The following is a 43,386-nucleotide window of genomic DNA, read 5'->3' on the forward strand; positions in this document are numbered from 1 at the left end:
CAACCGGTGACGATGTTGTGTGGCTCTGAGAGCGTTACCCTGTCGCAGCCCTGCGAGGGGGCGGCGCTCTCCTATGCCAGCGTTGTCCGGCCAGGAGGCCGGACCTGCGAAGGCAGCGCCGCCTGGCCGGGACAAAAAATCCGTGTTCATCTGCATCAATCCGTGTCCTCATGGGACACGCATCAACACCGCTGAACACGGATTTTGTATGCCGTTTGCCCGGCTATTTATGCTGCGCGTGCGAAAATGACCACCGCAACCGCCAGGAGCAAGAGAATGCCCACCAGACCGGCGATGGCCCATCCGGGCAGCCAAACGCCCGACTGCGCTGGGACTGGCGTGGGGACGACGGTAGCCTCTGTGCTGGCAACCGGCGCCAGCGACAGTACGTAGGCCGTCAGGTTATTGACCTCGGCGTCGGTCAACGGCCCGCCCTTGGCCTGCGACCAGGCTGGCATGGCCGAACCAGAAATGCCGTTCACGATCGTGCTGCGCACCGACAGATCGGGGCGGATGCCGGCGAACGCCTTGGACAGCCGCGCGCCAATGCGGCCCTGGCCTTTGTCGCCGTGGCACATGACGCAGTTTTGTTCATACAACCCCGCGCCCTGCGTGGGGTCGCCCGCGACGTCGGCCAGGGTGGGGATGGGTGTGATCTCTTTGAGGGCCGGCGTCGGGAAGTCGCTGGGGCGCCCACCGCTCAGGCTCTCGATGAAGGCGGCCAAGTCGCTGATATCCTGCTCGCTCAGCGGGCCGGATGGCTGCAGCCAGGCCGGCATGGCCGTACCGGGGATACCGTTGGCGACCGTTTGGCGAATCAACGCGTCAGGCTGGATCGAAGAAAAGACACTGGAGAGCGTGGCGCCCACGCGACCCTTGCCATCTGGGCCGTGGCACACCGCACAGTTGGCGTCATAGAGTTGAGCGCCGTGCGCTTTATCGCCGCCGCCTTGTGCGCCCGCGACGCCGACCACGAGAAGCGCCAGCATCAGCCCAAGACCAAGCCAGATTTCGGGCCTGCGCGGGCTGAATATTCGAAAAGCGGTCACACGCTTGCTGTTCATGACTTATCTCCCTTGCGCAGGCGGGGTGGACATAACGCCAACCCCGCCTGCATTGGCGATTACTTCAGCGTGGACAGATAGGCAACCACGTCATTGAGTTCATCCGCGGTCAACGCCTGGCCGAAGGTCTTCGGCATGATGTTGTCCGGGAAGCCCGGCACGACGAAGGCGCTGGGGTTGACAATGGATTCATGGATGTATTCCTCAGCCGTCTTGCCCGGCACACGGGTGGCCGCAGTGGAGCCAATCTTGGTCAGCTCGGGGCCGACGGCGCCCGCGGCGCTGGTGCCTTCGATCTTGTGACAGCCGCCGCATGTGCCTTTGCCCAACACGATGGCCTTGCCACGCGCCACCGGATCGTTAGGCGGCGGTGTTGGCGTTGGCATGCCCATTTCCTGGCCGGCTGTCTTCTCGAAGTTGAGGAGATAGTCCGTGATGTTGTCAATCTGATCTGGGCGTAAGGGGCCGCCAAAATCCTGCGCCCACGGCGGCATGGCGCCGGCGTAGAGGTTTGGACGAGTCGAGACCAGGCGTCCACCAGAAATGGTGGACCTGATATAATCACGCAGGGAACCGGGGTAGCCAACTTCCTTCAACCGGCCGTTGAAGAAGTATTGATCGTTGAGCGGCGGGCACAGGCCCTGGATGCCTTTGGCCTGCGGGCCGTGGCAGGGTTTGCAGTATTCACCGAAGAGAAGAGCGCCTTCCTCGATGGATTTGCCTTTCTGCGACGCTTCTTCTGCGGCCATGCGGTTCGGCTCGCCAAGGCCGACAACCAGCAAGATGACCAGGGTCAGAATGGTAGCAACGATGCCTACCGTAATTTGCACGAGTTTCATAGGTTGTTATTCTCCTCGCCTACTCACGGTAGATTGAATCACGGTGTACATAGATGATCTTCTCGAAGGTATCTGTCTGGCCGCTCGATGTGTTGTCCCACAGGATACGCATCGTCAGCTTCTTCAGACCATCCTGCCAGTCTTCGATCACCACCACGGCGTGGCCGTTGGGCAGACCTTGAGACAGCTTCTTGATCTCGGTATTCATTTCAGCGAATATCTTGGCGAACTCGCCTTCCTTGGGATAGGACGCCGGGTCTGCGGTATCGTACTGGCCGACCGGCAGTTCTTCATACATCAGGCCGCGCACCGGGCCGACGCCTTCCACCGGGATGAATTCCTGGATCACCTCCTGCGCGGGCACGCCAGCCACACCGTAGTAGGGAGTGCCCATGTAGGACAGGATGACCATGAAGAGCGCGAACACCACGCCGGCCGACAAGATCAACTTGCGGTCGCTGGCGCGGCGGCTGGGGTTGAAATCTACGTAGGGCAGAATGGCCAGCCCGCCGAAAACCACGCCCGGCAAGACCACGCCCATGAGCGTTTTGTCCCCCAGTTTAAGCAAACCCTGAATCCAGAGGAAGTACCAGGGCGCCGTGGTATGGAAGGGTGTCACCAGCGGGTTCGCGTGATGCTCCAACGGAGCATTGTACAAGAATGTGGCATAGACCACCATCGCCAGGACGCTCAGCGCGACCAACATCAACTCATCCACCATCACGTCTGGCAGGAAGTAGACGCGCTTGTCAGCGGGCACGCGCTTGCCGGTGTCCTGGCCAACCTCTTCCTCGCGTGCCGGCAGCGAAATGCCGAAGTGCACCACTTTGTAGTAGTGGACGAAGAAGAAGATCAGGAGCAGGGCCGGGACGAAGAGCACGTGCAGCAGGTAGAAGCGCAGCAAGCCGTTGGCGCCGATGTCAGGTGCGCCGCGCAAGATCAGGTTGATGGCGTTGCCAACCGGCGCGGGCGGAACTGCTTCCGCCATGCTGGTGCCGATGGTGACAGCCCAGAAAGCCAACTGATCCCACGGCAGCAGGTAGCCGCTGAAGCTCAGGAAGAGGGTGGCCAGCAGGAGGATGACGCCCGTGAACCAGGTGAACTGACGCGGCTTCTTGTACGATCCGGTGATGAACGTACGCGCCATGTGTAAGATGACAACCACGACCATCGCTTCCGCGCCCGCGCGATGCAGGTCGCGCATCAGCGATCCCAGGGGCACATTGCTGAGAATCCGCAGCATGTCGCCATAGGCGGTGCGTGGGGTTGGCGCATAGAAAACCATCAGGAAGATGCCGGTAATGGTTTCGAGCAGAAAGAGGAAGGTGCTCAGCCAGCCCATGCGAAAGGTATGCGTCAACTTGGTGACGCTGGCGTGATAAAAAGACGGCTTGATGTGCAGCCAGAAGGCCTCCGAATGTAACTGGAGGCGGGGATTAGGACGTCCAGGGGGATCACCGCGTAGCATGCCGCGCAGGTCGTTCCAACTGAGGCCGGCTGTAAAGCGGGTAAGCGCTTCATCAGCCAGGGCTGCTGCGACCGGGCCAATGCCTTTGCTACGAAGATCTTGCAAAACACTCATAAAGGCTCTCCTTCAAGAGAATGTTCTGAAGAATGGCTTCTCAACAGTTCGTCAGATCAGCGCTGGCTGTGAGCAGGCGATCTTTCCAGTGAACCGTTGAGGCGCGCTAAAACACTACGACTTCTTGATCGGCGGTGCGCCCGGCGCTGGCGCTTGCTGCTCTCCGGCCGGCACTGGAACCGCGCCAGGGCGACTCAGGCGTTTGCCAGTGTCTACCACGATCGTCAGGTTGGGGTCGTTCACGGCTACAGCCTCGCCTGGCTTGGTTGTCTCGGCGACTACCTTGCCGGAGCCATCCTCGACCCGAATCACGAATTGGTCGAGACCACGCGCCGCAGGGCCGCGCATTAAACTGCCGTCAAGCCAGAAGCGGGAACCATGACAGGGACACTGAAAGCGGTAGTTGAGGGTATCCCACTCATACAGGCAGCCGAGATGGGTGCAGACCTTGTAGAGCGCCTTGACCCCCTCCTCGGTGTGCACCAGCCAGAACTTGCCTGTCGTATTCGCCACAGGCGCCGCGTTGACTGGGGGCAGCGCGGACGCCGGACCAAGGTTGAACGCGCCGCCAAACTCGCCTGCTTTGAAACGAGGCAGGCCATACGCGTATGAAGCAACGCCGCCTCCGGCCGCCAGCAGGCCCAGGGTCGCCCCCCAGGCATACATGAGAAACTCACGGCGAGACACGGCGCCGGGGCTGCTCACCTCAGCGGTCGGTTTCTTGGCTGTTTTGGGTTCTGCCATACCGAACTGAGCCTCCTTCTGTTAATCCGTTTACGCTGAACAATCTAGTGAATGGGTAGGACGGGCACACAAGCTGGTCATATGCATGGCGCATGACGCGATGCGTAATGACACAACGAATTAGTCCAATTATATCATGATTGACCGATACTCACAAACTTGCGCCATTCAGAACAAACGCTGCTGCCGCCTTGCCCTATCAACGGCGCAACGGCCAATCTGCTTGCGGGTCGCTGTTAACGGCCAAAGAGACGCGTCAACAGGCCAGGTTTTTTGGCTGGCGGCGGCGGTGAGGGCGGTGGAGGCGGTGGAATGGGGAGGACAGCCTCTTCGTCATCCAGGCCCAGTTCAGCGCGCAGGGCTGGCGACATGAGTGCAATGCTCCACGCCGGCTCCCAGACGACATTGACGTTGACGCTTGACGCGCCTGCCTGCTGCACCGTCTCGGTCACGTCTTTGATGATCTGTGGTCCCATAGGGCAATGCGGGGTGGTCATCGTCATGGTTACGGTGACCTGCTGGTCAGGATTGACCTCGATGCCATACACGAGACCCAAGTCTACGATGTTCAGAAACAACTCCGGGTCAATCACCCGCGTCAGAGATTGACGCAGGGAATCAGGCGACAACATGAGCAAGCTCCTTCAGGATTGGTTGCCACCGCGGCAGCCGGCTGGCTGCAGTGGCAAGGTCAGGCCGGCGTAACCGTCCGTCACGTAAGCCATTCGTGGGGCTGATTGTAGCGCATGCGTGCGCAGTTGGCAACTGAAATTCGTGGTTTGACAAAGCCAGGCGCGTGTGGTAAATTCCCATCACATTCAACACAACAATCAGCAACGAACCGGAATAGTAACCGCCAAAGCGAGTTCCAGAGAGTCTCCCCTGGGTGTAACGGAGACAACCGCGCAGGCAGCGAATGGGCCGGGAAGCTGCGTACCGAACGCTTACGCCAGTAGGCTACGCCGGAGACGCCACCGTTACCAGGGCGCGCGGTATCGAGGCATCTTCGCAGGCGATGATGCGCTCTGTACCTGGCGAGTGAGGTTCATCAACCTGGCCTGGCATGGGCAGGCGCAGTTTGGCGGCCTAAGCGGGGTGGCACCGCGGGAAATTCCAACTCCCGTCCCTGGCAGTCAATATGCTGCCGTGGGACGGGAGTTTTTTGTTGCCGTTGATTTGCGCGGTAATCCGACGGATTGCCGCCTACCAGGAACGTTCAAGACGCACCAAGGAGAAAGCCGCATGGTCAAACCAACCCTCGACGAGTTCAAATCGCTTACAGGCCAGGGGAACCTGGCGCCGGTCTACCAGGAACTGCCCGCGGATCTGGAGACGCCGGTGTCGGTCTATCTCAAGCTGCGTAATGGCGGACCGTCATTTCTTTTGGAGTCGGTGGAGCGCGGGGAGCAGTTGGGTCGCTATTCGTTCATTGGCGTCCATCCGCCCCTGGTGGTGACGGCTCACGGCGAGACGGTAACGATCCAGAGCGCGGCCGGCGCGGTGTTGGAGACACGCGTGGTTCCTGATGATCCCCTGGCCGCCGTCGCTGATCTTCTCCATCGCCGGCGCCCGGTTGAACTGCCCGGCCTGCCTCGTTTTACCGGGGGCGCCGTGGGCTTTCTGAGCTATGACTGGGTGCGCTTTATCGAGCGGCTGCCGCAAACCGCGGCCGATGACCTGCACCTGCCAGAGTACATTTTCCTGCTGGCCGATAACCTGGTGATCTTCGATCATGTGCGCCATCGCCTCCTGGTGCTGGCCAATGCGCGGCTCGAAGGCGACCTGCTCGACAACTACGCCGACGCGGTGGCGCGCATTGACAGCATCGTGGCGCGCCTGCGCCAACCGCTGACGCCGCCCGTGATCCCAGAGACGGTCAGCGGCGCGCCGTGGCGCAGCAACTTTAGCCAGGCCGAATTTGAAACGGCTGTGCGGCGGGCCAAGGAATACATTGCCGCGGGCGACATTTTCCAGGTCGTGCTCAGCCAGCGTCTGCAGCGTGACACGGACGCGGACCCCTTTACGATTTACCGGGCGCTGCGCATGCTCAATCCATCGCCGTACATGTTCTTTCTGGAGTTGGCCGATGATCTACACATTGTCGGCTCCTCGCCGGAGATGCATGTACGCCTGGAAGGGCGCACCGCGCAGTTACACCCCATCGCAGGCACGCGCTGGCGCGGGGCGTCGCCTCAGGAAGATGCCCGCCTGGCCGCGGAGCTGCTGGCCGACCCCAAAGAGCGCGCCGAGCACGTCATGTTGGTGGACTTGGGCCGCAACGATTTGGGCCGCGTCAGCGAGTTTGGCACGGTCAAGGTGCCGCTCATGATGAACGTTGAGCGCTACAGCCACGTGATGCACATCACCAGCGATGTACAAGGCGCGCTGCGGCCGGAGCAAGACGCGTTCAGCCTGCTGCGCGCCACCTTCCCCGCCGGCACCTTGAGCGGTGCGCCCAAAGTACGCGCCATGGAGATCATCGAGGAATTGGAAGGCGTTCGGCGTGGGGCCTACGGCGGCTGTGTCGGCTATATTGATTACGACGGCACCATGGACACCTGCATCACCATCCGCACCATCGTCATGCACGGCAAGACCTGCTATCTGCAAGCCGGCGCCGGCATCGTCGCCGACAGCGACCCGACGGCCGAGTGGCAAGAGAGCATGAACAAGGCCAAAGCCTTAGCGGTGGCGGTAGAGCAGGCGGAGCATGGACTATAGAGACCAGAGACGGGAGACCAGAGACCGGAGTGGGGGAGTTGGATGGAGTAGAGCGAGGATCGCCAGTTCGGTAGGTGTGGCGTGACTTGCTTCAGACAGGTTGTGCATGATCGTGACAGGCGTATTGCGGGAGGCGGGGGAAGTGGCTGTGGCGACGACGTTGGAGGAGTTGGATTTGCTTAGGGATGCTGAGCGTATTGCGGACGCCGTGTGGGAGATGGTCAAATCATGGCAGAGTTTCGAACGCCAAACCGTCGGTAGCCAGATTGTGCGATCCGCCGACTCGATTGGCGCCAACATTGCCGAGAGCTATGGGCGCTATCATTTCGGCGACAAGATCCAGTTCTTGTACTACGCCCGCGGCAGCCTGTTCGAGACCAAATACTGGTTGCGCCGCTGCATGCAGCGCGAGCTCATGGCTGCGGACCAATTCACCAATGACGCCCAGCGTCTCGAGGACCTGGCGCGCGGCATCAACGCTTTCGTCAAGGACCTGCGCCGTCAACAGCACCTGTCGCCCCCCGCCAAAACCGTCGTCAAGGAACCAGATCCTATCTACGATACAACACCCCCCGCGATCTCTAATCTCTGATCTCTGATCTCTGATCTCTGATCTCTGATCTCTGATCTCAAGGAAAGGAATTATGACCAAAAAGAAACGTGTCTTCTCCGGCATTCAGCCGTCCGGCAACATTCACCTGGGCAATTACCTGGGTGCGATCACGCAGTGGGTGGCGTCACAGGATGCCTACGACAATATCTTCTGCATCGTGGACTTGCATGCGATCACCGTTCCGTACGAGCCGCAGTCGCTGCTGGCGAAGACGCGCGAGCTGGCCGGACTCTACCTGGCCTGCGGCATTGACCCACAGAAGAGCGCGATCTTCGTGCAGTCGCACGTGCGCGAGCACACCGAGCTGACCTGGCTGCTCAACTGCCTGACGCCCCTGGGGTGGCTGGAACGCATGACCCAGTACAAGTCGAAGGCGCAGAAGCAGGAGAGCGTAGGCACCGGCTTGCTGGATTATCCTGTGCTGATGGCCGCGGACATTCTACTCTATGATACGAACCTGGTGCCGGTGGGCGAAGATCAGAAGCAGCATGTGGAGCTGGCGCGCGACATCAGCCAGCGCGTCAACTTCCTGTTTGGCGACATCTTCGTAGTGCCCGAGGTGGTCATTCGCCAAAGCGGCGCGCGCATCATGGGCTTCGACAACCCGGAACAGAAGATGAGCAAGAGCGACAGGGGCCAGTTTCACGCCGTGAATTTGCTGGATGATCCCAAGCTGGTGCGCAAGACGATCATGCGCGCCGTGACCGATTCCGGCAGCGAAACGCGCTTTGCCGAGGCTGGCGCCGGGGTGCTCAACCTGCTGACGATCTTTGAGATTTTGAGTGGATGGGAGCGGCCGCGCATCGAGGCGCACTTCGAGGGTAAAGGCTATGGCTTTCTGAAGAAGGAGGTCGCTGAGATCGTCCTCGCGGCGCTGGAGCCAATCCAGGCGCGCTATCGCACCTACGCCGATGATCCGGCCGAATTGGATCGCATTCTCAAACAAGGCGCAGACAGCGTCCGGCCCCGCGCAACGGCCACGGCCAACCGGGTAAAGACGGCGATGGGTTTTGTGCTACCGACCTGAACCACGGAGGCGAGGCCGATGATTGCTTTTATTGACAACTACGACAGCTTTACCTACAACCTGGTGCAGTATGTGGGCGAGATCATCATCCAGGAGAAACTGGGCGATCCGCATGATCTTCTGCGCGTGTGGCGCAACGACCAGGTGACGGTGGATGAACTGGCCGCGCTGGCGCCCAGCCACATCATCGTCTCGCCTGGCCCCGGCACGCCTGAACAGGACTCCGGCGTCTCCAACGCCGTCATCGAGCGTTTCTACGCCACGACGCCGATCCTGGGCGTTTGCCTGGGACATCAGTGCATGGGCTACGTGTTCGGCGGGCAGGTCGTGCGCGCGCCGCGGCTGATGCACGGCAAGACCTCGCCGGTGTATCATACCGGCCGCGGCATCTTCAACGGCTTGCCCAGCCCCTTCACCGCCACGCGCTACCATTCGTTGATCGTGCTGGAGCCGCTGCCCTCTGCGCTGGAAGTGATGGCTTTCACGGCCGAAGGCGAGGTGATGGGACTGCGCCATCGCCAGTATCCGCATGTGGTCGGGGTGCAGTTCCACCCCGAGTCCATCTTGACCGAGGGCGGCAAGGACCTGCTGCGCAATTTTCTGGCTCTGAAGCGGATGAGAGTGTAGAGAACGGAGATCAGAGACCGGAGACCGGGAGTGAGTTGGTCGCGGGTGGGTTTCTGTGCGGATTGGTGCGGGCGCAGGGACGGCGCCACGCGGCCGCTGTTCAGCACTTTGTACTATGCGTTCAGCATTCCGCTTTCAGTGTTGGTAGGGGGGCCGATGATTCAAGAAGCAATTGCCAGACTGTTGGAACGGCAGGACCTCAGCGAGGATGACGCGTTCGCTGCCATGAACCAGATCATGCTGGGCGACGCGACGCCTGCGCAGATTGGCGGCTTCCTGGTGGCGCTGCGCATGAAAGGCGAAACCGTCGCGGAGATTGCCGGCTGCGCGCGGGCGATGCGCGCCAGCGCGATTCCGGTGCGGCCCCGCCGCGTGGATCCGAACGACCTGGTAGACACGTGCGGCACGGGCGGCGATCACGCGGGCACCTTCAATATCTCGACCACGGCCGCTTTCGTCGTGGCGGGGGCGGGGGTTCCTGTCGCCAAGCATGGCAATCGTTCGATCACCAGCAAATCGGGCAGCGCCGATGTGCTGGGCGCGCTGGGCGTCAACCTCGACTTGACGCCGGAGCAGGTGGCGGCCTGCATTGATGAAGCCAACATTGGTTTCCTTTTTGCCGTCAAGCACCATCCGGCCATGCGCTTCGCCATCGGCCCGCGACGCGAACTCGCGGCCCGCACCGTCTTCAACCTGCTTGGCCCGCTGACCAATCCGGCCGGCGCCAGGCGTCAGGTCATCGGGGTCTATGATCCTGCCCTGACCGCGGGACTGGCCGGCGTGTTGGGACGGATGGGCAGCCGCGCCGCATTCGTGGTTCACTCCCTGGCCCCAGGCGGCAAACCCGGCCTGGATGAACTGAGCACCACGGGCCTCAACCGGGTCAGCCAACTGCACCCTGATGGGCGCGTCACCACGTTTGATCTCGATGCGCGCGATCTCGGCCTGGCGCCGGCCGCCCTGGACGATCTGCGGGGTGGGGACGCCGCGGCGAATGCGGCGATCACGCGCAGCATCCTGGATGGCTCCGTGCCGGGCGCGCCGCGGGATGTGGTGCTGCTCAACGCGGCCGCCATGCTGACCACAATCAGCGGCGACTGGGCGGATGGCCTGGCCCGCGCACGGGTCAGCCTGGAGAGCGGCGCCGCGCTGCGCAGTTTGCACAAGCTGATTGCGGTGAGTCAGCGGGCGTAAGTGCAGAGCGCAAAATGCAAAATGCAGAGCGCAAAATGCTGAAGACAAAGCGTAGAGTGCAGGGGAAAGAGTGGAAGAGAGAAGTGCGAAGATGGAAAATGGACGGGGAGACGCCGCGCGTGGGGGTGAGGAAGCGAAGGGGCGAGTGGGCAGCCCGCTTCACGGGGGAAAGCAAGAGCGTTTGATGCAGCGGGGAATGTTCCTGGATGAGATCATGGCGCATAAACGCGCAGAGCTGCCCAGGGAAAAGCATGAGGTGCCGCTGGCCGATCTGCGCGCCGCGGCGGCGATTGCGGAGCCGCCCCGTGACTTCGCGGCCGCCCTGCGCCCGGTCGGCGGCCCGCCTGGCGTACGGCTCATTGCCGAGATCAAGCGTGCGTCGCCCTCGCGTGGGCTGCTGTGCCACGATTTCGACCCGGTGCGCCTGGCGGACGTCTACCGCGCCAACGGCGCCGCCGCCATTTCTATCCTGACCGACGCCCGCTTCTTTCAAGGCGACCTTGTACATCTCAGCCAGGTGCGCCAGCATTTCATGCGGCCAGGCCAGGTTGGCGCCGGACGCCCGCTGCCGCTCCTGCGCAAGGATTTCATCTTTGACCCCTACCAGGTGTGGGCCGCGCGCGAAGCCGGCGCAGATGCCTTGCTGCTGATTGTGGCCGTGCTCAGCGACCGTGAGCTGCGCAGCCTGCTGGCCGAAACCGAGCGCCTGCACATGCAAGCGCTGGTTGAAGTGCATGACGAGAACGACGTGACGCGCGGCCTTGCCGCCGGCGCGCACATCATCGGCGTCAACAATCGCGACTTGCAGACGTTTGCCGTGGACCTGGCGACCACGGAACGTCTGCGCCCCTTGGTGCCGCCGGATGTGATTTTCGTAGCCGAAAGCGGCATCCATACGCCCGACGATGTGCGGCGCCTGCGCAACCTGGGCGTGGATGCCATGCTCGTGGGCGAGTCGCTGGTCAAGGCGGCGCCTGCGGCGCGCCCGGGCCGTGTGCGTGAACTGGCGCAGGCCGGCCTGGCAGCCGCCTCATGACCGGCACCCTGCTCAATATCCTGACCGTTGTCATCGGCGGCAGCCTGGGCAGCCTGCTGGGCAACCGTCTGCCGGACAAGACGCGCGAGACAGTGCTCGCCGGCCTGGGCCTGATGACCGGCGTCGTGGGCATGAGCATGGCCTTGCAGACCAAGAACGTGCTTATCCCCATGTTCAGCGTGCTCCTGGGCGGCGTCCTGGGTGAATGGGCGCGCCTGGAAGATCACCTGGAGGCTCTGGGGCGCTGGCTGGAACGCCGCGTGGGGCAGCGCATGGGCAGCGGCGAACGCAGCGTCACGCGCGCGTTTGTCACCGCCAGCCTGGTCTTTTGCATTGGCCCGATGACCATCCTCGGTTCGATCCAGGATGGTTTGACCGGCGATTTCCAACTCTTGGCGGTCAAGTCGCTGCTGGACGGCTTCGCCTCCCTGGCTTTTGCCGCCACGCTGGGGCCAGGTGTGATCCTTTCGGCGCTCACCATTCTGGCGGTGCAAGGCAGCGTGACCGTGGCTGCCGCCCTGCTTGGCTCGGCGCTCGGCGAAGTCACGCGCCTGACGCCGTGGGTCATCGAGATGACCGCGACGGGCGGCGTGCTCGTTTTAGGCATCAGCCTGCTCCTGCTCGATCTACGTCGCGTGCGCGTCGGCAACCTGATGCCGGCCGTGTTCCTGGCGCCGTTGATCGTCTTCGGCTTGCAGGCGCTGCACATCAGCTATTGAGGGCGCATCGTATGACGAAGGTGAAGATTTGCGGATTGACCAGCCTGGCGGATGCGCAGGCTGCCGCCGAGGCAGGTGCGGACATGCTCGGCTTCATTTTCTATCCCCGGTCGCCGCGTTTTGTCGAGCCTGCGCACGCGGCGGCGATCATTGCCAGCATCCAGCACATGGCGCTGCCGGTCAGGACCGTTGGCTTGTTCGTCGACGCGCCGCTGCCCGAAATCCAGGAGACGCTGCGCCGCTGCCGCCTCGATTTCGTGCAGCTGCACGGCGGCGAACCGCCGCATCTCCTGGAAATGCTCCAGCCCCAGGCCTTCAAGGCGCTGCGCCCCACCTCCCTGGACGAGGCGGCCGCAGAGGCCGAATGGTATGCTGACCTCGGCCCGCCCGAAGGGCCGCAGCTGCTGCTCGACGCCTACCATCCGCAGCTGCACGGCGGCACCGGGCAGGTGGGCGATTGGGCAATCGCTGCGGCCCTGGCGCCCCGCTACCGCATCCTGCTGGCCGGGGGTCTGACGCCAGACAACGTGCGGCAGGCTGTGCGCCAGGTGCGACCGTGGGGCGTGGATGTGAGCAGCGGCGTGGAAGCCGCGCCTGGACAGAAAGACCACGACAAGATGAGACGTTTTGTGGCTGAGGCCAAGCGAGGCAACGTATGACAGAACGAGCGTTCAAGCCGAACGCGATCCGCCAGGGCTGGCAGATACGCGCCAGCCGGCATCTTTATCAGAGCCATTGGTACAACGTCCGTCAGGATGACATTCGCCTGCCTGACGGCCAGGAGATCACTTTCACGCAGATCGAGCACCCCGGCTTCGTTTCGGTCGTGCCGGTAACGGAAGATGGGCAGATCGTGCTGATCTATTCCTACCGCTACACTGTGGATGATTGGGTTTGGGAAATCCCGGCCGGCGGCCTGGGCAACAAACCTCATCTGACACCGTTGGCCGCGGCGCAAGAGGAATTGGCGGAGGAGGTTGGCGGCGTGGCCGCCGCCTGGCGGCCCATGGGCAGCTACTACGCCGGCATTGGGTCGAGCAACGTGCGCGCTCACGTCTTTCTTGCGACTGGTGTGCAGTTGAATGGCCGGCAGCAGTTGGAAAGCACGGAGATCATCCAGGTGCGCACGGCGCCTGTGGCCGAAGCCCTGTCCATGGCCCGTTCTGGTGAGATGCAAGATGGTCAGAGCGTATTGGCCCTGCTGCTGTGCGAGCCCTGGCTGCAAGCGATGATCGCTGAAGGAGCGTGAGCATGAACCAAGTGATTGAAACGCCCGACGCTGCCGGCCATTTTGGCCCCTACGGCGGCAAGTTTGTGCCTGAGACGCTGATGCCGGCATTGGACGAGCTGGAGGCGGCTTACCTGGACGCGATGGGCGATGCCGCCTTCCGCGCGGAATTGGACGACCTGTTGATGACCTATGTCGGCCGGCCGACGCCGCTCACGCATGCCCGCCGCTTGAGCGAGCACCTGGGCGGCGCGCAGATTTACCTGAAGCGCGAGGACCTGGCTCATTCGGGCGCGCACAAAATCAACAACGCGCTCGGGCAGGCCTTGCTGGTCAAGCGCATGGGCAAACGCCGCGTGGTGGCTGAGACGGGCGCTGGTCAGCATGGGGTGGCGACGGCCACGGCGTGCGCGCTGCTCGGCCTGGAATGTGTGGTCTACATGGGCACCGTGGATATGGCGCGCCAGCAGCCCAACGTCTTTCGCATGAAACTCCTGGGCGCGGAGGTGCGCGGGGTGGAGAGCGGCAGCAAGACGCTCAAGGATGCCATCACAGAGGCAATCCGGGATTGGGTGACGAATGTCCACACCACGCATTATCTGCTCGGCTCTGCGTTGGGGCCGCATCCCTATCCGCGCATGGTGCGCGACTTTCAGCGCATCATTGGCGTGGAAGCGCGCCAGCAAATGCTGGCGCAGACCGGCCGCCTGCCCGACGCCATCGTTGCCTGCGTGGGCGGCGGCTCCAATGCCATTGGCATCTTTCATCCCTTCCTGGCCGACGAGGAGGTGATGTTGATCGGCGTGGAGGCCGGCGGCCGCGGTATGGCTGGCGGCGAGCACGCGGCGCGCTTCAGCGATCCCAGCAAGGGCCGGCTGGGCGTTTTGCACGGTACGCGCACGTTCGTCTTGCAGGATGCGGATGGGCAGATCGCGCTGACGCACTCGGTCTCTGCGGGCCTGGACTATGCGGCCGTGGGGCCAGAACATGCCTGGCTGCGCGATCAGGAGCGCGCGGGGTACACCTTCGTCACGGATGAGCAGGCCTTGGCCGGTTTTGAGGCGCTGTGCCGGCTGGAGGGCATCATTCCGGCATTGGAGAGCGCGCACGCCATCGCCCATGTGCTTGACCTCGCGCCCACGATGCGCCAAGATCAAATGATTTTGGTCAACCTGAGCGGCCGCGGGGACAAGGATTTGGATACGGTGTTGAAGGCGATGCGGGAGAGAAAGATTGAAGATTGAAGAGGAAGGGAGATGAGTGATGGATGAGGCGGCTGGAGCGGGCGTGACGCATCTGGATGCGGTGTTTGCGGCGGCGGCGAGAGCGAGGCGGGCGGTTTTCATGCCCTATTTGGTGATTGGGCATCCCGACATCGAGACATCGCTGGCCCTTGTGGAGGCCCTGGCTGCGGCGGGCGCCGATTTGTTTGAGTTGGGCATACCCTTTTCCGACCCGTTGGCCGATGGGCCGGTCATTCAGAAGGCGACACAGCATGCGCTGGATCATGGGGTCACGGTGGCCTTATGCCTGGCCGCCGTGCGCGAGCTGCGGGATCGGGGCATTCAGGCCGGTTTCAACCTCATGGGCTATTTCAACCCGATCTTGGCCTACGGCCTTGAACGGTTCTGCGCCGACGCCGCCGCGGCCGGCGTGGATGGCGTCATCGTGCCTGACTTGCCGCCTGAGGAAAACGGTGAACTGGCCGCCGCGTGCCGCGATCACGGCCTGGCATTGATCCGCTTCCTGGCGCCAACCAGCACCGCCGCCCGTGTGCAGATGGTGACGCAGCAGGCGGAAGGGTTTCTGTATCTGGTCAGCCTGACCGGCGTCACTGGCGCGCGTGATGCACTGCCCGCCGATCTGGCGGCGTTCGTGGCGCGCGTGCGCGCGTTGACCACCGTTCCGCTCGCGGTGGGTTTCGGCATTTCCACGCCTGAGCAGGCGCACAGTGTGGCCCAGGTCGCGGATGGCGTCATCGTTGGCACCGGCATCGTCAAGCGCGCGGCGGGGCCGGATCCGGTCACGACCGTGCGCGAATTCGGGCAAACGTTGGCGGCAGCCATGCGGCGCGCCTAACCCTCGTCCACCCGCCGGATGCTGGACGCCGCGGAGAACCCATCTGGGTAACGGCGGCGCAATTTAGTGATGTTGGTGGCCGCGACTTCTTCCAATTCGACGCCGACCTCCTGCGCGAGGACCGCCAGGTACCACAACACATCGCCCAACTCCTTCACCAGCGCGGCGTGGTCAAGCTCGTGCTCATGGTAGAGATGTTTCTTCATTTCCTCGGCAATTTCACCAGCTTCGCCGATTAGGCCCAAAGCCCAGTTTGCCAGGCGGTCGCTGCGACTGCGTTCCGGCCCTGTGTTTGCGGTGCGCAAGGCAGCCTTTTGATATTCATTGAAATTCATCATCCAATCTCCGATGCACAGAATGTAGGATCTGCTTAACTGAACCTCAGCAACGTCCATAGCGCGCCCAGGACCAGGAACGGGCCAAGCGGCAGCGGCTGCCCTGGCCGATAGCGCCTGCGCATGATCTGCCAGCCCACCATCAGCGCGGCCGCCGCTCCGGCGGCCACCAGCGTCGCGAGCAAGGCTTCGATCACGCGGGGATAACCTGTCACCAGGCCCACCAGCGCAGCCAGCTTGACATCGCCCATGCCGAGTCCTGGACCTGTGCCAGAATTGAGGCGTGCGGCCAGGCCGGCGCCGACCAGAAACAGCAGCCCAAAGATGATCAAAGCCACGCCTGCCCCTGTCAGCGCCGCGGCCAGGCTGCTCATCCGGCCATCTGCGCCGCGCGGGCCGAGGCCCACAGCCGCAGCCATCATGGCCGTGAGCAGCATAGGGTAGACGATGGCGTTAGGAATGCGCAGCCGTTCCACGTCAACCACGACAATGAGGATGGCAGCCGCCAGGTAGACGCTGTGCAGGCCAAAGCGGGGCGTCCAGCCTTCAGCCAGCCACAGCAACGGCAGACCCAACGCCGTGACCAACGCAACCAGCCACGGCCGGCAGCGCAGACCCGTGTTGCCGACTGCGCTGCCGGGACGTCGCACGTTTGGCCGCACCCAACCGGGCCAGCCATCGGCCAGTCCATTGATCGCATAGGCCAGCAGCAGGCCGAGTAGAAACAAGACGACGATAGTGAGCATAGTGTTAAGTGCAAAGTGCAGACTGGAGATCAGAGACTAGAGATCAGAGATTAGGGATCAGGTATGTGGAAAACGGATGATGTGTGGACTAGAGTCTCCGGTCTCTGGTCTCCGGTCTCCGGTCTCCGGTCTCCGGTCTCCGGTCTCCGGTCACCGCCCTTCAGGTTGGCAAAAATCAGCAAAGGCGGGTACAATTTGCTGGCTCCGTGCCATTCGTGGCGGGGATTTTGAATTCGAGTCTACCCAATGCAAGCACCTGATTATCGTGATCGCGTCAGTATCTACCTCTGGGTGATTCTCGCCATGCTGGCGGCTGAACTTTTTTTGCAGCTGCCCACACGCGCGCTGACCTGGATCGTTTTTGGTACGCCGCTCAGTGTTGAGATTAACTCCTCGACCCTGTTGGCGGTTCCGCTGCTCGTGCTGGCAGCCAGCGGCGTCGAAGCCGTAGTGCGAGCACATCCACTGGCCCAGGCGGGTGAATTGCCCTACACCTGGATTCTGTGGTCGTTGCCCTGCGCCCTGGTGCTGACGGCTGCGCAGCTCCTGACGCTCATTCCCGGGCGCATCACCTGGCTCGCCGTCCTGGCGCTGATTGGGGTCTTGCTGGCCGCGATCAGCATCATCATCTACCACACGATTGATGAGCGCGATCACTATTATCGCCTGTCCCGCGTGGCGCTCAATTTCATCACCTACGCCGTTGTGCTGCTCCTGTTTCTGATCGTTTACCAGTCGCGGGCGCGCAGCGTGCTTTCGGGAACGGTGACGGCGGCCATCGGCGCTTTGTTGACCATCGAACTGCTGCGCGGGGCGGAGAGCACGGCGCGGTCTGTCACCTTGCGCCAGGTGCTCACCTATGGTTTGCTGTGCGGCCTCGTACTCGGTGAAGCCACCTGGGCATTGAACTACTGGCAGCTGCCCAGCCTGACGGCCGGCTTTCTCATGCTGCTCATGTTCTACCTGCTGGTCGGACTGGCGCAGCAGGGCATTGCCGGCGCCTGGCGTCGCATGGTGGTGCTTGAATTCCTCGCCATTGGCGCCGTTGGCTGTCTGCTGATCTGGCAATTTGCCCCGCGCTAATCTCCTTGCATCTGGTTGCGAACCGATCCTATCGCCGCGCTGCCTGCACCTTTTGCCAGAGCCGCTCGGGCTGATCGCGCCATTCTGCCCACGGCGTATCGCCGCGGCTGAGGGCCTGCAACGTTTCCGTCAATACCCGATTCACGGGCGTTTTGACGCCGGGGCGAGCGGCGGTCACCACCGCGCCATTGAGGAATGGCACCTCGGTGCGGCCCTTGCCGGCTTCCAGGTCAAGGTAGAGCGAGGGCGCTTTGCTGCCGCGGCCGCCGGCCACCAGACGGCCCAATGCGCGCCGAATCACCGCATGGGGCAGCGTGCGAATGAGCGGCGCGAACCACGGAAATGGATAGCCGCCCAACGTGACCGTGCGTATCCGTTGCGCCGCCATCACGGCCAATGTCTCGCGCCAGGCGTCAATCTCCAGGTCCGCCAGGCGCGGATCAGCCATGACCTGGCTGGGCGTCCAGCCGAGGATAGCGCAGGTGGCGTTGGCCAGTTGGTTCATCAACAGCTTGGTCCACTTGAGCGCGCGATAGTCGTCGTAGACGCCAGCGGGCAGGCCGGCGGCTGCGAACATCGCGGCCAGGGAGAGCGCGGGAAAGGCCGGCGCCTTTGGGTTCACCGCCGCCAGCGCGACGCGCCCGCGTCGAATGACCTCGATCACGCCGGGCGCCGTCACGGTGACTGGCGTCGTGATGGCGCCGGCCATCACGCGATTGGCGCCGAGGATCGCAGCCAGGCGCTCTTCGTTGCCAACGCCGTTTTGCAGCGTCAACAGCGGCGGCAGCCGTGATCGCCACGGCGCGAGTTCCGCCATCACGGCGGCCGTGTCATACGCCTTGACCGTCAGAATGGCGAGGTCGAACGCGGCTGCGGCGTCGAAGGCCGCGGCGACCGATGGCACAGCGTTGACGGCAGGCGCGGTCTGTGTTTCAGTTCCCATGCGCAGCGTCAGGCCGTGCGCCTGGACGGCTTCCACCAGCGCTGGCCGACCAATCAGCGTGATCTGCTGTCCAGCCAGCGCCAGGCGTGCGCCCACCAGGCATCCAATGGCCCCGGCGCCAATAATCAAGGTTTTCAGTGGTCGTCTCCGGAAGTGCAAAGTGCAAAGGTCAAAGTGCAAAGGGAGGTAAGATTCGCCTCCCCAGGATCGTCAATAGGTCGCGTTGATTTATGCTGCCTGGCAATCTGCTAGACAGGCTCGGCGCTCCTGACGCGCCAGGGCCAGGGCGCGTGGCTGGCAAGGATCGGCAAACGCGGCTATAATGCAGCCGGCGCTCGATATTCAACAGGTCTACTGCAAGCGGGCACGAATTGCGCTCTTTTTCCTTCAGCGGAAAAGCGAAGTCTATTCCCACTTGCAGTATAGAATGATGGCATGACAAGACTAATTCTCGGTATCGAAACATCATGTGACGAGACGGCCGCGGCCGTGGTTGGCGATGGTCGGCGCATCTTGTCCAACGTGGTGGCGACGCAGATCGAATTGCATCGCCCCTATGGCGGCGTCTTTCCTGAGCTGGCGTCACGGCAGCATATTCTGACCCTGAACCCAGTGATCGAACAGGCGTTGGCGCAGGCTCAAGTCACCTGGCGCGAGATCGAAGCGGTGGCAGTGACGTATGGGCCGGGATTAGCAGGCTCTCTGCTCGTGGGCGTCAACCTGGCGAAGGGGTTGGCCTGGGCGCAGGGCCTCCCGCTTGTGGGCGTCAATCACCTCGAAGGCCACGTCTACTCTAACTGGCTGCAAACCGATGCGGGCCTGACGGTCGGCGCCTTTCCGATCCTGGTGTTGATCGTCAGCGGTGGGCATACAGAACTGATCCTGATGCACGACCATGGCCGCTACACACGCCTGGGTGCGACGTTGGATGACGCCGCGGGTGAGGTCTTCGACAAAGTCGCGCGCCTGCTTGGCCTGGGCTATCCTGGCGGCCCTGCGCTGCAAAAGGCGGCCCTGAGCGGCGATCCGCAGCGGTTCGACTTGCCGGTGGCGCTGCGCCATGACGAGAAGCAGCGCTACAATTTCAGTTTCAGCGGCCTCAAAACCGCGGTGCTGCGCCTCACGCGTGCGCTGACGGCCGATGGCGGCGCCGTGCCGACGGCAGACGTCGCGGCAAGTTTTCAAGCCGCGGTGGCCGACGCGCTCGTCTCCAAGCTGTTGGTCGCCATTGACGATTTCAAGGTGAGCCAGGTCTGCGTATGCGGCGGGGTGGCGGCCAACGCCGAACTGCGTCGGCAGCTCACGAACCGGCTGCCCGTTCCGCATGCGATTCCGCCCATCTGGCTGTGCACAGACAATGCGGCCATGATTGCCAGCGCGGGCTTTTATCGCTACGCGGCCGGCGAGCACAGCGGCTGGGATTTGGACGTGCGGCCTAACCTCAAGCTCATTTGAGTGAACCCTCGGCCTGATCACCGCGGCCAGCGGCCGGCGGCTGCAGCGCCCGGAGCGCGGCGCGCATGGCTTCCTGTTCGCTCCACGGCGTTTCCACGTCGCCGAAGCACATGGATCGCTCATGTCCTTTGCCGCAGGCGATCACCACGTCGCCGGGGCGCGCCAGGCGGCAGGCGCAGGCCATCGCCTCGGCCCGGTCATCCACACGCCAGAATGTCGTCCCTTCCACACCACCTGCCTCACGGCAGCCGCGCGCGATTTCGGCCGAGATGTCAGCCAGCGATTCAGTGCGTGGATCCTCCGCCGTGATGATTGTCAGGTCGGCCAGGCGGCCGCTGATATGCCCCATCAAATAGCGTTTGCCGCGGTCACGTAGGCCTGCCGAGCCGAACACGGCGATCAGGCGACCGTCGGGCGCCACCAAGGGGCGGACAGTCTCCAGAGCGCGCTGCAGGGAAACTGGCGAGTGGGCAAAATCCACGATCGCCAGGAACGGCTGCCCCTCATCAATGCGCTCCATCCTTCCTACGACGCCGGTGAAGCTGGCAATGGCCGCGCGCACCACGGGCAAGGGAACACCTACAGCCAGGGCGGCGCAGACCGCGGCCAGGATATTGTAGATGTTGAAATCACCGATCAGGCTGGTCGTCATCTGACTCTGCAGTCCGTCGGCCGTCAGACCCAGTTCGTAGATGCTGTGACCCAGGTCAAGCGTGAACGCGGTGCGATCAGGAGCGTGCACCACCTCGGCTGCTTGAATGGCTCCGTTGTGCAATCCGTAGGTGAGACGCCGCACGTCGGGCCGTCCCTGGCTCAGAACGGCGTCCAAGAGGGGAAAGCTGGCATCCTCGACATTGAGGATGGCGGTCTTGGTGATACCTGGTTTGTCTACCGAGGCGCTCAAGTGCTGAAACAGGATGGCTTTGGCCGCGGCGTAATTGTCCCAGGTCCCGTGGTAATCCAGGTGCTCGTGCGTGATGTTGGTTACGATGGCGATATCGAACTCGCAGGCGTCCACACGGCGCTGATGCAGGCCGTGCGAGGTGCTTTCGAGCACGGCCACGTCGCAGCCAGCGGCGACCATCTGGGCCAGGTAGCGCTGCGTGTCTGGCGCATCGGGTGTCGTGACGTGTAAGCCGGTATCGAGCGCCTGCCCGCCGATTTCAGCCTGCACCGTGGTGACCAGGCCAACCTTGCGACCGGCGCTGCGCAAGATGTGCGCAATGAGGGTGCTCGTGGTCGTTTTTCCGTCCGTGCCGGTGACGCCGATCACAGTCAGCTTGCGCGCGGGGAAATCATGCCAGGCTGCGGACAGCCAAGCCAACGCACTGCGGCTGTTTTCCACCTGTAGATAGGGAATGTCCTCACGGAACGCGTCAATCTCTTCCGGCGGGCGCTCACCCACAATGGCGACCGCGCCCTGCATCAACGCCTGGCCGATGTAGTGATGGCCGTCCACGTTGACGCCGCCTACGGCCACAAAGAGCGCGCCGGACTGCACTTGCCGTGAGTCGGCGGTGATGACACGAATGTCGGGATCACCCAAACCGTACTGGATGGCGTCGGTTAGAACGAAACTCAACTGACTGAGGTGCACAGGTTCAACCTCGTGATATGCGGAGCCTAGAATTCAGATTAGTTACTGATACCCCAGGGGCAGAACCAGGAATGAAAACAGGCCATCTGTGGCCTATTCTCAAGCTAGATCAGCGCTGTCTTCGCTGGCGGCTGAGGATTTCCGGCGCGTCCGGTGGGATGTGTTGATGCGCAGGCCGGTCCACCCACAATCCGGGTTTTTGCACAAATAGCGTCGCACCGGTAAGAACAGTCCTATCAGGCGATCACCCGACGCGCGGTGAATGCGATGGAGTTCTTGACCACATCTGGGGCAGGCCTTGTCGGACCAGCCCGGTGAGCGAATGATGCGCCAGCGGGTGCGCCAGATGAGCAGCCCAGCGGCAACCACAATCAAGCCGATGCCTGTGAGATCGGAAGCTGTGCGGTTGGCCAGGAATTCGAACAAACCCGTGACGGCCGCAGCAATGCCGCCAATCACCGCGCGTCCCGCAGCGCTCAACCACAACCACACGGTTTGCCGGATGTTGAAACGCTCTACGAGGAGAAAGAATCCAAGCAGAATCAGGACAGCTAGAACGATTTCGAAGCGATAATTACGCCAGATGCGTCGCATACACTATTTCTCATATATGATATAAATGTAGGAGCACGGTGTCCCGCGCTCCTACGCACAGGGGGGAATGTTGAGGGGATGTTTTGTCAATACCGTGACGCCGCTGACCAAGCCGCGCGTTAGGCGGCTTGGTTGTCGCTGCCGCACCGCAGCGCAGTTGCCTGCCATTGGCCCACTGGGTGGGCGGTTTAGAGCGACGCGAAGATGGGCAGCACAGCCTGGGTGGCCCACTGGATGAAGGGGCCAGGGTAGAGACCCAACACCAACGTCATAATGGCGGCCGCGGCAATGACTGCCTGGACGGGCCGCGATACCTTGAATGCCGTCTGCGCTCCCTGTGGTTCAAAGAACATGGCGCGTACGACGTTCAAGTAGTAGAACACGGCGATTCCGGCATTGACAACGGCAACCGCGGCCAGCGCGAACACCTGGCTTTGGACAGCGGCGCCAAAGACAAAGAATTTGCCCAAGAAGCCGCCGGTGGGCGGAATGCCGGCCAGCGAGAGCATGAAAATGAGCATCATGATCGCCAGGAAGGGTTGGCGGGTGATGAGGCCCGACCAATCCTTGAGTTCAACGCTGCCGGTGGCATCTTCGACGGCTGTCACGGTGATGAAGGCGCCGACATTGGTGAACAGATAGGCGAACAGGTAGATCAGCACGCCGTTGACGCCGTTGAAGGCCTTTCCTGGCGCCGCGGTCGCCGCGACGAGGCCAATCAAGATGTAACCCGCCTGGGCGATGCTGGAGTAGGCGAGCAGGCGTTTGACATTCGTCTGACGCAGCGCAGCCAGGTTACCCAGCGTCATCGTGGCCATCGAGATGCCGGCCAGGATGGGAGTCCACTGCGCCTGCGCCGCAGGCAGGGCGACCAACAAGACGCGCATGAGCAGCGCAAAGCCGGTGGCCTTCGACGCAGTGGACAGGAAGGCTGTGACAGGCGTCGGCGCGCCATCGTAGGTGTCGGGCGCCCATTGATGGAACGGCGCGAGACTGGCCTTGAAGCCAAAGCCGGTAATCACCAGGATGGCGGCGGGCAGACCTAACGTGGCCGTCAGGTTCTTGGTGTTTTTGAACGCGGCGGCAATGTCGGTCAAGTACACGGATCCCGTCGCGCCATAGAGCAGCGAGAGGCCATAGAGCATCACGCCGGACGCAACCGCGCCATACAGGAAGTATTTGATCGCGGCTTCGCTTGACCGCTTATCGTCCCGGATGAATCCAGCCAACACATAGGATGTGATGCTGAGGAATTCCATGCCGAGGTAGATCAGCACCAGGTTGTTGGCGCTGACGGCAATTGCCATGGCCAGGGTGGCGGCCATGAGCATGGCGTAGAACTCACCCTGGTGACGACTGCGCGCTTTCATGTAATCGCCCGCGCCGGCTACCACCAGGATCATAGCGATGATGACGAGCACTTTGAAGAACGCCGCAAAGCTATCCACACTCATCATCGTCAGCGCCGTGGTGTTTTGCCCCAACAGAGCCAGGCTGGCCACCAGGGCCACGACAAGCCCCACCAAGGCCACTGCCTGGAAGGTATTGGACGTGCGGGGGGTATCGCGTTGAATCAGGTCGAGCAAAAAGATGACCAGCCCGGCCAGGAAGAGAACCAATTCAGGTGCCAGGAGCAGCAGAGGGTTCACGATCAGCGCTCCTTTCGGCTACATGAGCCGTTGTAAGAGTTCATTGGCGGCCCGGTTGAAGAAGTTGAGCAACGGCGTTGGATAAACGCCGAAAAGCACCATGAAGGCGATCAAGGGCCACATGGTGACCTTCTCGAACAGCGCCATGTCGCTCGGATCGTGCTCTTCCTGGCCCGTGGTCAGGTTCGTCCAGTGATCCACCTTATGCGGGTCATAATCGCCCAGGAACATGAATTGGACGATTTTCCACAGGATGTAGGCCGCGGTGATGACAATGCCAAGCACGCCGACAGCGGCATAGACCTTGACCAGATCGAACGCGCCGCGGAAGACCAGGAACTCACTCCAGAAACCAGCCAATCCAGGCAGCCCCAAGGAGGCGAAGGCTGTCACGAGCATGATGCCGTAGAAGTAGGGTAGTTTGGCGCTCAGGCCGCCGAACTTCTTGAGTTCACGAGTATGTGCGCGTTCGTAGATGATGCCGACGAGGAAGAACAATCCGCCGGTGATGATGCCGTGGTTGAACATCTGCAGGGCGGCGCCGTTGATGGCCATGGCCTGGCTGTTGATGGTGGCCTGTTCGGTGGCGCCGACGCCGAAGGCGGCCGCGCCGATGCCCAACATGACGTAGCCCATGTGGCTAACGGATGAATAGGCAATGAGGCGTTTGAGGTCCCATTGGGCCATGCAGACGAAAGCGCCGTAGATAATGCTAATGACGCCCAGGGCCACAATCACGAGCGACCATGCCTTGAAGGCATTGGGCAGGGTGGGCAGCACGATGCGCAGGAAGCCGTAGGCGCCGAGCTTCAAGAGGACGCCGGCCAGAATGACCGAGCCGGCTGTGGGCGCCGCGGTGTGGGCGTCAGGCAGCCAGGTGTGGAATGGGAAGCTGGGCACTTTGATGGCGAACCCCAGGAAGAAGGCCCAGAAGGCGAGGCTTCCCAGGAAGATATCGTTTGCAAAGGGCTTGGCTTTGGCCGCCTCCACGATATCGAAGGTGCCTGTGACGAAGTAGACCCCCAGGATTGCCAGCAGCATGGCGACGGAGCCAATCAGGGTGTAGATGAAGAACTTGATCGCGGCGTACTGCGGTCGGTCTTTCGGCTGGCCCCAGATGGCGATGAGGAAGTACATCGGCACCAGGCCAATTTCCCAGAAGACGTAGAAAAGTACGTAGTCGAGCGAGACGAACACCCCGAACATGCCCATTTCCAACAGCAGGAAGAGCAAGAAGAATTCCTTGACGCGGCGCTTGATCGTGAAGCTGGAGTAGTAAAGCCCCAGCGTGGTCAACAGCGCGGTCAGGAAGATGAGAGGGACGCTGAGGCCGTCCACGCCCATGTGGTAGGATGCGCCTAGCTGCGGTATCCAACTGTGAACTTCTTGGAACTGGTAGCCGCCGCTGGTATTGGCATAGGCAAACCAAAGAAAGACGGACAGCGCCAGCGGCACAAGACTAATCAGCACTGACCAGTTCTTGATGCCGCGCTCGTTATCCTTGGGCAGAAGTAGGACAACCAGCGCGCCCAAGAGCGGCGCAAACGTGATGATGGTCAGAAGTGGAAAAGACATATCAGCTTCCTCCTACAAGGTTCAGCACGCTCAGGCGTACAGATAAAAGCCCAGTAACAGCATGATGGTCATCACGGCGAACAACAGATAGTTTTGGCCTTGGCCCGTCTGCAATTTGCGGGCAATGCGCCCGAAGCCATCGGTCAATGCGCCGACGCCGTTCACGATGCCGTCAATGATCGGCTCGTCGAAGAAGGCGCGCAGGCCATCAGACAGCAGACGTCCCAGGCGACCAACGCCGTTGACGATGGGATCAATGATCCAGCGATTGTCAAAGCGGAAAGCCATCTCGGCCAGCCAACGGGTGAAGGCGACCACGGTTCCCATGTACAGCTCGTCTATGTAATACTTACGGTTGAGCACCGTCCAGATCGGCCCAAGCACGCGTTTGACTGGATCAACCTCGCCGGCCTTGAGGGGGCGCACGCCGTACACCAACCAGGCCAGGGTCAGGCCGCCGAGCGCAGCGATGATCGAAATCATGAGCGGGAAGGTGTTGAACTCCGGCACGTGAAGGGCGTGCGTCAGCGCTTCTTCCAGGCTGCCGATGACGTGCTCGAACGGGTTGTGCAGCAGGGCGCCGAGGACGGGGAACTTCTCCGGGATGCCGACCCAACCACCGACCACGGCGAAAACGGCGAGCAGCATGAGCGGCCAGGTCATCAGGTCGTTCATGCGCAGGCCGGTTTTGTCGAGCTTGGTGGGCAGGCTGGCGTGTGCGGCCGCTTCGCTGCGCGGCTGACCGAAGAAGGTCAAGCAGATTTGACGGCCCGTGTAGAAGGCGGTCAGCAAGGCCGAGAGCGCCAGCGTCCAGAAGACCAGGGAGTTCAGTTCAAAGGCATTGGCCAGGATCTCATCCTTGCTCCAGAAGCCGGCGGTGATGATGGGGAAACCGCTCAAGGCCAGGCCGCCGATCAGGAAAGTCCAGCCGACGCGTGGGATGCGTTTCCACAAGCCGCCCATGTTGAGCATGTCCTGCGGGTCGAAGGGTGGGCCGTCCGCGTGCGTGTCGTGGCCGTGGTCATCGGCCGCGTGGCTGTCGTGCGCCGGCGCGTGACTGTCATGCCCGCCGTGCGCCTCGTGAACGTGATGCTCACCGTGTTCAACCGAGTGAATCACGGCGCCGGAGCCGAGGAAGAGGAGAGCCTTGAAGAAGGCATGCGTCAGCAGGTGAAAAGTCGCCGCGACATACGCGCCAATGCCCAGCGCGGCAAACATGTAGCCGAGCTGGCTGATGGTTGAGTAGGCCAGCACCTTTTTGACGTCGTTTTGGGCTACGGCAATGGTGGCGGCAAAGATGGCGGTGAAGGCGCCAATCGCGGCGACGAAATTGAGCACCCAGGGCGCGCCTTCGGCCGCAGCGTGGAACAGCGGGAACATGCGGATGATGAGATAGACGCCGGCCGACACCATCGTGGCCGCATGGATCAAGGCGCTGACAGGCGTCGGGCCTTCCATCGCGTCTGGCAGCCAGACATGCAGCGGGAACTGTGAGCTTTTGCCCATGGCGCCCCAGAAGATGAGGAAGGCCGTGAGGGCAGCCCAGGAGATGCCCAGGCCCGGCACCATGGTTTCAGCCAGGTGTGTGATGACGGGCGTGCGGAAGATCTCATCGAAGTTGAGCGTACCTGCATGGACAAAGAGCAAGGCCATGCCGCTGAACATGATGGTGTCGCCGATACGCGTCGTGAGGAATGCCTTGAGGCCAGCGCCTTTGGGCGTGATCTGGTTGGGGTTCCAATACTTCTTTTCGAACCAGAACGAGATCAATAGATAGGAACATAACCCCATCAACTCCCAAAAGACGAAGAGCATGAAGAGATTATTGGCAACCACCAGGCCTAACATACCGGCGGCAAAGAGCGAGATATAGGCAAAGAAGCGGCTGTAACGCGGATCCAGCTCTTTGGAGTCAGCGTTTTGCGTCGTGTAAGCCTGGTTGGGGTCCAGATGATGCGGCCAGGTCATGTACCCACGGGCATAGATGAAAATCATGAGACAGACAAAAGGCACCATGAAAAGCATGGCGGCTGTCAGCGGATCCACGGCTACGCCGAAGTAGCGGAAACTGGCCTGGCCGGTTGGGATTTCTAGCAGCGGGAACTGGCCCGGCGTCTCAGAAAACTCCAGGTAGTTTGCCAGCGTCGGAATGACGACGACGATGAGCGAGAAGATCCAGGCTACCGCCATGGCGCCGATGGCGATGGTGGAACTGAGCTTCTTCAGGCTGGCTGTCGAGCGCGTCTCATCCTGGTTGGTGACCAGGACAATGATGGCAAATGCCAGAAGCGGAAAGACGGGAATCAGCCACGAGAGATTGAGCATGAGTAACCTCGACTTCCGTTAGTTGAGGCGGGGGTTGGCCGGGGATTGGCGACGGTCAAGTCCAAACGCATTCGTTTACTATGAATTGACATAAAACGAGAGCTCATCATTGATTCTGTTCCGGCCGGGGAGCCAGGAAGCGGGCATAGATCTGCTGCGCCAGGCCAATCGAGATAATCAAGGCAATGCCGCAGATGACCAGGGTCCAAAAATCGGTCTGACGCCAAACGAACCATAGAATACAGAAGACGACGATAGTGAAGCTGGCCGCGGTCCACTGGACGAAGTTTTGCGCCCGTTTGCCTTCGTCGCAGATGCGAATGAGGGCAGCGGCATCTTGGTAACCGGGGTGCGCGGCCTCAATCTGGCGGAACAGCTTGCCAGCGTTGCCATAACCGCCTTTGCTCAGGTATTCGACGGCTCGCTGGTACCCTTGTTCAAGGTCAGCGGCGGTCAGGGGTTGGGTTGGACGTTTATTCTGTGTACGTGCCATGATGATTGTCGCCGTTTGGGGGATGCCGGACGCCAGCGTCTGTCTGATGGACAGGTTGCTTTAGCCTTTGAGCGTATCGAGTTCGTCGAGGTTTACGGTGCCTCGGATGCGATAGATGGCAATGATCAACGCCAGGCCGACGGCAGCCTCAGCCGCGGCGACCGCGATGACAAAAATCGAAAAGAGCTGGCCGGTCAGCTGCATCGGGTTGCCATAGCGCCAGAAGGCGATGAGGTTGATATTGACGGCGTTGAGGATCAACTCAACGCCCATCAGCACACCGACTGCATTACGGCGGGCCAGGGCGCCAAAGAGGCCGATGACAAAGAGAGCGGCTGCCAGGGTGAGATACCAGGAAAGTGGGATCATGAGAATCTCTCGCTTTCTCGCCTAGGCCCGTTCGCGGGCGATCATGATCGAACCGATGAGCGCGACCAGCAGCAGGACCGAAACCACTTCAAAAGGCACCAGGTAGCTGCCAACGAAATCCGCGCCGAGGCGGGCAATGGCGTCAGTGGGTACGGCTTCGGTCGTCGTGGGCCATGTAATGCCGCGCAGGATGGAGGTTAGAAAGATGAAAAGAAAGACGGCGCCTACGGCGACAGCCGACCACTGCGCATTGAGGCGTCCAGCCTGGCTCGTGATGCCGCGACTCAACATGATGGCGAAGACGATCAGCGTGGCAATGGCGCCGATGTAGACGAGCACCTGGGTGACGGCCAGGAATTCAGCCTGCAATAGGATGTAGACGCCGGCGACGCCAAAAAAAGCGGCGGTCAGGCAGAGTGATGCATGAAACAGGTTGCGCAGCAGGACAGTGAGCAAGGCCGCCGCGATAATGAAAGCTGCAATGCCAAGAAAAACGGCTTGCTCAACCGTTGGCAATGGAAAGGGGAGAGTGGGCATAGAGACTCCTCCGAAAACAAACTAAAACCGGGACTGGCAACATGCGGCGACCCAGTCCCGGTGTCATGTCAGACGCGCACCGCCCGGGGAGCGATGGTATCCGAAAATGCCGGAACGCGGGTAGAACCACCCTGCGCGGCCAGCCGCAGCGAGCGCCCAACCACGCCTAGACCTGCGACCAGGCCAATCAGCTGCAAGACGACCATGACAATGGCTTGAACGATGGGGCCGCCAGGCAGCTTGATGGCCAGCGCGACGGTGAAGACGGCCACCAGGCCCAGGGGCACCATCACCTTCCAGGCGAGATTCATCATCTGATCAATCCGCAGGCGTGGGAAGGTGGCGCGCACCCACATGTTGAGATACATCACAAAGACGACCTTGATGCCGAAATAAACAATCCCCAGCAGCGGCACCTGTTCCACAAAGGGGCCTTGCCATCCTCCCAGGAAGAGAGTGGTGGCAATGGAACTGAGGATGAAGGTGTTCAAGAAAAACGCCAGGTAGAACCAGGCGAACTTCATGCCGCTGTACTCGACGTTGTAGCCGGAGACGATTTCTGACTCGGCTTCAAGCAGGTCGAAAGGCGTGCGTTCGCCCTCGGCGAGGGCAGAAACGAAGTAGAGCATGAATGACAAGGGCATGATGAAGACGTACCAACCGAAGCCGGCCATCCCACCCTGCACCAGGGCGATACCGTTCATGGACATGGTGCCCGCCACAATGACCACGCTCAGAATGGCGAGGATCATCGGCACTTCGTAGCTCAACAACTGCGCCACGACGCGGAATCCACCCAGCAGCGCATATTTGTTGTTTGATCCCCATCCGGCCATCAGAACCGACATGATGGCGATGGAGCCGAGGGCCACGATGTAGAGCGCGCCGATGTTCATGTCTGCGCCAACAAAACGGGGCGCAAGGGGAATGGCGCCAAACAGCATGATTACGGCGAACACGGCCAGGATCGGCGCGATGTTGAACGTCACCTTGTCGGCGGCGCTGGGCGTGATGTCCTCTTTGGTCAGCAGCTTCATGGCATCGGCGATGGTTTGCAGCAGTCCGTAGGGGCCAGCGCGGTTCGGGCCGAGGCGGTCTTGGATGCGACCTGCCACCTTGCGTTCCAGCCAGATCAAGCCCAAGACCAGGGTCAGTGCAAAGATCAGGATGACGGTGGCGCCAATCGCCAGGTTGATGAAGACAGCCAGACCTTGCGGCAGCCCCCAGCCAACCAGGACACCTTCCAGCCATTCACCGAGGCGAGACGGATCAAGAATAATGTCCATTATTGCCACTCCAACGCATTCTTACGCCAGGCGTAGGCCAAGCCGCCCACTAGAATCACAATGAAGATCACTACCTCAAGCAGCGCCCACAGGTCAAGCCGTCCGTACGCTACGGCCCATGGGAAGAGGAAGACGGCTTCGATGTCGAAGATGACAAAAATCAGGGCAAACAGGTAGTACTGGGCTTTGAACTGAACCCACGTATCACCCATTGTTTCGACGCCGCACTCATAGGTAGATTTCTTGATTGGATTTGGTTTCTTGGGGCGCAGGAGCCAAGCTACAAGCAAACCAACAATAGGGAAGCCAATACCGACGGCTGAGAGGATTCCGACAAACGCATAGGTTTCTAAATTCATAGGCGTCCTCACCAGGTTAACGGAGTGGGATTGACAAGGCATTGGCTCCACCACATTGTAGCAAACCAACCTGTAAGCCTTGTGACAATTGTCGCGATTATACCACAGGACTATCTAAATGAAAAGATTTCAATCGCGCCTAGCGCGACGGGGGTGATGGGCGCGGTGCATCAAGCGAGACGCGGCCGCAGCCAGGTTCCAGAGACCATCCAACGGTCGCTGTTGGGCTGATAGCGCAGCTCGAACGTATCGCCCAAGGCGGTTTGCACCAGGACGCAGTGCCACGGGGCGTCCTCTGTCGTCTCAACCCAACGGCGGCCAACGGCCGTCACCACGTGCATCTCGCCTCGCCAGGCAAAGGCGCGCGGATGGACTTGTCCATCGGGTGTGCGCCAGGCGTCCACGGCAACGGCCGTCCAGGCCATGGATGGGCTAACTGCTGCGCCCGGCTGACGGCTCTCTTCGCCGCCTGCGCGGCTGCCAGTTTTACCTGCTGCCATTTGCTGTTTCTCCCCTGCCTCCTGCACCTGCTGTTCCAGATAGCGTAGAATCAGCGCCAAGGCAGCATTCGCGGACAAGCGCTTGTTGCCCACGCGATCCTCCTGCCACACATGTCGCTCGGCCCATTCGGCGTCGGGAGCCGAAAGATGAAGGTGCGCCAGACCGACCGGCTTGTCCGGCGTGCCTCCGCCTGGCCCGGCGATGCCCGTGACGGAGACTGCGATGTCGGCGCCAAAGACGCGGCGTGCACCGTGCGCCATTTGTCGCGCAACCTCGGCGCTGACTGCGCCTTTGCTCAGCAGCGTATTGTGATCTACGCCTAACACATGCTCCTTGGCGGAATAGGCATAGGTCACCGCGCTGCCCAAAAAGTAGGCGGAACTACCGGCCACATCGGTCAGCCGATTGCCGATCTGCCCGCCGGTGCACGATTCCGCGAGCGCGAGCGTGAGCCCCAACTTGCTCAGAAGGCCGCCGATCTTGATCTCGATGTCCTCTTCGCTCATTGCCTCTCCTTCATGATGGATGCTTCCGGAGCCTTCACGACTTCGGAAGTTTGTCTTCCAACGGTAAGCGCAGCGTAAAGGTGCTGCCGACGCCCACCTCGCTTTGCACCTGAATCTCGCCGTCGTGCGCCTGCGCCACCCATTGGACAATGGATAGGCCCAGGCCGCTGCCCCCCAGCTGGCGTGAGCGCGCGCGGTCGGCTCGATAGAAGCGCTCGAAGATGTGCGGCAGGTCTTTGTCCGCAATGCCGGGGCCATTGTCCGCGACTTCGATCCGCACGTGGCCCGGCTCACGGTAGAGGCCCAGCGTCACCTTGCCGCCGGCCGGCGTGTATTTGATGGCGTTGTCCACCAGGTTGAGCAACAACTGGCGCAGGCGATCCACATCGCCCATGATCTGGGCCTGATCTTCGTGCACCAGGCGCAGCTCCACCTTTCCCTGCGCCATGACCAGGCCTTGCCGAAACACGTCCAGCAGCAGGGTATCCAGCTCCACCGGCACGCGGTGCAAGGCATGGCCCGCATCGGCCTGCGCCAACAGCAGGAGATCGCCCACCATGCGAGTCATGCGCTTGGTTTCGGTTTCGATTTCGCTCAGGGCTTCCTGACGGAGTTCCGGGTCATCAATCGCGCCCCGCTTCAGCAGGTCCAGGTTGCCCTGAATGGTGGTCAGCGGCGTGCGCAGCTCGTGCGACACATCGCCTACCAGCCTTTGTTGTGTTTGAAAGAGTTGATCGAGGCGCGCGAGCATCTCGTTGAAGGTTTCAGCCAGGCGGCTGACTTCGTCGCCGGTGTTCGGAATGGCGATGCGTTCGGCCAGATGTTCGGTGCGACCGATGCGGCGGGCAGTCGCAGTAATCTCGTTGATGGGTCGCAGCGCGGAGCGGGAAAGCATGCCGCCGCCTATCGTGGTGGCAAAGACGCCCAGGATACTGACCAGGTAAAGCGCCGTGCGCACCCGGTCGAGTGTGGTCTGCACATCCACCAGCGACTGGCCGATCTGCAGCACCCCTACGATCTTTCCGTCGGGGCGATGGATGGGCATGGAGTAGATGTGAATCGGCTTCCCTTGCTGATGGAGGGTGTAGTAGCCGCTGCGTCCTTGCAGATTTTGGTCTAACATCTCCTGGCTGATGGGCAGAATCTGGTCCACATCTTTCAAGTTGGACGAGCGTTGGTAGATGGCGCCGTTCGGGGTCAACACCTGCGCATAAACTTGCGAGGCAAACACAACCCGCGGAGTCAGGGAGGTATTGTCGCGACTGAGCGCCGCCATTGGGTCAAGCTCCTGTTCGATGACGGCCGCGGCCCGCTCACCCTGACTCTTCAACGTGTCGCTGACATCAGCCAGCAGGGCGTTGGTCAGGAATGAGTAGAGCCCGAGGCTGAACAGGAAGAGCATCGCGCCCAAGAAGGCGCTGTACCAAACCATCAGGCGCAAACGGATAGACATAATGATTAAGCCTCGCCGCGTAGGAATTGGCCTGCACTGGCGGATGCTTTCATGAGACTGCTACTCTTCGCGCAGGACATACCCGACTCCGCGAACCGTCTGCAATAAACGCGGCTCACCGTTGGCTTCCAACTTGGTGCGCAGATAACGAATGTAGACCTCGATGATGTTCGATTCGCCGCCGAAATCATAATCCCAGATGCGCTCGTAGATGATATCGCGGGTCAGCACCTGGCGTGGATGCTGCATGAACAACTGCAGAACATCGAACTCTTTTGCGGTCAAATCCAGGCGACGGCTGCCGCGCTGCACTTCACGCGTGGCGTAGTTGAGCGAGAGGTCGCCAAAGCGGATTTCCTCGCGTGCGGTGGTGTTGACACGCATGCGGCGCAGCAGCGCGCGGATACGCGCGAGCAGTTCTTCGAAGCTGAAAGGCTTGGAGATATACCCATCCGCGCCGCTGTCCAGCCCGGCCACCCGATCAGGAATGGAGTCCTTGGCTGTCAGCATCACAATCGGCACATCGCTCGCCGCGCGCAAGCGCCGGCAGACCTCCAGCCCGTCAATACCCGGCAGCATGACGTCCAGGATGACCAGGTCAGGCGGAGTGTCACGCGCCAGCTGCAAGCCGCTTTCACCGTCGCCGACCACATCTACCGTGTAGCCTTCGTAGAGGAGGCCGCGGCGCAGCAGGTTGGCTATTTTGGGTTCGTCTTCAACGACAAGGATTCGATCACTCATAAATGGCTCGGTGTCCGTACATTGAGAAATTCAGGCGGCCGCGCTCGACTTTGGGCGCGGGACATAGCGCGTGAGATAGCCTTCGACCAGGCGATCGAACAGCACGGGCTGTTCATCCATCGGCAAGTGGCTCGCTCGCGGCACGATAGCCAGGTGCGCGCCAGGAATACGCTGCGCAGCCAGGCGCGCATCCGCCACCGGAATGGTGCGATCATGCGCGCCCGTGATGACCAGGGCCGGCATATCGAGTTCTGCTAAGCAGCCGCTGACGTCGCTTTCTAAGATAGACCGCAGGCAGCCGGACAGCGCTTCCGGCGCGGAGCGGGCGAGGTCCGTGATGGTACGCTGCGCCGCAGGGCCGCGGAAAAAGCGCGGATCGGCCAGAAATGCGCGCTGACCCAGGGGCGCAAGCAGGCGCGAATGTTGTGAAAGCTGCAGGATGCGCTGCCCCATGCGTGACCGCAGAAACGCGCTGAGACCAGGCCCAATGTTGCCCGTAATCACCGGATTCGAGAGCACCAGGCCGTTGACCTGGTCGGGGTGACGCCGCGCGAGATGGATAGCAATCAGACCACCCATCGAATGACCCAGCGTGACCGCCGGGGCGCTGGCTGTCTGCGCAAGAAACGCGCTGACCACGGCGGCGTAGTTCTCGGCGGCAAAATCGAAGCCGGGGCCGGGCAGACTGGAGTCGCCGAAGCCTGGCAAATCCAGGCTGATGACCCGGTAGTGTGAGGCCAACTGCTTGCTGATGCGCTGCCACATACGCAGTGAACTGGCCCAGCCGTGCAGACACAACACCAGCGGTCCTCGACCAATGGCCTGGTAATTGACCTGGATGTCTTGAATGAGTATGGTCGGCACAACAGGATTATAGCACAGGGTAAAACGAAAATGGAAAAAGCAAACATTAAGAATTCATTAAGAAGGTCAGAATGGTATAACCCTACTGGCAAATCTGGGAACACCTGCTATAATGCCACGATTCTAAGCGTTGTGTAAGCAGAGGAGAAGTATGAACCCAGTCGAATCCCTGGCTGAGCGCATGGTGGCCAATGTTGAAAAAGTGATCATCGGTAAGCGCGCCGAGGTCAAGAGCACCTTGATTGCGCTGCTTTGTGAAGGTCACTTATTGATTGAGGATGTGCCAGGCGTTGGCAAGACGATGCTGGCCCGCGCCATGGCGCGTTCAATCGGTTGCAGCTTCAAGCGTATTCAATTCACGCCGGACATGCTGCCCAGCGATGTGACCGGCGTCTCAGTCTTCAACCAGCGCGACCGCGAGTTTGAGTTCCGCCCCGGCCCCATCATGGCCCAGATTGTCCTGGCGGACGAAATCAACCGCGCGACGCCGAAGACCCAGGCGGCCCTGCTGGAAGCGATGGAGGAGCGCCAGGTGACGGTGGATGGCATCACCCATTTGCTGCAGCGCCCCTTCCTGGTATTGGCGACCCAGAACCCCATCGAATATGAGGGCACCTTTCCACTGCCGGAAGCGCAGGTGGACCGTTTCATGATGCGCATCAGCCTCGGCTATCCGAGCCAGGCCGATGAGATCGCCATTCTCAATTCGCAGCAGACCCATCATCCAATCGAAGACATCGAGCAGGTAATTACCGCAGATGAGCTGATCGCGGCGCAGAAGACGGTCAAAGAAGTCTACATGGACGATCTGATCAAGGAATACATCGTCCTTCTGACCAATGCCACGCGCAAACATCCCGATGTCTACCTGGGCGCCAGCCCGCGCGGCAGCCTGGCCTTGTACAAGACCGCACGGGCACGGGCGGCCATCGAAAGCCGCAATTTCGTGATCCCTGATGACATCAAGGCTCTGGCCGATTTCACGCTTTCACATCGAATCATCATCAGCCCGTCGGCGCGCATCAAGAATGTGGATGCCCGCGCCATCATGGGCGAGGTGCTCGATTCGGTGCCGATTCCTGGCACCCGCGTGAAAGCCCGTTGATGATCACCGTTTCCGCTGTGGACATGTAATTCATCATGCACCGTCTTTGGGCAATTCTGCTGGGCTGGCTGCTGAGCCTGGCCTTTGCGCTGAACACTGGGCGCGAGCTGGCCTGGAATATCTTCTATTTGCTTACGGCCGCGATTGTGCTGAGCGCACTCTGGGCGTATGCCAATGTCAACGGGGTTCGTGTCGCGCGCTTCACGCGCGCGCGCCGCGCCCAGGTGGGCAAAATGGCCGAGGAACAATTCGAGGTGCGCAATCTGAGCCGGCTGCCCAAACTCTGGCTGGAGGTGCGCGACTTTTCCACCCTACCCGCGCACCACGCCAGCCATGTCGTCAGTTCTCTGGGCGGCAAGCGCCGCCAGCGTTGGATTGTGCGCACGGTCTGCCAGCAGCGCGGTCGTTTTATGCTTGGCCCGCTGACCTTGACCAGCGGCGATCCGCTGGGCCTCTTCCGCTTCAGCCGCACCCTGCCGGCCACGTCGCCCATCGTCGTCTATCCGATCACGGTTGATATTCCGGCCTTCAATCCGCCCATCGGCATTTTGACCGGCGGCGACGCCATGCGCCGGCGCACCCACTATGTGACGACGAATGTCTCCGGGGTGCGCGACTACGAGCCAGGCGATAGCTACAACCGCATTCATTGGAAATCGGTGGCGCGCACCGGACGCCTGGTGGTCAAAGAGTTCGAGCTCGACCCTACAGCCGATCTCTGGTTGATCGTGGATATGGATCGCAACGTGCATGTCAAGGCGCCGTGGCATCCGGTGGAGCGTGATGAAGGCCCGGCCGTCCTGTGGAAGGAGAGCCGGCATGGCATTGCGCTGGCGCCGAGCACCGAGGAGTACGTGGTGTCGGCGGCCGCCTCTCTGGCTCGCCATTTCATCCTGCGCAATCGCTCGGTCGGCCTAATTGCGCATAGTCGTCACCGCGAAGTGATCCAGGCGGACCGCGGCGAGCGGCAGCTGACCAAAATCCTGGAGACGTTGGCGGTCATCGAGCCGTTGGGCAACATTCCCTTCAGTCAAGTGCTGACGGGCGAAGGGCAATCGCTATCGCGGCACACCACGTTGATCGTGATCTCCTCATCGCCTGATCCAACCTGGGTGGCCGCGCTGCGCGACCTGCAGCGGCGCGGTGTGTACAGCGTGGCCGTCGTGGTGGACGCAGCCAGTTTCGGCCCCAGTGTGCCCAGCACGCCTGTGTTGGCGGAGCTGCTTGCCAGCGGCATCGTCACCTACGTGGTCAAGCGCGACGATCCACTCAACGAGGCGCTGACCGTGCCCGCGCACGCGCGCACGTAGAGTACAGACCAGAGATCAGAGATCAGGTACGTGAGAATACGGATGATGTGTGGACTAGAGTTTCCGGTCTCCGAATTTTCTATTTTGCGCCAATGGCGCGCCAGGCCGTGATGACCGCCTCTGTCGGGATGTTGTCGGCCATCTCCACCTGTCCAATCTGGCGCGGGACGATGAAGCGCAGGCGGTTGTCCTTCTTCTTCTTGTCGCTGCTCATGGCAGCCAGCAGCTCCTGCGCAGTGGCCTTGATTGAGTCCGGCATGTCCACCGGCAGCCCCAGGCGCTCCAGCAGGCGCACGATGCGGTCGCGCACCTGGCTGTCGCACAAGCCCAGCGCCACGCCCAGATGACTGGCAGCCGCCAGGCCGATGGCCACGGCCTCGCCGTGGCGGATGCTGAAGTTGGAAACCAACTCCAGCGCATGGCCGAACGTGTGCCCCAGGTTCAGGTGCGCGCGGATGTGCTGCTCGAACGGATCAGCCTCCACCACGTTGACCTTGACGCGCACCGCCTCCGCAATCAGGTGGGGCAGCGAACGGGGGCCGCGGCCTTCCAGGTCGGCGAAGAGGTCTGGCGCGGCCAGGATGCCGTGTTTGACCACTTCCGCCAGGCCGGCGCGGAATTCGGCCGGCGGCAGAGTCTCCAGCAAAGCCGTGTCCGCCGCCACGAGCAGCGGCTGCTTGAAGGCGCCCACCAGGTTCTTGCCCACGCCCGGCAGATCAACCCCCACCTTGCCGCCGACGCTGGCATCCACCATCGAGAGCAGGGTGGTCGGCATTTGAATGAAGGGCAGGCCGCGCAGATAGGTGGCCGCGGCAAAGCCGGCCGTGTCGCCCACCACACCGCCGCCGAGGGCGATGACGGCGCTTTGGCGCTCCAGTTGGGCTTGTGCAAAGCGTGCGTACAGATCGCGCACGGTGTCCAACGTCTTGAATGGTTCGCCATCGGGTATGGTGCAGAGCACCGGCGCCAGGCCGGCCGCTTGCAGCGCCTGCATCACCGCGGCGCCGTGCAGCGGCGCCAGCGTGTCGTTGGTGACGAGGGCCGCGGTTGGGCCGATGCGCAGGCCGCTCAACAAACCGGCCAGATGCGCCAGGGCGCCGTCGCCAATAACGATCGTGTAGTCAGCGCCGGGCGCATGCACCGGCAGCGCATAAAATTCGCCGTCGGTCAGGCCCAGCGCCAACGCAATGACCCGATCACCCACCGCGGCGACCGACAGGCCCTGGGTGTCCAATTGCAGCGGAATGGCGCCGTACGCGGGGGCGCGCTGGATCAAGAGGCTCTCCACATGCTGGCGCGGGTTTTCCACGTTGAGCAGCGGCCGCACGCCGTTGCGGCCGACGCGGCGCAGCACCTCGTCTACATCGGCCTGCAGGCAGACGACCGTGCTGGTTGCCAGGAACGCCTCGCGGTGGGCCGCATTGAGCAGCGCGCCGCCGCCCGTGGCGATGACCAGCCCCTCTTGTGCGGCCAGCTCGTGCACCAGGTTGCTCTCATAGCGGCGGAAGGTGGTCTCCCCTTCGATGGCGAAGATGGCGGCGACAGTCTGGCCCTGGCGTTCCTCGATCAGGGCATCCATATCCACAAAGGGACGCCGCAAGCGGTCCGCCACGTAGCGCCCGACGGTGCTTTTGCCCGCGCCCATGAAGCCGGTGAGCACGATGTTGCGTGTGGAAAGGGTCATGGTTTGGCCTATCCTTCTGCCAGTGGATAATCGAACTGCCACGGCGCGTTGTCCATCGGCAGGTCTGCCAGCCGCGATTGGCGCAGGGCCTCGAAGCGCGGGCGCATCTCGGCCAGGCTGTCGCCGCCGAGCTTCTCGATCAGGGCGTCGGCCAAGACGAAGGCCACCATCGCTTCACCCACGACGGCTGCGCGCGGCACGGCGCTGAAATCGGAACGCTCATAGACCGTGACCGCCTCCTGGCCGCGGGCCAGGTCAACCGACCGCCGCGGGTTGAGGGTGGTGCTGATGGGCTTCATGGCCGCGCGCAGGACCAGGGGTTGGCCCGTGGTGATGCCGCCCTCGAAGCCGCCGGCGCGGTTGGTGCGCCGCGTCAGCGCGCCCTGCTCACCCAGGAAAATCTCATCGTGCACTTCGGTGCCGACCCGACCGGCGTTGGCGAAGGCCTCGCCAATCTCAACGCCCTTGATGGCGTGGATGCTGGCCAACGCGCCCAGCAGGCGGCCGCTCAGGCGCCGGTCCCAATGCACGTGCGAGCCGAGGCCAGGCGGCACGCCCAGCGCCGCCACCTCGAACACGCCGCCCGCCGTATCTTTGGCCTGCATGATCTCCCAGATTCTGGCGTGCATCGCTTCCACCGCGGCGACATCCGGGCAGCGCACGTCGTTCTCTTCGGCCAGCGCAAAGCGTTCGGGATACGACAGGCGCCCCAGGTCGCCGGCGCTGACCCCGCCGATCATGACGACATAACTACCAATGGTGATGCCAAATTCGGCCAGCAGACCTTTGCACAGCGCGCCAACGGCCACGCGTGCGGCGGTCTCGCGCGCGCTGGCCCGTTCCAGCGCCAGGCGCAGGTCGCGATAGCCGTATTTGATGGCGCCGGTCAGGTCAGCGTGGCCGGGACGGGGAATGGTCATCGGCGCGATGCGCTTGGTCTGCCAGCTCTTGTAGTCGCGGTTGGCGATGGTCAGGGCAATGGGCGCGCCGGTCGTCTGGCCGGCCGCGACGCCGGCGGTGACACTGACGCTGTCCTTCTCGATTTTCATGCGGCCGCCCGCGCCGTAGGCCACCTGGCGTCGGGCCAGGTCGCGATCAATCGTCTCCAGCGTCAGCGGCAGGCCCGCGGGCATCCCTTCCAGAATCGCGGTCAGGCACGGGCCGTGGGATTCGCCCGCGGTCAGGAATCGCAGCATGACTCTCCCCTCGATGTCGTGACATAGGCAGCCGGGTTGGCCGCGGGGAGATTCTAGCATTAGAAGGGCAAAATCAGAAATGAGGAATGCTGAATGCTGAATGCTGAACGAGGAACACAGAACGGAGACTGGAGACCGGAGACCAGAGATTCGGAATTGGAGACCTGAAGCACTAATCCACACATCATCCGCTTTCCACATACCCGATCTCTGGTCTCTGATCTCTAATCTCTAATCTCCACTCGGCACTTTGCACTTGGACATTACCTGGTCTACAATCCGGTCGTCGGAGGTGACATGGTGAACAATTTGGCCTTGATCGAAACGATTCTGCGGGACCGTCAGGCGGTCTTTGCGGAGATTCGGCGCGGCGCCAATCTACGGGCGTCCATTCGCACGATGCTTCTGTTCAGCGCCGGTTTCCTGGCGTTGTACGGCGGCGTGATGGGGTCAACGCACAGTGTGCTGCAGGTGCTTAGTTCAGCCCTCAAGCTGCCGCTGCTCTTCCTGGTCACGCTGGTGGTTTGCGCGCCGGCCCTCTACTTCTTCAACCTGATCTTTGGCTCCAACCAGAGCCTGAGCCAGAACATTGCCCTGATGCTGACCGCGATCACCGTCACGTCGGTGGTGCTGCTCAGCCTGGCGCCAATCGTGCTCTTTTTCCTGCTTACCAGCAGCAGCTACCAGTTCTTCAAGCTGCTCAACGTCGGCGTCTTCACCGTCGCGGGCTTTGTCGGGGTCAGCTACCTCTCGCAGGGGATGCGTGCTATCTCCGGCGGTCGGGCCGACGGCGCACGCGCACGCGCCAACCTGGTGCGCCTATGGATCTTGGTCTACGCGTTCGTCGGCAGCCAGGCCGCGTGGACGCTGCGCCCCTTTGTGGGCGCGCCCAGCATGAAATTCGAGTTCCTGCGGCCGCTCGGCGGCAATTTTTACGCCAACATCTTCGTCAGCATCGGCGAGCTGCTTGGCTTTTTCACGGTGAGGTGAGCCATGAGCGCCAATGACCGGCCGCGTGCGGATGATCTGCTCGAGCTGCTGGCCGACGAGGTGGCCGCGCGCCTGGCGGCGCGCAAAGCCGTAGGGACGCCCGCCCCGACGTCGGCCATGCCTGCGGCCTCGCCACCCTCACCCGTCCTGCCAACTTCCCCTGCGCCGCTGCCCCCTGCCAGCGACGCGAGTCCAGCGCCCGAAGAAGAGGCAGCGCCGGACGTCACGCTTGACGAACCTGTTCCCGTGGTTGCCACGGGCGCTAGCCACCTGATACGCCGCCTCGCCCTGGGCCTGCTTGTGATCATCGTGCTGATCAACCTACCGTTCAATCGCCATGGCACCAGCCTGGCGCGCGCCTTGCCAGGCAGCGCGGCGCTCGTCATTCGTGACGGCCTGGTGGTCAAAGAGGCTGACAAGGAACCCATCTACGTTTTCCGCCATGAGCAGTTCCACTGGATCAGCAGCCTGGATGCGTTCGAGCACTATGGCTACCGCTGGCAGCAGGTGCGCATCGTCGAGCCGGGATTCATGGCCAGCTTCGAGTTGGGCGCGCCGCTTCATGTCCTCTTGAAATGCCAGGACAGCCCGCACATCTACCGCCTGGAGAACGACCGCAAGCGTTGGATTGTGGATATCCCCACCTTCGAGGCCGAAGGGCACGCATGGGACGACGTGCGCATCGTGGATTGCGACTATCTGCGCAGCATTCCCGACGGCGAGACAATCCCGCCGGGGCGCGGGCCGGCGCCGCAGCCGTGAGGGAAGGGCAAAGCGCAGAGTGCAAAACGCATCGAAGGCTTTTGGACGCACGCCGGAAAGCTGGCTGCAGATCCAGATGCAGTATGATTTGGCCCAGGTCAGCCAACGGGTGAACCTTGCCCAGATCAAGCCGTTTGTGGTGAGCACAGACGCTGTTGCTGCCGTCAGTGGCGAACAACACAGTGCGTCGGAGGATCTCACCATCCGACGCACTTGAGTGGACGAGCCAGGCGTCGGCTCGTCCGCGAGATGCAACTCAGAACTGCTTTCGCTTGTGCCCTATGCCTACTTCAAGCTGTCCAGGTACTCCTTGCACAACCCAGACTCGAGCTCGCCCAGCGCCCTCCCAGATGGGGGATAGGCGGCTGGCGACCACACTCGCTTCAAATCGTCGGGCCGATTAGCTTCGGCCCAGTTGATGAGCTTCCGGTAGGACGCCACCCAGGCTTGGCCAGACTCGGAAGTCCTTATCGCACTGAATAGCCGAATCTTATTCTCCAGTGCACCGAGCGTGAGGTCATACCTCCACACATCCAGGCCGGACCAGGCCTTAACGCAGGACTCGTCAAGCCACTCCAGGGTGCAGACGAGCGCCTTGCCTTTCGGTTTGCAGTCGCTGACGGTTAACTTGACGCCGCGTCCGGTCATGTATTCCAGTCGGCTGCGCACGTCCTCCTTATTGTCTATCTTTTCGCCATCCCACATGAAGATCAGCCCCTCGTCCCTGAAGAGGGCCAGGGCGGTGTCCAGATTGCGCTTGTTGAATGCATCCTGGAAGGCTATGGCCAGATTCTCCAGGTCACTTGCGGGTGCGGGGGTGGGCGGCAGCGGCGTGAGCGCAGGCGGAACGGCGGTCGGAGTGGGCGGCAAGGGCGTGGCGGTCGACGGCGCTGGTGTGGGCGTGGATGCCGTGGGCGCTGCGCAGCCGGCGGCAATCAACAGGTAGATGGTTGCGACGACGAACAGTCCTAGCATTTGCCCTTTCATGGGTACACCTCCTTGTGGGTACGAATGGGCGGCTCAGGCTCTGATGAAAAAGAGGCTACAATAAACGGACAGCGATCAGGGTGGGCGTGTCAGAGGTCGCCGGGGCAAAGGCAACCTGACGGGTGCCCCCGATAGATGCCTGCGCGCTCAAAGAGGAAACTGGCAACGCGCCGGCCAGCGAGGTCACAGCCGGTGAAGCCCGGCCAGCGCCAGGTTCGCGCAAGAGGTGGGCGGGCAGACCGATGATGTGTGAACGGCGCTACCATAATTATAGCACGGGGGGGGGGGGCAAATGTCAATACTTTTTGTGTTTTATTTCACAATCTGGGGTTAATGTGGCGACGGGCTCGACCAAGGCGCGGTTCCGGGCTTGAGGCGGGAGGATAGCAAGGGCGGGAAGAAGGGGTAGGCTGAACTATAGCACAGGTTGATAGCTTGAACAACAACTGTGCTCACCAATTGGTATGA

The 43,386-nt window shown here is 61.9% G+C and carries 44 protein-coding genes; 19 read left to right on the forward strand and 25 right to left on the reverse strand.

Annotated features, from left to right (window positions below; translation table 11 throughout):
- The coding region (locus tag ACPQ6D_RS18725; protein ID WP_423225872.1) for a hypothetical protein at nucleotides 1-195 on the forward strand (195 nt) is incomplete at its 5' end.
- Nucleotides 196-227: 32 nt separating this feature from the next.
- Here the strand turns inward: ACPQ6D_RS18725 and ACPQ6D_RS18730 are convergent.
- The 5 genes from ACPQ6D_RS18730 to ACPQ6D_RS18750 form a co-directional block, all read right to left on the reverse strand.
- Nucleotides 228-1,064, reverse strand: coding sequence for a c-type cytochrome (locus tag ACPQ6D_RS18730; protein ID WP_423225873.1), 837 nt, complete (start codon nucleotides 1,062-1,064; stop codon nucleotides 228-230).
- A 59-nt stretch (nucleotides 1,065-1,123) separates the two neighbouring features.
- Nucleotides 1,124-1,903 carry a c-type cytochrome gene (locus tag ACPQ6D_RS18735; protein ID WP_423225874.1) on the reverse strand — a complete coding sequence of 260 codons (780 nt, stop codon included), beginning with the start codon at nucleotides 1,901-1,903 and terminating at the stop codon, nucleotides 1,124-1,126.
- Between the two features lie 19 nt (nucleotides 1,904-1,922).
- Nucleotides 1,923-3,485 (reverse strand): cytochrome b, encoded by a 1,563-nt coding sequence (locus tag ACPQ6D_RS18740; RefSeq protein WP_423225875.1) that lies wholly within the window; start codon nucleotides 3,483-3,485, stop codon nucleotides 1,923-1,925.
- Nucleotides 3,486-3,599: 114 nt separating this feature from the next.
- Nucleotides 3,600-4,229, reverse strand: a complete 630-nt coding sequence (locus tag ACPQ6D_RS18745; protein WP_423225876.1) for a QcrA and Rieske domain-containing protein — start codon at nucleotides 4,227-4,229, stop codon at nucleotides 3,600-3,602.
- Nucleotides 4,230-4,465: 236 nt separating this feature from the next.
- Complete coding sequence (locus ACPQ6D_RS18750) at nucleotides 4,466-4,861, reverse strand: metal-sulfur cluster assembly factor (RefSeq protein ID WP_423225877.1); 396 nt, start codon at nucleotides 4,859-4,861, stop codon at nucleotides 4,466-4,468.
- 610 nt (nucleotides 4,862-5,471) lie between these two features.
- On the opposite strand from ACPQ6D_RS18750, the gene trpE reads away from it, so the two are divergent.
- From trpE to trpA, 11 genes are all read left to right on the forward strand, one after another.
- Nucleotides 5,472-6,950, forward strand: coding sequence for an anthranilate synthase component I (trpE, locus tag ACPQ6D_RS18755; protein WP_423225878.1), 1,479 nt, complete (start codon nucleotides 5,472-5,474; stop codon nucleotides 6,948-6,950).
- Nucleotides 6,951-7,098: 148 nt separating this feature from the next.
- Nucleotides 7,099-7,542, forward strand: coding sequence for a four helix bundle protein (locus ACPQ6D_RS18760; protein ID WP_423225879.1), 444 nt, complete (start codon nucleotides 7,099-7,101; stop codon nucleotides 7,540-7,542).
- 52 nt (nucleotides 7,543-7,594) lie between these two features.
- A complete protein-coding gene (trpS, locus tag ACPQ6D_RS18765) occupies nucleotides 7,595-8,590 on the forward strand; it encodes a tryptophan--tRNA ligase (RefSeq protein WP_423225880.1) in 996 nt (331 codons plus the stop codon).
- 18 nt (nucleotides 8,591-8,608) lie between these two features.
- Nucleotides 8,609-9,217: an anthranilate synthase component II gene (locus tag ACPQ6D_RS18770; protein WP_423225881.1), complete on the forward strand. Its 609-nt coding sequence runs from the start codon at nucleotides 8,609-8,611 to the stop codon at nucleotides 9,215-9,217.
- A 156-nt stretch (nucleotides 9,218-9,373) separates the two neighbouring features.
- Nucleotides 9,374-10,411, forward strand: coding sequence for an anthranilate phosphoribosyltransferase (trpD, locus tag ACPQ6D_RS18775; RefSeq protein ID WP_423225882.1), 1,038 nt, complete (start codon nucleotides 9,374-9,376; stop codon nucleotides 10,409-10,411).
- 196 nt (nucleotides 10,412-10,607) lie between these two features.
- Nucleotides 10,608-11,447 carry an indole-3-glycerol phosphate synthase TrpC gene (gene trpC / locus ACPQ6D_RS18780; RefSeq protein ID WP_423225914.1) on the forward strand — a complete coding sequence of 280 codons (840 nt, stop codon included), beginning with the start codon at nucleotides 10,608-10,610 and terminating at the stop codon, nucleotides 11,445-11,447.
- Complete coding sequence (locus tag ACPQ6D_RS18785; protein WP_423225883.1) at nucleotides 11,444-12,166, forward strand: DUF554 domain-containing protein; 723 nt, start codon at nucleotides 11,444-11,446, stop codon at nucleotides 12,164-12,166. The genes trpC and ACPQ6D_RS18785 overlap by 4 nt, the downstream gene beginning before the upstream one ends.
- A gap of 11 nt (nucleotides 12,167-12,177) precedes the next feature.
- Nucleotides 12,178-12,825 carry a phosphoribosylanthranilate isomerase gene (locus ACPQ6D_RS18790; protein ID WP_423225884.1) on the forward strand — a complete coding sequence of 216 codons (648 nt, stop codon included), beginning with the start codon at nucleotides 12,178-12,180 and terminating at the stop codon, nucleotides 12,823-12,825.
- Complete coding sequence (locus ACPQ6D_RS18795; protein ID WP_423225885.1) at nucleotides 12,822-13,415, forward strand: NUDIX domain-containing protein; 594 nt, start codon at nucleotides 12,822-12,824, stop codon at nucleotides 13,413-13,415. The genes ACPQ6D_RS18790 and ACPQ6D_RS18795 overlap by 4 nt, the downstream gene beginning before the upstream one ends.
- Nucleotides 13,416-13,417: 2 nt before the next feature.
- Nucleotides 13,418-14,638: a tryptophan synthase subunit beta gene (gene trpB, locus ACPQ6D_RS18800; protein WP_423225886.1), complete on the forward strand. Its 1,221-nt coding sequence runs from the start codon at nucleotides 13,418-13,420 to the stop codon at nucleotides 14,636-14,638.
- A 43-nt stretch (nucleotides 14,639-14,681) separates the two neighbouring features.
- Complete coding sequence (gene trpA / locus ACPQ6D_RS18805; RefSeq protein WP_423225915.1) at nucleotides 14,682-15,473, forward strand: tryptophan synthase subunit alpha; 792 nt, start codon at nucleotides 14,682-14,684, stop codon at nucleotides 15,471-15,473.
- Here trpA and ACPQ6D_RS18810 read toward each other — a convergent pair.
- The gene (locus tag ACPQ6D_RS18810; protein ID WP_423225887.1) at nucleotides 15,470-15,811 is read right to left on the reverse strand and encodes a nucleoside triphosphate pyrophosphohydrolase family protein; all 342 of its coding nucleotides are present in this window, start codon (nucleotides 15,809-15,811) and stop codon (nucleotides 15,470-15,472) included. The genes trpA and ACPQ6D_RS18810 overlap by 4 nt on opposite strands.
- A gap of 32 nt (nucleotides 15,812-15,843) precedes the next feature.
- Nucleotides 15,844-16,554, reverse strand: coding sequence for a prepilin peptidase (locus tag ACPQ6D_RS18815; protein ID WP_423225888.1), 711 nt, complete (start codon nucleotides 16,552-16,554; stop codon nucleotides 15,844-15,846).
- Between the two features lie 246 nt (nucleotides 16,555-16,800).
- Here ACPQ6D_RS18815 and ACPQ6D_RS18820 point away from each other — a divergent pair, with 246 nt between their 5' ends.
- Entirely contained in the window at nucleotides 16,801-17,637 is an 837-nt protein-coding gene (locus ACPQ6D_RS18820) for a DUF5656 family protein (RefSeq protein ID WP_423225889.1), read from the forward strand.
- A gap of 28 nt (nucleotides 17,638-17,665) precedes the next feature.
- Here the strand turns inward: ACPQ6D_RS18820 and ACPQ6D_RS18825 are convergent, their stop codons facing one another.
- Nucleotides 17,666-18,709, reverse strand: coding sequence for a ketopantoate reductase family protein (locus ACPQ6D_RS18825; protein WP_423225890.1), 1,044 nt, complete (start codon nucleotides 18,707-18,709; stop codon nucleotides 17,666-17,668).
- A gap of 306 nt (nucleotides 18,710-19,015) precedes the next feature.
- Here ACPQ6D_RS18825 and tsaD point away from each other — a divergent pair, with 306 nt between their 5' ends.
- Nucleotides 19,016-20,035: a tRNA (adenosine(37)-N6)-threonylcarbamoyltransferase complex transferase subunit TsaD gene (tsaD, locus tag ACPQ6D_RS18830; RefSeq protein WP_423225891.1), complete on the forward strand. Its 1,020-nt coding sequence runs from the start codon at nucleotides 19,016-19,018 to the stop codon at nucleotides 20,033-20,035.
- Here the strand turns inward: tsaD and ACPQ6D_RS18835 are convergent.
- The 14 genes from ACPQ6D_RS18835 to ACPQ6D_RS18900 all read right to left on the reverse strand — a co-directional run bounded on the left by ACPQ6D_RS18835 (nucleotide 20,028) and on the right by ACPQ6D_RS18900 (nucleotide 34,884).
- Entirely contained in the window at nucleotides 20,028-21,632 is a 1,605-nt protein-coding gene (locus tag ACPQ6D_RS18835) for a UDP-N-acetylmuramoyl-L-alanyl-D-glutamate--2,6-diaminopimelate ligase (protein ID WP_423225892.1), read from the reverse strand. The genes tsaD and ACPQ6D_RS18835 overlap by 8 nt on opposite strands.
- Nucleotides 21,633-21,731: 99 nt before the next feature.
- Complete coding sequence (locus ACPQ6D_RS18840) at nucleotides 21,732-22,226, reverse strand: hypothetical protein (RefSeq protein ID WP_423225893.1); 495 nt, start codon at nucleotides 22,224-22,226, stop codon at nucleotides 21,732-21,734.
- Between the two features lie 188 nt (nucleotides 22,227-22,414).
- The gene (locus ACPQ6D_RS18845; RefSeq protein ID WP_423225894.1) at nucleotides 22,415-23,875 is read right to left on the reverse strand and encodes an NADH-quinone oxidoreductase subunit N; all 1,461 of its coding nucleotides are present in this window, start codon (nucleotides 23,873-23,875) and stop codon (nucleotides 22,415-22,417) included.
- 18 nt (nucleotides 23,876-23,893) lie between these two features.
- Complete coding sequence (locus ACPQ6D_RS18850; RefSeq protein ID WP_423225895.1) at nucleotides 23,894-25,450, reverse strand: complex I subunit 4 family protein; 1,557 nt, start codon at nucleotides 25,448-25,450, stop codon at nucleotides 23,894-23,896.
- 30 nt (nucleotides 25,451-25,480) lie between these two features.
- Complete coding sequence (locus ACPQ6D_RS18855) at nucleotides 25,481-27,775, reverse strand: NADH-quinone oxidoreductase subunit 5 family protein (RefSeq protein ID WP_423225896.1); 2,295 nt, start codon at nucleotides 27,773-27,775, stop codon at nucleotides 25,481-25,483.
- 106 nt (nucleotides 27,776-27,881) lie between these two features.
- Nucleotides 27,882-28,268, reverse strand: coding sequence for a hypothetical protein (locus ACPQ6D_RS18860; protein ID WP_423225897.1), 387 nt, complete (start codon nucleotides 28,266-28,268; stop codon nucleotides 27,882-27,884).
- A gap of 60 nt (nucleotides 28,269-28,328) precedes the next feature.
- Entirely contained in the window at nucleotides 28,329-28,637 is a 309-nt protein-coding gene (gene nuoK / locus ACPQ6D_RS18865; RefSeq protein WP_423225898.1) for an NADH-quinone oxidoreductase subunit NuoK, read from the reverse strand.
- A 21-nt stretch (nucleotides 28,638-28,658) separates the two neighbouring features.
- Entirely contained in the window at nucleotides 28,659-29,174 is a 516-nt protein-coding gene (locus ACPQ6D_RS18870; protein WP_423225899.1) for an NADH-quinone oxidoreductase subunit J family protein, read from the reverse strand.
- Between the two features lie 68 nt (nucleotides 29,175-29,242).
- Nucleotides 29,243-30,460: an NADH-quinone oxidoreductase subunit NuoH gene (gene nuoH / locus ACPQ6D_RS18875; protein ID WP_423225900.1), complete on the reverse strand. Its 1,218-nt coding sequence runs from the start codon at nucleotides 30,458-30,460 to the stop codon at nucleotides 29,243-29,245.
- The gene (locus tag ACPQ6D_RS18880; RefSeq protein ID WP_423225901.1) at nucleotides 30,460-30,819 is read right to left on the reverse strand and encodes an NADH-quinone oxidoreductase subunit A; all 360 of its coding nucleotides are present in this window, start codon (nucleotides 30,817-30,819) and stop codon (nucleotides 30,460-30,462) included. Before ACPQ6D_RS18880 ends, nuoH begins: the two co-directional genes overlap by 1 nt.
- 170 nt (nucleotides 30,820-30,989) lie before the next feature.
- Nucleotides 30,990-31,826, reverse strand: a complete 837-nt coding sequence (locus tag ACPQ6D_RS18885; protein ID WP_423225902.1) for a nicotinamide-nucleotide amidohydrolase family protein — start codon at nucleotides 31,824-31,826, stop codon at nucleotides 30,990-30,992.
- Nucleotides 31,827-31,860: 34 nt separating this feature from the next.
- Nucleotides 31,861-33,279 (reverse strand): sensor histidine kinase, encoded by a 1,419-nt coding sequence (locus tag ACPQ6D_RS18890; protein ID WP_423225903.1) that lies wholly within the window; start codon nucleotides 33,277-33,279, stop codon nucleotides 31,861-31,863.
- Between the two features lie 60 nt (nucleotides 33,280-33,339).
- Entirely contained in the window at nucleotides 33,340-34,020 is a 681-nt protein-coding gene (locus tag ACPQ6D_RS18895; RefSeq protein ID WP_423225904.1) for a response regulator transcription factor, read from the reverse strand.
- 30 nt (nucleotides 34,021-34,050) lie between these two features.
- Nucleotides 34,051-34,884: an alpha/beta fold hydrolase gene (locus tag ACPQ6D_RS18900; RefSeq protein ID WP_423225905.1), complete on the reverse strand. Its 834-nt coding sequence runs from the start codon at nucleotides 34,882-34,884 to the stop codon at nucleotides 34,051-34,053.
- Between the two features lie 151 nt (nucleotides 34,885-35,035).
- Here ACPQ6D_RS18900 and ACPQ6D_RS18905 point away from each other — a divergent pair, with 151 nt between their 5' ends.
- Complete coding sequence (locus ACPQ6D_RS18905) at nucleotides 35,036-35,989, forward strand: AAA family ATPase (RefSeq protein ID WP_423225906.1); 954 nt, start codon at nucleotides 35,036-35,038, stop codon at nucleotides 35,987-35,989.
- A gap of 35 nt (nucleotides 35,990-36,024) precedes the next feature.
- On the forward strand, nucleotides 36,025-37,299 hold the full coding sequence (locus ACPQ6D_RS18910; protein ID WP_423225907.1) for a DUF58 domain-containing protein: 1,275 nt from the start codon (nucleotides 36,025-36,027) through the stop codon (nucleotides 37,297-37,299).
- 79 nt (nucleotides 37,300-37,378) lie between these two features.
- On the opposite strand, the gene aroB is transcribed toward ACPQ6D_RS18910, so the two are convergent.
- Together aroB and aroC are read right to left on the reverse strand one after the other, a co-directional pair.
- Nucleotides 37,379-38,983, reverse strand: a complete 1,605-nt coding sequence (gene aroB, locus ACPQ6D_RS18915) for a 3-dehydroquinate synthase (protein WP_423225908.1) — start codon at nucleotides 38,981-38,983, stop codon at nucleotides 37,379-37,381.
- Between the two features lie 8 nt (nucleotides 38,984-38,991).
- The gene (gene aroC, locus ACPQ6D_RS18920; protein WP_423225909.1) at nucleotides 38,992-40,179 is read right to left on the reverse strand and encodes a chorismate synthase; all 1,188 of its coding nucleotides are present in this window, start codon (nucleotides 40,177-40,179) and stop codon (nucleotides 38,992-38,994) included.
- Between the two features lie 297 nt (nucleotides 40,180-40,476).
- Here aroC and ACPQ6D_RS18925 point away from each other — a divergent pair, with 297 nt between their 5' ends.
- Genes ACPQ6D_RS18925 through ACPQ6D_RS18935 form a run of 3 tightly spaced genes read left to right on the forward strand, consistent with a single transcriptional unit; the run spans nucleotide 40,477 to nucleotide 42,148 of the window.
- Nucleotides 40,477-41,169 carry an actin-binding WH2 domain-containing protein gene (locus ACPQ6D_RS18925; RefSeq protein WP_423225910.1) on the forward strand — a complete coding sequence of 231 codons (693 nt, stop codon included), beginning with the start codon at nucleotides 40,477-40,479 and terminating at the stop codon, nucleotides 41,167-41,169.
- A 3-nt stretch (nucleotides 41,170-41,172) separates the two neighbouring features.
- Nucleotides 41,173-41,931, forward strand: coding sequence for a hypothetical protein (locus ACPQ6D_RS18930; RefSeq protein ID WP_423225911.1), 759 nt, complete (start codon nucleotides 41,173-41,175; stop codon nucleotides 41,929-41,931).
- Nucleotides 41,932-41,950: 19 nt separating this feature from the next.
- Entirely contained in the window at nucleotides 41,951-42,148 is a 198-nt protein-coding gene (locus ACPQ6D_RS18935) for a hypothetical protein (protein ID WP_423225912.1), read from the forward strand.
- 68 nt (nucleotides 42,149-42,216) lie between these two features.
- Here ACPQ6D_RS18935 and ACPQ6D_RS18940 read toward each other — a convergent pair whose 3' ends face one another.
- Complete coding sequence (locus ACPQ6D_RS18940; protein ID WP_423225913.1) at nucleotides 42,217-42,918, reverse strand: Cif family virulence factor; 702 nt, start codon at nucleotides 42,916-42,918, stop codon at nucleotides 42,217-42,219.
- Between the last annotated feature and the right edge of the window lie 468 nt (nucleotides 42,919-43,386).

The organism is Candidatus Amarolinea aalborgensis (assembly GCF_900491745.1).
GTDB lineage: Bacteria > Chloroflexota > Anaerolineae > SSC4 > Amarolineaceae > Amarolinea > Amarolinea aalborgensis.

Bases quoted from the DNA above. Each gene is read 5' to 3' on its own strand.
- ACPQ6D_RS18910 (WP_423225907.1), top strand. From the start codon at position 36,025: ATGCACCGTCTTTGGGCAATTCTGCTGGGCTGGCTGCTGAGCCTGGCC.
- ACPQ6D_RS18905 (WP_423225906.1), top strand. From the start codon at position 35,036: ATGAACCCAGTCGAATCCCTGGCTGAGCGCATGGTGGCCAATGTTGAA.
- ACPQ6D_RS18795 (WP_423225885.1), top strand. From the start codon at position 12,822: ATGACAGAACGAGCGTTCAAGCCGAACGCGATCCGCCAGGGCTGGCAG.
- nuoK (WP_423225898.1), bottom strand. From the start codon at position 28,637: ATGATCCCACTTTCCTGGTATCTCACCCTGGCAGCCGCTCTCTTTGTC.
- ACPQ6D_RS18740 (WP_423225875.1), bottom strand. From the start codon at position 3,485: ATGAGTGTTTTGCAAGATCTTCGTAGCAAAGGCATTGGCCCGGTCGCA.
- ACPQ6D_RS18790 (WP_423225884.1), top strand. From the start codon at position 12,178: ATGACGAAGGTGAAGATTTGCGGATTGACCAGCCTGGCGGATGCGCAG.
- ACPQ6D_RS18785 (WP_423225883.1), top strand. From the start codon at position 11,444: ATGACCGGCACCCTGCTCAATATCCTGACCGTTGTCATCGGCGGCAGC.
- ACPQ6D_RS18815 (WP_423225888.1), bottom strand. From the start codon at position 16,554: ATGCTCACTATCGTCGTCTTGTTTCTACTCGGCCTGCTGCTGGCCTAT.
- ACPQ6D_RS18930 (WP_423225911.1), top strand. From the start codon at position 41,173: ATGAGCGCCAATGACCGGCCGCGTGCGGATGATCTGCTCGAGCTGCTG.
- ACPQ6D_RS18880 (WP_423225901.1), bottom strand. From the start codon at position 30,819: ATGAATTTAGAAACCTATGCGTTTGTCGGAATCCTCTCAGCCGTCGGT.
- trpE (WP_423225878.1), top strand. From the start codon at position 5,472: ATGGTCAAACCAACCCTCGACGAGTTCAAATCGCTTACAGGCCAGGGG.
- ACPQ6D_RS18810 (WP_423225887.1), bottom strand. From the start codon at position 15,811: ATGATGAATTTCAATGAATATCAAAAGGCTGCCTTGCGCACCGCAAAC.
- ACPQ6D_RS18925 (WP_423225910.1), top strand. From the start codon at position 40,477: ATGGTGAACAATTTGGCCTTGATCGAAACGATTCTGCGGGACCGTCAG.
- ACPQ6D_RS18870 (WP_423225899.1), bottom strand. From the start codon at position 29,174: ATGCCCACTCTCCCCTTTCCATTGCCAACGGTTGAGCAAGCCGTTTTT.
- aroB (WP_423225908.1), bottom strand. From the start codon at position 38,983: ATGACCCTTTCCACACGCAACATCGTGCTCACCGGCTTCATGGGCGCG.
- aroC (WP_423225909.1), bottom strand. From the start codon at position 40,179: ATGCTGCGATTCCTGACCGCGGGCGAATCCCACGGCCCGTGCCTGACC.
- ACPQ6D_RS18820 (WP_423225889.1), top strand. From the start codon at position 16,801: ATGCAAGCACCTGATTATCGTGATCGCGTCAGTATCTACCTCTGGGTG.
- ACPQ6D_RS18750 (WP_423225877.1), bottom strand. From the start codon at position 4,861: ATGTTGTCGCCTGATTCCCTGCGTCAATCTCTGACGCGGGTGATTGAC.
- ACPQ6D_RS18735 (WP_423225874.1), bottom strand. From the start codon at position 1,903: ATGAAACTCGTGCAAATTACGGTAGGCATCGTTGCTACCATTCTGACC.
- trpC (WP_423225914.1), top strand. From the start codon at position 10,608: ATGTTCCTGGATGAGATCATGGCGCATAAACGCGCAGAGCTGCCCAGG.
- ACPQ6D_RS18885 (WP_423225902.1), bottom strand. From the start codon at position 31,826: ATGAGCGAAGAGGACATCGAGATCAAGATCGGCGGCCTTCTGAGCAAG.
- ACPQ6D_RS18745 (WP_423225876.1), bottom strand. From the start codon at position 4,229: ATGGCAGAACCCAAAACAGCCAAGAAACCGACCGCTGAGGTGAGCAGC.
- ACPQ6D_RS18895 (WP_423225904.1), bottom strand. From the start codon at position 34,020: ATGAGTGATCGAATCCTTGTCGTTGAAGACGAACCCAAAATAGCCAAC.
- ACPQ6D_RS18730 (WP_423225873.1), bottom strand. From the start codon at position 1,064: ATGAACAGCAAGCGTGTGACCGCTTTTCGAATATTCAGCCCGCGCAGG.
- ACPQ6D_RS18940 (WP_423225913.1), bottom strand. From the start codon at position 42,918: ATGAAAGGGCAAATGCTAGGACTGTTCGTCGTCGCAACCATCTACCTG.
- ACPQ6D_RS18850 (WP_423225895.1), bottom strand. From the start codon at position 25,450: ATGTCTTTTCCACTTCTGACCATCATCACGTTTGCGCCGCTCTTGGGC.
- trpD (WP_423225882.1), top strand. From the start codon at position 9,374: ATGATTCAAGAAGCAATTGCCAGACTGTTGGAACGGCAGGACCTCAGC.
- trpS (WP_423225880.1), top strand. From the start codon at position 7,595: ATGACCAAAAAGAAACGTGTCTTCTCCGGCATTCAGCCGTCCGGCAAC.
- trpB (WP_423225886.1), top strand. From the start codon at position 13,418: ATGAACCAAGTGATTGAAACGCCCGACGCTGCCGGCCATTTTGGCCCC.
- ACPQ6D_RS18770 (WP_423225881.1), top strand. From the start codon at position 8,609: ATGATTGCTTTTATTGACAACTACGACAGCTTTACCTACAACCTGGTG.
- nuoH (WP_423225900.1), bottom strand. From the start codon at position 30,460: ATGGACATTATTCTTGATCCGTCTCGCCTCGGTGAATGGCTGGAAGGT.
- ACPQ6D_RS18890 (WP_423225903.1), bottom strand. From the start codon at position 33,279: ATGTCTATCCGTTTGCGCCTGATGGTTTGGTACAGCGCCTTCTTGGGC.
- tsaD (WP_423225891.1), top strand. From the start codon at position 19,016: ATGACAAGACTAATTCTCGGTATCGAAACATCATGTGACGAGACGGCC.
- ACPQ6D_RS18855 (WP_423225896.1), bottom strand. From the start codon at position 27,775: ATGCTCAATCTCTCGTGGCTGATTCCCGTCTTTCCGCTTCTGGCATTT.
- ACPQ6D_RS18860 (WP_423225897.1), bottom strand. From the start codon at position 28,268: ATGGCACGTACACAGAATAAACGTCCAACCCAACCCCTGACCGCCGCT.
- ACPQ6D_RS18840 (WP_423225893.1), bottom strand. From the start codon at position 22,226: ATGCGACGCATCTGGCGTAATTATCGCTTCGAAATCGTTCTAGCTGTC.